General features: G+C 69.4%; 41 protein-coding genes (2 of these 41 cut by a window edge). 33 read left to right on the forward strand and 8 right to left on the reverse strand.

Going from position 1 to position 57,671, the window contains the following annotated elements; translation table 11 throughout:
• The 13 genes from KY661_RS15215 to ftsZ all read left to right on the forward strand — a co-directional run.
• Window positions 1-148, forward strand: the final stretch of a protein-coding gene (locus tag KY661_RS15215) for a UDP-N-acetylmuramoyl-L-alanyl-D-glutamate--2,6-diaminopimelate ligase (RefSeq protein ID WP_225410885.1). Its footprint begins 1,376 nt before the window's first position; only the last 148 of its 1,524 coding nucleotides appear in the window; the start codon falls outside the window, past its left edge; its stop codon occupies window positions 146-148.
• 33 nt (window positions 149-181) lie between these two features.
• Window positions 182-1,585, forward strand: a complete 1,404-nt coding sequence (locus KY661_RS15220) for a UDP-N-acetylmuramoyl-tripeptide--D-alanyl-D-alanine ligase (protein ID WP_225410886.1) — start codon at window positions 182-184, stop codon at window positions 1,583-1,585.
• The gene (gene mraY, locus KY661_RS15225) at window positions 1,585-2,763 is read left to right on the forward strand and encodes a phospho-N-acetylmuramoyl-pentapeptide-transferase (RefSeq protein ID WP_075006907.1); all 1,179 of its coding nucleotides are present in this window, start codon (window positions 1,585-1,587) and stop codon (window positions 2,761-2,763) included. Before KY661_RS15220 ends, mraY begins: the two co-directional genes overlap by 1 nt.
• A 17-nt stretch (window positions 2,764-2,780) precedes the next feature.
• On the forward strand, window positions 2,781-4,145 hold the full coding sequence (murD, locus tag KY661_RS15230) for a UDP-N-acetylmuramoyl-L-alanine--D-glutamate ligase (RefSeq protein WP_225410887.1): 1,365 nt from the start codon (window positions 2,781-2,783) through the stop codon (window positions 4,143-4,145).
• 10 nt (window positions 4,146-4,155) lie between these two features.
• Window positions 4,156-5,316, forward strand: coding sequence for a putative lipid II flippase FtsW (ftsW, locus tag KY661_RS15235; protein ID WP_075006905.1), 1,161 nt, complete (start codon window positions 4,156-4,158; stop codon window positions 5,314-5,316).
• Window positions 5,313-6,464 carry an undecaprenyldiphospho-muramoylpentapeptide beta-N-acetylglucosaminyltransferase gene (murG, locus tag KY661_RS15240; RefSeq protein ID WP_225410888.1) on the forward strand — a complete coding sequence of 384 codons (1,152 nt, stop codon included), beginning with the start codon at window positions 5,313-5,315 and terminating at the stop codon, window positions 6,462-6,464. Before ftsW ends, murG begins: the two co-directional genes overlap by 4 nt.
• Entirely contained in the window at window positions 6,461-7,888 is a 1,428-nt protein-coding gene (murC, locus tag KY661_RS15245) for a UDP-N-acetylmuramate--L-alanine ligase (protein WP_225410889.1), read from the forward strand. The genes murG and murC overlap by 4 nt, the downstream gene beginning before the upstream one ends.
• Window positions 7,889-7,890: 2 nt before the next feature.
• The gene (gene murB / locus KY661_RS15250) at window positions 7,891-8,817 is read left to right on the forward strand and encodes a UDP-N-acetylmuramate dehydrogenase (RefSeq protein WP_225410974.1); all 927 of its coding nucleotides are present in this window, start codon (window positions 7,891-7,893) and stop codon (window positions 8,815-8,817) included.
• Between the two features lie 2 nt (window positions 8,818-8,819).
• Entirely contained in the window at window positions 8,820-9,764 is a 945-nt protein-coding gene (locus tag KY661_RS15255) for a D-alanine--D-alanine ligase (RefSeq protein WP_225410890.1), read from the forward strand.
• Between the two features lie 125 nt (window positions 9,765-9,889).
• Window positions 9,890-10,744, forward strand: a complete 855-nt coding sequence (locus KY661_RS15260) for a cell division protein FtsQ/DivIB (protein WP_075006900.1) — start codon at window positions 9,890-9,892, stop codon at window positions 10,742-10,744.
• Window positions 10,745-10,787: 43 nt separating this feature from the next.
• The gene (gene ftsA / locus KY661_RS15265; RefSeq protein WP_013377209.1) at window positions 10,788-12,020 is read left to right on the forward strand and encodes a cell division protein FtsA; all 1,233 of its coding nucleotides are present in this window, start codon (window positions 10,788-10,790) and stop codon (window positions 12,018-12,020) included.
• Between the two features lie 212 nt (window positions 12,021-12,232).
• Window positions 12,233-27,322, forward strand: a complete 15,090-nt coding sequence (locus KY661_RS15270) for an Ig-like domain-containing protein (RefSeq protein WP_398577198.1) — start codon at window positions 12,233-12,235, stop codon at window positions 27,320-27,322.
• 252 nt (window positions 27,323-27,574) lie between these two features.
• The gene (gene ftsZ / locus KY661_RS15275; RefSeq protein WP_225410892.1) at window positions 27,575-28,798 is read left to right on the forward strand and encodes a cell division protein FtsZ; all 1,224 of its coding nucleotides are present in this window, start codon (window positions 27,575-27,577) and stop codon (window positions 28,796-28,798) included.
• 6 nt (window positions 28,799-28,804) lie between these two features.
• Here the strand turns inward: ftsZ and KY661_RS15280 are convergent, their stop codons facing one another.
• Complete coding sequence (locus tag KY661_RS15280) at window positions 28,805-29,152, reverse strand: hypothetical protein (protein ID WP_075006898.1); 348 nt, start codon at window positions 29,150-29,152, stop codon at window positions 28,805-28,807.
• A 181-nt stretch (window positions 29,153-29,333) separates the two neighbouring features.
• On the opposite strand from KY661_RS15280, the gene KY661_RS15285 reads away from it, so the two are divergent.
• The 3 genes from KY661_RS15285 (at window position 29,334) to KY661_RS15295 (ending at window position 31,747) form a co-directional block, all read left to right on the forward strand.
• Window positions 29,334-30,683: an acetyl-CoA carboxylase biotin carboxylase subunit gene (locus tag KY661_RS15285; RefSeq protein ID WP_225410893.1), complete on the forward strand. Its 1,350-nt coding sequence runs from the start codon at window positions 29,334-29,336 to the stop codon at window positions 30,681-30,683.
• Window positions 30,684-30,748: 65 nt separating this feature from the next.
• Window positions 30,749-30,961 (forward strand): biotin/lipoyl-binding carrier protein, encoded by a 213-nt coding sequence (locus KY661_RS15290; protein ID WP_075006896.1) that lies wholly within the window; start codon window positions 30,749-30,751, stop codon window positions 30,959-30,961.
• A 15-nt stretch (window positions 30,962-30,976) separates the two neighbouring features.
• Entirely contained in the window at window positions 30,977-31,747 is a 771-nt protein-coding gene (locus KY661_RS15295) for an enoyl-CoA hydratase/isomerase family protein (protein ID WP_225410894.1), read from the forward strand.
• Between the two features lie 8 nt (window positions 31,748-31,755).
• Here KY661_RS15295 and KY661_RS15300 read toward each other — a convergent pair whose 3' ends face one another.
• Together KY661_RS15300 and KY661_RS15305 are read right to left on the reverse strand one after the other, a co-directional pair.
• Window positions 31,756-32,349 carry a response regulator gene (locus KY661_RS15300; RefSeq protein WP_002610915.1) on the reverse strand — a complete coding sequence of 198 codons (594 nt, stop codon included), beginning with the start codon at window positions 32,347-32,349 and terminating at the stop codon, window positions 31,756-31,758.
• Window positions 32,350-32,406: 57 nt separating this feature from the next.
• Complete coding sequence (locus tag KY661_RS15305; protein WP_225410895.1) at window positions 32,407-34,209, reverse strand: FHA domain-containing protein; 1,803 nt, start codon at window positions 34,207-34,209, stop codon at window positions 32,407-32,409.
• 173 nt (window positions 34,210-34,382) lie between these two features.
• Between KY661_RS15305 and KY661_RS15310 the strand changes: the two genes are divergently transcribed.
• From KY661_RS15310 to KY661_RS15340, 7 genes are all read left to right on the forward strand, one after another.
• Complete coding sequence (locus KY661_RS15310; protein WP_225410896.1) at window positions 34,383-35,999, forward strand: rhomboid family intramembrane serine protease; 1,617 nt, start codon at window positions 34,383-34,385, stop codon at window positions 35,997-35,999.
• 28 nt (window positions 36,000-36,027) lie between these two features.
• Window positions 36,028-38,331, forward strand: coding sequence for an ArnT family glycosyltransferase (locus KY661_RS15315; protein ID WP_225410897.1), 2,304 nt, complete (start codon window positions 36,028-36,030; stop codon window positions 38,329-38,331).
• Window positions 38,328-39,245: an ABC transporter ATP-binding protein gene (locus KY661_RS15320; protein ID WP_225410898.1), complete on the forward strand. Its 918-nt coding sequence runs from the start codon at window positions 38,328-38,330 to the stop codon at window positions 39,243-39,245. Before KY661_RS15315 ends, KY661_RS15320 begins: the two co-directional genes overlap by 4 nt.
• A gap of 2 nt (window positions 39,246-39,247) precedes the next feature.
• Window positions 39,248-40,048 (forward strand): ABC transporter permease subunit, encoded by an 801-nt coding sequence (locus KY661_RS15325; RefSeq protein ID WP_075006892.1) that lies wholly within the window; start codon window positions 39,248-39,250, stop codon window positions 40,046-40,048.
• A gap of 177 nt (window positions 40,049-40,225) precedes the next feature.
• Entirely contained in the window at window positions 40,226-41,281 is a 1,056-nt protein-coding gene (locus KY661_RS15330) for an SPFH domain-containing protein (RefSeq protein WP_225410899.1), read from the forward strand.
• 129 nt (window positions 41,282-41,410) lie between these two features.
• Window positions 41,411-42,622 (forward strand): S8 family peptidase, encoded by a 1,212-nt coding sequence (locus KY661_RS15335; protein WP_225410900.1) that lies wholly within the window; start codon window positions 41,411-41,413, stop codon window positions 42,620-42,622.
• Between the two features lie 58 nt (window positions 42,623-42,680).
• Window positions 42,681-43,202, forward strand: coding sequence for an alpha-ketoglutarate-dependent dioxygenase AlkB (locus KY661_RS15340; protein WP_225410975.1), 522 nt, complete (start codon window positions 42,681-42,683; stop codon window positions 43,200-43,202).
• Between the two features lie 3 nt (window positions 43,203-43,205).
• Here KY661_RS15340 and KY661_RS15345 read toward each other — a convergent pair whose 3' ends face one another.
• Window positions 43,206-44,966: a chromosome segregation protein SMC gene (locus KY661_RS15345; RefSeq protein ID WP_225410901.1), complete on the reverse strand. Its 1,761-nt coding sequence runs from the start codon at window positions 44,964-44,966 to the stop codon at window positions 43,206-43,208.
• Window positions 44,967-44,996: 30 nt separating this feature from the next.
• Between KY661_RS15345 and epmA the strand changes: the two genes are divergently transcribed.
• From epmA to KY661_RS15385, 8 genes are all read left to right on the forward strand, one after another.
• Complete coding sequence (epmA, locus tag KY661_RS15350) at window positions 44,997-46,004, forward strand: EF-P lysine aminoacylase EpmA (protein ID WP_225410902.1); 1,008 nt, start codon at window positions 44,997-44,999, stop codon at window positions 46,002-46,004.
• A gap of 30 nt (window positions 46,005-46,034) precedes the next feature.
• The gene (locus tag KY661_RS15355; protein ID WP_225410903.1) at window positions 46,035-46,706 is read left to right on the forward strand and encodes an inorganic pyrophosphatase; all 672 of its coding nucleotides are present in this window, start codon (window positions 46,035-46,037) and stop codon (window positions 46,704-46,706) included.
• 139 nt (window positions 46,707-46,845) lie between these two features.
• Window positions 46,846-47,103 (forward strand): hypothetical protein, encoded by a 258-nt coding sequence (locus KY661_RS15360; protein WP_225410904.1) that lies wholly within the window; start codon window positions 46,846-46,848, stop codon window positions 47,101-47,103.
• A 120-nt stretch (window positions 47,104-47,223) separates the two neighbouring features.
• Window positions 47,224-47,766, forward strand: coding sequence for a hypothetical protein (locus KY661_RS15365; RefSeq protein WP_225410905.1), 543 nt, complete (start codon window positions 47,224-47,226; stop codon window positions 47,764-47,766).
• On the forward strand, window positions 47,763-48,719 hold the full coding sequence (locus KY661_RS15370; RefSeq protein WP_225410906.1) for a hypothetical protein: 957 nt from the start codon (window positions 47,763-47,765) through the stop codon (window positions 48,717-48,719). Before KY661_RS15365 ends, KY661_RS15370 begins: the two co-directional genes overlap by 4 nt.
• Window positions 48,720-49,076: 357 nt before the next feature.
• The gene (locus KY661_RS15375) at window positions 49,077-50,924 is read left to right on the forward strand and encodes a glycosyl hydrolase family 18 protein (protein ID WP_225410907.1); all 1,848 of its coding nucleotides are present in this window, start codon (window positions 49,077-49,079) and stop codon (window positions 50,922-50,924) included.
• A gap of 125 nt (window positions 50,925-51,049) precedes the next feature.
• Window positions 51,050-52,492, forward strand: coding sequence for a nicotinate phosphoribosyltransferase (locus tag KY661_RS15380; RefSeq protein WP_225410908.1), 1,443 nt, complete (start codon window positions 51,050-51,052; stop codon window positions 52,490-52,492).
• Window positions 52,493-52,525: 33 nt separating this feature from the next.
• Entirely contained in the window at window positions 52,526-53,497 is a 972-nt protein-coding gene (locus KY661_RS15385; RefSeq protein WP_225410909.1) for a nicotinamidase, read from the forward strand.
• Window positions 53,498-53,516: 19 nt separating this feature from the next.
• On the opposite strand, the gene KY661_RS15390 is transcribed toward KY661_RS15385, so the two are convergent.
• The 3 genes from KY661_RS15390 to KY661_RS15400 are packed head-to-tail and all read right to left on the reverse strand — an operon-like array spanning window position 53,517 to window position 56,421.
• Window positions 53,517-54,689 carry a glycerate kinase gene (locus tag KY661_RS15390; protein WP_225410910.1) on the reverse strand — a complete coding sequence of 391 codons (1,173 nt, stop codon included), beginning with the start codon at window positions 54,687-54,689 and terminating at the stop codon, window positions 53,517-53,519.
• Entirely contained in the window at window positions 54,686-55,186 is a 501-nt protein-coding gene (locus tag KY661_RS15395) for a YkgJ family cysteine cluster protein (protein WP_225410911.1), read from the reverse strand. Before KY661_RS15395 ends, KY661_RS15390 begins: the two co-directional genes overlap by 4 nt.
• Before the next feature lie 50 nt (window positions 55,187-55,236).
• Window positions 55,237-56,421 carry a class I SAM-dependent rRNA methyltransferase gene (locus KY661_RS15400; protein WP_398577194.1) on the reverse strand — a complete coding sequence of 395 codons (1,185 nt, stop codon included), beginning with the start codon at window positions 56,419-56,421 and terminating at the stop codon, window positions 55,237-55,239.
• Window positions 56,422-56,578: 157 nt separating this feature from the next.
• Between KY661_RS15400 and KY661_RS15405 the strand changes: the two genes are divergently transcribed.
• Both KY661_RS15405 and KY661_RS15410 read left to right on the forward strand, forming a co-directional pair.
• Window positions 56,579-57,067 carry a hypothetical protein gene (locus KY661_RS15405; protein WP_225410913.1) on the forward strand — a complete coding sequence of 163 codons (489 nt, stop codon included), beginning with the start codon at window positions 56,579-56,581 and terminating at the stop codon, window positions 57,065-57,067.
• A gap of 61 nt (window positions 57,068-57,128) precedes the next feature.
• Window positions 57,129-57,623: an FxsA family protein gene (locus KY661_RS15410; RefSeq protein WP_225410914.1), complete on the forward strand. Its 495-nt coding sequence runs from the start codon at window positions 57,129-57,131 to the stop codon at window positions 57,621-57,623.
• Here KY661_RS15410 and KY661_RS15415 read toward each other — a convergent pair.
• Window positions 57,598-57,671: the end of a class I SAM-dependent methyltransferase gene (locus KY661_RS15415; RefSeq protein WP_225410915.1), read on the reverse strand. The gene runs 931 nt beyond the window's last position; 74 of the gene's 1,005 nt are visible here — the last part of the coding sequence; the start codon falls outside the window, past its right edge — the gene reads right to left on this strand; its stop codon occupies window positions 57,598-57,600. The genes KY661_RS15410 and KY661_RS15415 overlap by 26 nt on opposite strands.

Here is a 57,671-nt window from a genome sequence, read left to right on the forward strand (position 1 = left end):
GACGGCCGTGGGCATGGCGCGCGAGGACGACGTGGTGCTCGTCGCGGGCAAGGGCCACGAGACGTACCAGCTCATCGGCACCGAGAAGCGCCAGTTCGACGACCGCGAGGCGGCGACCAAGGCGCTGGCGAGCCGTCCCCCGGCCTGAGCAGTCCCCGGATCGCAACCCCGGATCCTCTTTATGGCCGCTCGATTCTCCGACGCAGACGTGTTGAAGGCGACCGGGGCCCACCGGCGGGGTGGGACCGCTCCCGGGTCCTACCCGGCCCTCTCCACGGACACCCGCTCCCTGCCGCAGGGGTGCCTCTTCGTGGCACTCCAGGGGGAGCGCTTCGATGCGCACACCTTCCTGGCGCAGGCCCACGCGGGCGGCGCCGCGGGGGCGGTGGTGCGCGCGGGGCAGGCGCTGCCGGAGCTGCCCGCGGACTTTCCCCTGTACGAGGTGCCGGACACACTGGCGGCCCTGGGCGCCCTCGCCCGGTTCCACCGCGAGCGCTTCCGCATTCCGGTGGGGGCGGTGGGCGGCTCCAACGGGAAGACGACGACGAAGGAGATGGTGGGCGCGATCCTCGCCACGCGGGGGCCCGCGCTGAAGACGGAAGGAAACCTCAACAACGAGGTGGGCGTTCCGCTCACGCTGCTGCGCCTGGAGGACTCCCACGTCGCGGCCGTCATCGAGGCGGGGATGAACCGCCCGGGAGAAATCACCCGGCTGACGCGCGTGATTCAGCCCCAGGCGGGCCTCATCACCGTGGTGCAGCCCGAGCACCTGGAGGGGCTGGGCAGCCTGGAGGGCGTGGCCGAGGCGGAAGGGGAGCTGTTCCGGGAGCTGTCGCCCGAGGCCGTGGCGGTGGTGAACCTGGATGACCCGCTCATCCCCGCGCAGGCCGCGAAGGGCCGGGGCAAGCGCCTCACCTTCGGACGCTCGGAGGACGCGGACGTGCGCCTCGCGCACGTGGAGACCCGGGGCCGCGAGGGGCTGGCGCTGACGGTGCGCACCCAGGGGCGGGACTGGGCGGTGCGGCTGCACTTCATCGGCGAGCACAACGCCCTCAACGCCACCGGGGCCTTCGCCCTGGCGCTGGCGCTGGGCTACTCGCCGGAGGAGTGCGTGCGCGGCCTGGAGTCGGCGCGGCCGTACGCGCGGCGGCTCAACGTGGTGGACGGGCTGAACGGCGTCACCGTGGTGGATGATTGCTACAACGCCAACCCGGCCTCCATGGCGGCGGCGCTGGATACGCTGCGCACGCTGGTGGGGCCCGGCGGCCGCGCGGTGGCGGTGCTCGGGGACATGCTGGAGCTGGGCCCGGGCGAATTGGAAGAGCACACGGCGCTGGGGGCCCAGGCGGCTGGCAAGGCGCAGCTCGTGGCCTTCTTCGGCCCGCGCTCGGAGAAGGGCTTTCAGGCGGCCTCGCGCCTGGGTGAGGCAACGGCCCACTTCACGGAGCCTGGAGCGCTGGTGGACTGGCTGAAGTCCCGGTTGAAGGTGGGGGATGTGGTCCTGGTGAAGGCAAGCCGGGGCATGCGTCTGGAGCGGGTGGTGGCGGCCCTCACGGGCGCCGCGGCACCCGGAGGAGTTCACTAGTGCTGTTCCTGCTGTATGAGTGGCTCAAAGACTCCGAGGCGGGCCGGTTCCTCAACTTCCTGCGCTACCCCACCTTCCGCATCGTCGCGGCCGGGGTGTTCGCGCTGGTACTGGGGATGCTCATTGGCCCCAAGCTCATCGCCCGGCTGCGCCTGAAGCAGCACGGCCAGAGCAACGTGCGCGAGGACACGCCCGACACGCACCAGAAGAAGAAGGGCACGCCCACCATGGGCGGCCAGCTCATCCTCCTGTGCATCGCCGGCGGGACGCTGATGTTCGCGGACCTCAAGAGCCGGGTGGTGTGGGTGATGTTGCTGCTCACCTTCGGCTACGGCTTCATCGGCTTCCTGGATGACTGGCTGAAGCTGTCCAAGCGCAACTCGAAGGGCCTGGCGGGCCGCAAGAAGATGGCGCTGCAGACCTTCTTCTACCTCGTGGCCGTCTTCGGGCTGATGTGCACGTGGACGCAGCCGGATGGCTCCTTCGGCCCCTCGCTGCTCATCAACACGAAGCTGACGCTGCCCTTCGTGCCCACGCACTGGTTCAACCCGGACCTGGGCTGGTTCTACGTGGTGTTCGGCTGGTTCGTCGTGGTGGGCACCTCCAACGCGGTGAACCTCACGGACGGCCTGGATGGCCTGGCCATCGTGCCCACCATCGTCGCGGCCACCACCTTCGCGGTGCTCTGCTACGTGGCGGGCACCACGCTGAACATCGCGGACTCGGCCACGGTGAACGGCGTGACGCGCGTGGTGGCCAAGCCGCTCTACGAGTACCTGGGCATCCTCCAGGTGCCGGGCGGCGCGGAGCTGTCCGTGTTCTGCGCCAGCATCGTGGGCGCCGGCATCGCGTTCCTCTGGTTCAACACCTACCCGGCCTCCGTGTTCATGGGCGACGTGGGCTCGCTGGCGCTCGGCGGCGCGCTGGGCGGCCTCGCGGTGCTCTCCAAGAACGAGGTGGTGTCCGCCATCATCCACGGCATCTTCTTCGCGGAGATCCTGAGCGTGATGATTCAGGTCGTCTCCTTCAAGACGACGGGCAAGCGCGTCTTCCGCATGGCGCCCGTGCACCACCACTTCGAGCTCAAGGGCATGGCCGAGCCGAAGATCATCGTCCGTTTCTGGATCGTCGCCATCCTGTGTGGCGGCGTGGCGCTGCTGTCCCTCAAACTCCGCTAAGCCAGGAGCCGCGTCCCATGGAGCTCTCGCTGTCCGGTCAGAAGGTCCTGGTATTCGGGCTGGCGAAGAGTGGGGTGGCGGCCATCCGGCTGCTGTGCGCGCACGGCGCCCAGGTGACGGCGCTGGACGAGCGGGACGCGGCGGCGCTGGGCGCGGTGGCCGGGGAGCTTCAAGCGCTGGGCGTGACGCTCGTCCACGGCCCGGTGCCGCCGGGGCTGCTGGAGTCCCAGCGCCTCATCGTGGTGAGCCCTGGCGTGCCGCTGGCCCGGCCGGAGCTGCGGGCCGCGCGCGAAGCAGGCGTGCCCATCTGGGGCGAGATCGAGCTGGCGTGGCGCTTCCTCGCGAAGGTGCCCCTGTTCGGCATCACCGGCACCAACGGCAAGAGCACCACCACGGCGCTGACCGGCGAGCTGTTCGCCCGGGGCGGTGGCCGGACGTTCGTGGGCGGCAACCTGGGCCGTCCGTTCTCCGAGGCCGCCCTGACGCCGGGAGAATGGGACGCGCTGGTGGTGGAGCTCTCCAGCTTCCAGCTCGAGGGCATTCAGGCGATGCGCGCCCGGGGCGCCGCCCTCCTCAACCTCACCCCGGACCACATCGACCGATACGAGAGCCACGCGGCCTACGGCCAGGCCAAGACGCGCATCTTCCTCAACCAGGCCGCGGGCGACTTCGCGGTGGTGAACGTGGATGACCCGGACGTGGTGGCGCTGGCACGCCAGGCGAAGGTGCCGGTCTACGGGTTCAGCGTCACCGGCAAGCCGGTGGGCGCGCTCGCGCTGGCGGGGCTGGCCGTCGCCCAGCAGGGAGGCTTCCGCCTGGACTTCCTGGGCGAGGCATACACGCTGACGAACCGGGCCCTGCGGGGGGCCCACAACGCGCAGAACGCGATGGCCGCCACGCTGCTGGCCCGGCTGGGCGGCGTGCCGCGCGAGGCGGTGCAGGCGGGGTTGGAGGGTTACCCGGGCTTGCCGCACCGGCTGGAGAGCGTGCGTGTGCTAGACGGGGTGGAGTGGGTGAACGACTCCAAGGCCACCAACGTGGATTCCGTCCTGGTGGCGTTGCGCGCCTTTCCGGGAAACCTGCTGCTCATCGCGGGGGGCAAGGGCAAGGGAGCGCCCTACCAGCCCATGGTGGACGAGGGCCGGGGCAAGGTGACGGCGGTGCTGACCCTCGGCCAGGACGCGGAGCTGCTCGCCGCCGCCTACCAAGGGGTGGCCCCGGTGCATGCCTGTGGAACGCTGGACGTGGCCGTCCGGAGAGCACGCGAGCTGGCGAGGCAGGGGGACACGGTGCTGCTGTCGCCCGCGTGCGCGTCGTACGATCAGTTCAAGAACTTCGAGGACCGGGGCGAGACGTTCAAACGCCTGGTGAAGGCGCTCTGAGGCCCCGCGCATGAAGACATCCGCTGCCGCGCCCGTGCGGTTCGATCCGCTCCTGCTGTGCGCCGTGCTGGCGCTCGTGGCGCTGGGCCTGGTGATGGTCTACTCGGCGAGCGCCATCCTCGCGCAGGACAAGCTGGGCGACAGCCTGTACTTCCTCAAGCGCCAGCTCATGGCCGCGGGCATGGGCGTGGTGGCCATGGCGGTGGCGATGAAGGTCGGCTGGCGCCGCCTGGCGCGCCTGGCCTACCCGCTGCTGCTCGTCACGGTGGTGCTACTCGTGCTGGTGCTCATCCCGGGCATCGGCACCACGGCGGGCGGGGCGCGGCGGTGGATCCGCTTCCCGGGCTTCGGCTTGCAGCCAGCCGAGGTGGCCAAGTTCGCCTGGGTCGTCTACCTGTCCTACTCGCTGGCCAAGAAGCGCGAGAAGGTGGCCACCTTCTCCGTGGGCTTCCTGCCCCACCTGGCCCTGTGCGGCGTGCTGGTGGCCCTCTGCATGCGCCAGCCGGACTTCGGCAGCAGCGTGCTGCTCGTCTTCCTCCTGTTCGTGCTGCTGTTCGCGGCCGGCACGAAGCTCAGCTACCTGGTGGGCTCGGTGCTCCTGGCGCTGCCGCTGGCATACGTGGCCATCGCCACGAGCCCCTACCGCATGAAGCGCGTGCTCGCCTTCCTGGACCCGTGGGCGCACCGGCACGACACCGGCTACCAGGTGGCCGAGTCGCTCATGTCCATCGGCTCGGGCGGGCTGACGGGGCTGGGGCTGGGGGATGGGCGGCAGAAGCTCTTCTTCCTGCCCGAGGCGCACACGGACTTCATCTTCGCCATCATCGGCGAGGAGCTGGGGCTCATCGGCGTGGCGCTGCTGGTGACGCTCTATGCCATCGTCATCTGGCGCGGGGTGCGCGTGAGCCTGGCGGCGCCGGAGACGTTCGGCACGTACCTGGGGCTGGGGCTCACCTCCATCGTCGCCTTCCAGGCGGCGGTGAACATGTGCGTGGCCATGGGGCTCTTGCCCACCAAGGGGTTGACGCTGCCGTTCGTCTCCTATGGAGGCACCTCGCTGGTGGTGCTCATGGGGGCGGCCGGGGTGTTGTTGTCGCTGAGCACGGGGGCCCAAGGGGCCAGTAACCGGGCCGTCCGTACGGGCGGCGATATGCGGGAGGTAGCGGCGTGAAGGTCCTCATCGCTGGCGGCGGTACGGGGGGGCACCTCTTCCCAGGCATCGCCCTGGCGGAGGAGGTGGTGACGCGCCACCACGCCAACCAGGTCGTCTTCGTGGGCACCGAGCGGGGCCTGGAGGCCCGCGTGGTGCCGCAGGCGGGCTTTCCGCTGGAGTTCATCCAGGCGCAGGGCCTCAAAGGCAAGGGCTTCTTCCAGCTCCTCAAGGGGCTGCTGGCGCTGCCGATGGCCCTCCTCGCCTCGTTCCGCATCCTCAAACGCCACAAGCCGGACGTGGTGGTGGGCGTGGGCGGCTACGCCAGCGGGCCGGTGGTGCTGGCCGCGTGGATGCTGGGCATCCCCACCGCGGTGCAGGAGCAGAACGCGCTGCCCGGGCTCACCAACAAGGTGCTCGGCAAGCTGGTAAAGGTGGTGTTCGTCGCCTTCGACGAGGCGCGGCGCTTCTTCCCCGAGGGGAAAGTCCAGCTCGTGGGCAACCCCATTCGCCGCAAGCTGATGGACAACTACCTGCGCTCGCACGTGGCGCACGAGTACTTCACCGTCCTCGTCTTCGGCGGCAGCCTGGGCGCCCGGGGGCTCAACCAGCGCATGGTGGACGCGCTGGAGCACCTGAAGGACTTGAAGGATCAGATCCGCTTCGTGCACCAGACGGGCAAGAACGACGTGGAGAGGGTGCGCAAGGGCTACGCGGACCAGGGCTTCCAGGCCGAGGTGGTGGAGTTCATCGAGGACATGTCCGCGGCCTACGCCCGCGCGGACCTCGTGGTGTGCCGGGCGGGCGCCACCACCCTGGCGGAGCTGACCGTCTGCAAGAAGGCCAGCATCCTGGTGCCGTTCCCCTTCGCCACGGATGACCACCAGGCCGTCAACGCCCGGGCGCTGGTGGAGGCCGGGGCGGCGGTGATGTTCCGCGAGGCGGAGCTGACGGGGCAGAAGCTGGCCGAGCAGATCCGCCTGCTGAAGAGCGAGCCGATGCGGCTCAAGCAGATGGAGAAGAAGGCGGGCCTGCTGGGCCGGCCCGAGGCCTCCAAGGAGCTGGCGGACGTGTGCGTGGACCTGATGGTCCAGACCTACGGGGCGGCCGGCCGCGAGCGCGAGCCGCAGGATGCGGCGCCGAAGACGTCCAAAGCGAGCAAGCCATGACGAAGACCGGCGGCAAGGTGCAGAGCCTCTTCAAGACGCGCCACGCGGCGCACGTGCACTTCGTGGGGCTGGGCGGCATCGGCATGAGCGGCATCGCCGAGGTGCTGCTCAACCTGGGGTACCGGGTGTCGGGCTCGGACCTGAAGGAGAGCGACATCACCCGCCGCCTGGCGCGCATGGGCGCCACCTTCTTCGAGGGGCACCGGGCGCAGAACCTCGTGCACGCGGACGTGGTGGTCATCTCCTCGGCGGTGAAGAAGGACAACCCCGAGGTGGTGGCCGCGCGCCAGCGCAAGATTCCCGTCATCCCCCGCGCGGAGATGCTCGCCGAGCTGATGCGGCTGAAGTACGCGGTGGCGGTGGCCGGCAGCCACGGCAAGACGACCACCACCTCCATGGTGGCCACGGTGCTCTCGGCGGCGGGGCTGGACCCCACGGCGGTGGTGGGCGGCAAGGTGAACGTGCTCGACTCCAACGCCAAGCTCGGCAAGAGCGAGCTCATGGTGGTGGAGGCGGACGAGAGCGACGGCAGCTTCCTCAAGCTGCACCCGTCCATCGCGGTGGTGACGAACATCGACCCGGAGCACATGGACCACTACGGCACGCTGGAGGTGCTCCAGACGGCCTTCGTGGAGTTCTGCAACCGGGTGCCCTTCTACGGGCTGAACGTGCTGTGCCTGGACCACCCGAACGTGCAGGCGCTCCTGCCGCGCCTGGAGAAGCGGGCCGTCACCTACGGCAGCTCGCACATGGCGGACTACCGGCTGGAGGGTGTGACGCTGGAGGGCTTCACCACGCGCTTCCAGGCCTTCCGGCGCGATGAGCCGCTGGGCGAGTTCCGCGTGCGCATGGTGGGCGCGCACAACGCCCTCAACGCGCTGGCCGTCATCGCCGTGGCCGAGGAGATGGAGATTCCCCTGGACATGGTGCGCGGGGCGCTGGCGGAGTTCGGCGGCGTGCAGCGGCGCTTCACCGTGCGCGGGGAGGTGGGCGGCGTCACCGTGGTGGACGATTACGGGCACCACCCCACCGAGGTGATGGCCACGCTGGCCGGGGCGCGCAAGGCCTTTGGCCGCCGCCTGGTGGTGGCCTTCCAGCCGCACCGCTACACGCGCACGCATGACCTGTTCAAGGAGTTCGCCACCTCCTTCAATGACTCGGACGTGCTCTTCGTCACCAGCGTCTACGGCGCGGGCGAGGAGCCCATCCCCGGGGCCACCGGGGACGTGCTCGCGGACGCCATCCGCGACCACGGCCACCGGGACGTGACGTTCGTGGAGAAGCGCGCGGACCTGTCCGCGGCGCTTGCCCAGCGCGTCATGGAGGGGGACCTCGTCCTCACCCTGGGCGCGGGCGACATCACCCAGGTGGGTCCGGAATTGTTGGCCTTGCTGGGCAAGCCGGGAGCCGCTAAGGGCGCGTGAGCATGGTTCCGCGCACCCCATCCCCCCTTCCGGAGCGCCTCGCGCTCCTGGAGGGCTGCGAGGTGAAGGCCCACGAGCCTCTGGCGCCCCTCACCAGCATCCGGGTGGGAGGGCCGGCCGAGGCGCTCGTCCGTCCGCGCACGCCCGAGGCGCTCGTGGCCCTGCTGAAGTGGGCCCGCGGCGAGGGCACCCCCATCACCGTCCTGGGCGGCGGGGCGAACACGCTGGTGGGCGATGGCGGCATCCCCGGCATCACCGTGCGGCTGCCGGGGGACCTCTTCCCGGAGACGGCCGAGGTGAACGAGGCGGAGGGGCGGCTCACGCTCGGGGCGGGCGCGGCCATCGTCCGGCTCATCAACCTGATGCGGGCCCAGGGGCTGGTGGGGGCCGAGTTCCTCGCCGGCATTCCGGGCACGCTCGGGGGCGCGGTGGCGATGAACGCCGGCACCAAGAACGGCGAGTGCTTCCGGGTGCTGGAGGCGGTGGAGGTGGCCACCGCGGACGGGGTGGGGTGGCTGGCGAAGGCCGAGGTGCCCCATGCCTACCGGCACTCCGAGCTGCCTGCGGGCGGCATCGTCACCCGGGTGCGCTTCCGGCTCCCCAAGGGCGACGTCGTGGCCTCCAAGCAGGCGATGGACACGGACCTGGGCTACCGCAAGCGCACCCAGCCGCTGAGCCAGCCGAACTTCGGCAGTGTCTTCACCAACCCGCCAGGCGACTTCGCCGGACGCCTGATTGAGCGGGTGAACCTGAAGGGCCACACTCTGGGGCGCGCGCAGGTGTCCCCGCTGCACGCCAACTGGATCGTCAACCTGGGCGGCGCCACTGCCCACGACGTGCTCTCGCTCCTCACCCTGATGCAGACGCGGGTGCGGGAGCAGGAGGGCGTCGAACTCAAACCCGAAGTCAAGCGCGTAGGAGTGTTTTGACCGTGAGCGTCCTGTCCAAGTCCGAGCTGAAGACCAAGCGCGTCGGTGTGCTGCTGGGAGGGCTGTCCTCGGAGCGCGAGGTGTCCCTGCGCACGGGGGCCGCGGTGTCGAAGGCGCTGCGCTCGCTGGGCTACGACGTGGTGGAGATCGACGTGGGCAAGGACGTGGCCGCGCGCCTCGCCGCCGAGAAGGTGGACGTGGCGTGGCTGGCGCTCCATGGCCGCTATGGGGAGGACGGCGCCATCCAGGGGCTGCTCGAGTCGCTCTTCATCCCCTACACCGGCAGTGGCGTGCTCGCCTCGGCGGTGGGCATGGACAAGGTCTATGCCAAGTGGATTTTCAGCACCCACGGCATCCCCACGCCTCCTTATAAGACGTTCCGCGACGCGGCGAGCGCCCGGGCCGAGGCGGACACGCTGCCCTTCCCGTTCCCCGTGGTCGTCAAGCCCAGCCGCGAGGGTAGCAGCGTGGGCGTGCACGTGTGCAAGACGAAGGAGGCCTACCTCGCCGCCGTGGACGACGCGTCGAAGTACGCGGGCACGCTGCTGGTGGAGCAGTTCATCCGGGGGCGCGAGGTGCAGGGCGCCGTGCTGGATGACGAGGCCCTGGGCGTCATCGAGGTGGTCGTCGCGCGTGAATTCTACGACCACGCGGCGAAGTACACCTCGGGCAGTGGCACGAACTACCTCTTCCCAGCACCCCTGCCCGCAGATCAGTATGAGCGCGTGAACGCGGTGTGCCTTGCCGCGCACCGGGCGCTCGGATGCCAGGGGGCATCTCGCTCGGATGTCATCATCACCGAGGGAGGAGATGTGTTCGTGCTGGAGACCAACACGCTGCCGGGCATGACGGAAACCAGCTTGTTGCCGAAGATCGCCGCGGGTCGAGGCATCGACTTCCCCGCGCTGTGCGAGCGGATTCTGCTCGGGGCCTCCCTGAAGGCCTGAGCGGTCCAACCCTCCATTCTCTCAAAATCCGGGGGGTTGTTGCGGCCCCCCCGCTACAGCGACGTGGCTGTAGCCAAAAACTGGCGCGGCGCTCTTTCCGCGCGCAGCATGCGCACCTGTTTTCTATGGCCTTCGGCAAATCCAAGAACCGCCGCCGTCAGGACACCGCCCACCAGAAGGAGGCGGTGAAGGGCGCGGTGCGGGCCCATGGGCCTTCGGTGGGCAAGGGTTTGCTGGCCGCGGCGCTGACCGCGGCCCTGGTGTGGGGCGGGGTGGAGCTGCGCGCCTGGGCGCTCACGTCGCCCCGCTTCCAGCTGCAGGAGGTGTCGTTTACCGGACTGTCCCACGCCTCGCGCGCGGAGCTGGTGCGGCTGTCGGGACTGGCCCCGGGGCAGAACCTCTTCTCGCTGGACGTGACGGCGCTGGAGCGGGCCATGCTCCAGCACCCGTGGGTGCGAAGTGTGGAGGTGACGCGTCACTTTCCCACCGCCGTTTCGATTCAAGTGGTAGAGCACGCGCCGTCGGCGCTGGTGGTGCTGGGGGATTTGTACGTGCTGGACGAGGAGGGCGAGCCCTTCAAGCGGGTGACGCCCGGAGACGGGCTGGATTTGCCCCTCGTGACCGGCGTGGTGCGAGAGCAGTACGTGGCGGACCCGGACGCGGTGCGTGAGCGCATGCGGGAGGCGCTCGGCGTCTCACGCGCCTACGCGGCGCTGAAGCCCGGACGCCACGAGCGGCTGTCCGAGGTGCGGCTGGAGGCCACGGGGCTGTCGCTGGTGACGATGGCGGGCCAGGTGGTGCGGTTGGGGGAAGGGGAGACGGAGGCCAAGCTGTCGCGGCTGGAGCGCGTGCGGCGCGAGCTGAGCGCCAAGGGCCTGGCCGCGGATGTCATCCACCTGGACAACCGGGTCCGGCCCGGCTGGGTGGCGGTGAAGATTTCGAGCCCCGCGTCCGAGAGGAGCGGGGGTTCGGTGCAGTAGGGCTTGCCCTTCACGAGAGTGAGGGCAACGGGAGGCAGTGGTCATGGCGAAGCAGAAGTCTGGGGAGATCATCGTCGGCCTGGACATCGGCACGACGAAGATCTGCGCGATCGTCGGTGAGCTGACGGACAGCGGCATCGACATCATCGGGATCGGTACGCACCCGTCGAAGGGATTGCGCAAGGGCGTGGTCGTCAACATCGAGGCGACTGTGGCCTCCATCCGCCGCGCCGTGGAAGAGGCGGAGCTGATGGCGGGCGCGGAGATCTCCCACGTCTACACGGGCATCGCCGGGGGCCACATCAAGGGCTTCAACTCCCAGGGCATCGTCGCGGTGAAGGACAAGGAGGTCCGCGAGGCGGACCTGGCGCGCGTCATCGACGCGGCCAAGGCGGTGGCCATCCCCCTGGACCGCGAGGTGATTCACGTCCTGCCCCAGGAGTTCATCATCGACGACCAGGGCGGCATCAAGGAGCCCCTGGGCATGGCCGGCGTCCGCCTGGAGGCCAAGGTCCACATCGTCACGGGCGCCGTCTCCAGCGCGCAGAACATCGTCAAGTGCGCCAACCGCACCGGCCTCAACGTCTCGGACATCGTCCTTCAGCCGCTCGCCTCGGCCGAGGCGGTGCTCGGCGATGACGAGAAGGAGCTGGGCGTGTGCCTGGTGGACATCGGCGGGGGCACCACGGACATCGCCATCTTCTCCGGCGGCTCCATCGTCCACACCGCCGTCATCGCCCTGGGCGGCAACAACCTCACCAGCGACATCGCCATTGGCCTGCGCACCCCGGCGCACGAGGCCGAACGCATCAAGCAGAAGTTCGGCTGTGCGCTCGCCTCCATGGTGAACAAGGACGAGACCATCGAGGTGCCGAGCGTGGGCGGCCGCCAGCCGCGCGTGCTGGGCCGGCAGATCCTCTGCGAGATTTTGGAGCCGCGCGTGGAGGAGATCTTCCAGCTCGTGCACCGCGAGATCCAGAAGTGCGGCTACGAGGACCTGCTCGCCTCGGGCATCGTGATTACGGGCGGCTCCACGCTGCTGGCGGGCATGCCCGAGCTGGCCGAGGAAGTACTCGGACTGCCCGTGCGGCGCGGTATGCCCCGGGGTATCGGCGGGCTGGTAGACGTGGTGAAGAGCCCCATGTACGCCACGGGGGTGGGGCTCGTCGTCTACGGGGCCAAGCACCTGGACCGGCGCATGTTCCGGATCCGCGAGGAGAACGTCTACAAGAAGGTGAAGGGCCGCATGCGGGAGTGGCTGGAGGAAATTTTCTAGCTCGGCTGCTTGCTGAGTCCCGGAAAGCAAGAAGAGGGATCCCTCCGGGGGTCCCTCTTTTTTTTATCTGACAGTCCTCGGGTAGAATCAGGGGTGTAACGCCGCGGGTAGGAGCTTTCCCTCCGACCGCTGACGTCGTTACTCATCTTCGACTGATCGCAGGAGGAGGCTGCTCGCCACAGCCCCTCGCCGATCCTGGAACATCGCCCATGATGGGTTCTTCCGAGCCTTTCTTCCGTCCCCTGAACTTCCGTCCCCTGCTGGCCATGCTCCTGGTGAGCGCCCTGGGGACGGCCTGTGGTCCCGACGAATCCGATGAAGCCTCCGCGCGCGGCGCGTTGAGCGCTCAGGCCCTGCAGGTGCCCCGCGTGGACACCGTGCCGGACTTCTGGCGGGTCGCCCCGGATGTGCACGTCCAGCCGATGCTGGCGGGCCCCGCCAACCTGCGCATCACCCTGCTGGACTCGGCGGATCCGATCGCCGAGGGGGCCTTCGTCGACTACCTCATCGACGTCCAGAACCTGGGGCCCAACGCGGCGGACAACCCGGTGGTGGTGGTGAACCTCCCCCGGGACTCCTTCTTCCAGAGCAACGCGCCACCCACCGGCTGGAACTGCGGCACCCTGGGCGACGTCTACGTGTGGACGTGCAGGGCGTCGACGCTCGGGGTCAACGTCTCGCAGACCCTCAAGTTCACGATGATGGCGAAGTACCAGGATGACATCCTGCTCACGTCGAGCGTCACCATCAGCTCGGACAACACGGATCCCACGCCCGGCGACAACACCTCGTCGCAGGAGACGGTGGTGGGCCAGAACGACGCCCCGGTCAACAAGCTGCCGGTGCCCGTGGCGCAGACGATGGACGAGGACACGGAACTCGTCTTCTCGGGCGCGAACAAGACGCTCTCCACCTCGGACGTGGACGTGTTCAACCGCAAGCTGCGCGTGACGCTCGCCGCCAACCAGGGTGTGACCACGCTCAGCGGCGTCGCGGGGCTGACCTTCCTGGGCGGAGATGGCACCGCGGATGCGGCCATGTCCTTCGAGGGCAAGCTGGTGGACATCAACGCCGCGCTGAACGGGCTGAAGTACAAGCCCAAGGCGAACTTCTACGGCTCCGCCTCCATCGTCATCACGACCCTGGACCTGAAGAACAGCGGTCTGGGCAACGTGCTGAGCGACAACGACGTCATCCCCATCACCGTCAAGGACATCAATGATCCGCCGGACGCGGTGGATGACTCCGTCGGGGTGCCGGGCGACAGCACGAACTACGCCATCAACGTGCTGGCCAACGACACGTACCTGCCCGACAGCCCCGAGACGCTGACGGTGACGGCGGTGACCCAGCCCTCCAGTGGCTCGGTGACGTTCACCGCCACGGGCGTCTCCTATACGGCCCCGGCGGGCTTCCAGGGCACCACGACGTTCACGTATACCATCTCGGACGGACGGGGCGGCACGGACACGGCCACCGTCACCGTGGCGGTGGGGCAGCCCAACGAGCCGCCCACGGCCACCAACGACAGCTACACGGTGGCCGAGGACAGCGCCGCCACGGCGTTCAACGTGCTGGCCAACGACTCCACGCTGCCGGACACGGGCGAGACGCTGTCCGTGGTGGCCGTGACGCAGCCGGCGAACGGCACGGTGACCTTCACCCTCACCAACGTCAGCTTCAAGCCCACGGCGGACTTCGAGGGCATCACGACGTTCTCGTACACGGCGTCGGATGGGCGCGGCGGCACGGCCACCGCCACGGTGACGGTGACGGTGACGCCGGTGAATGACCCGGTCCGCGCCAACAACGACGCGTTCACCGTGGAGGAGGACAGCATCAATGCTGTGCTGGACGTGCTGGCCAACGACTCCACGGCGCCGGACCTGAACGAGACGATGACGGTGACGGCGGTCACCCAGCCCCTGCGGGGCGTGGTGACGTTGACCGGGGGCGTGGTGCGCTACTCGGCGCCGCTCAACTACGCGGGCGTCACGTCGTTCACCTACACGATGACGGATGGCAACGGCAGCACGGCCACCGCGACGGTGAACCTGACCATCACCCCGGTGAATGATCCTCCGGACGCCGTGGACGATGCGTACACGGTGCTCGAGGACAGCGCGCTGGCGACGTTCAACGTGCTGGCCAACGACCTGGTGGGACCGGAGACGGGCGAGACGCTCTCCGTCGTGGCGGCGACCCAGCCCGCGCACGGCACGGTGACCTTCACCACCGGCAACGTGCGCTTCACGCCCGCCCCCAACTTCGCGGGCGTCACCACGTTCACGTACACGGCCTCGGATGGCAATGGCGGCACGGATGTCGCCACCGTCACCGTCACCGTCACGAACGTGAATGACCCGCCGGACGCGGTGAACGATGCCTTCACCGTGGACCAGCAGAGCACCGGCACGGTGCTGGACGTGCTGGCCAACGACTCCATGGCGCCGGACACGGGCGAGACGCTGATGGTGACGGCGGTCACCCAGCCCTCCAACGGCACGGTGACCTTAACCGCCACCGGCGTCACCTTCACCCCGGCCGCGGGCTTCCGGGGCACCACGACGTTCACCTACACCATCTCGGACGGCAACGGCGGCGCCGACACGGCGACGGTCGTCGTGACGGTGTCGGACGTGAATGACCCGCCCACGGCCAATGACGACACCTTCTCGGTGGCCGAGGACAGCGCCTTCACGGAGCTGGACGTGCTGGCCAACGACACCACGGCACCCGATGTGGGCGAGACGCTCTCCATCACGGCGGTGACGCAGCCGGCGAATGGCTCGGTGAACTTCTCCTCGACGAAGGCCCGCTTCCGGCCGGCCGCCAACTTCCACGGCTCCACGACGTTCACCTATACGGTGTCCGATGGCCGGGGCAGCACGGACACGGCCACCGTCACGGTGACGGTGACGCCGGTGAACGACCCGCCCACCGCGGTGAACGACGCCTTCACGGTGGACGAGAACAGCCCGGGCGCGGTGCTGGACGTGCTGGCCAACGACTCGTTCGCGCCGGACACGGGCGAGACGCTGACGGTGACGGCGGTGACCCAGCCGGCCAACGGCACGGTGACCTTCACCGCCACCGGCGTCACCTTCAAGCCGGCCCCGAGCTTCCGGGGCACCACGACGTTCACGTACACGATCTCCGACGGCAACGGCGGCACCAGCACGGCGGCCGTCAACGTGACGGTGTCGGATGTGAATGATCCGCCGACGGCCAATGACGATGCCTTCACGGTGGCCGAGGACAGCGCGGCCACGGTGGTGGACGTGCTGGCCAACGACACGGCGGAGCCCGATGTGGGCGAGACGCTGTTCGTCTCGGCGGTGACGCAGCCGGCGAATGGCACGGTGACCCTGAATGGCACGGTGGTGCGCTTCCGGCCGGCCGCCAACTTCCATGGCACCACGACGTTCACCTATACGCTGGCCGACGGCCGGGGCGGCACGGACACGGCCACCGTCACCATGACGGTGACGCCGGTGAACGACCCGCCCACCGCGGTGAACGACACCTTCACGGTGGCCGAGAGCAGCGGCGCCACGGCGCTGGATGTGCTCGCCAACGACTCGTTCGCGCCGGACACGGGCGAGACGCTGACGGTGACGGCGGTGACCCAGCCGGCCAACGGCACGGTGACCTTCACCGCCACCGGTGTCTCCTTCACGCCCGTGGCCAACTACAACGGGACCACGACGTTCACGTACACGATCTCCGACGGCAACGGGGGCACGGCCACCGCCACGGTGACGGTGACGGTGACGCCGGTGAACGACCCGCCCACGGCCAACGACGATGCCTTCACGGTGGCCGAGGACAGCGCCGCCGCCCCGTTCAATGTGCTGGCCAACGACACCACGGCGCCGGACACGGGCGAGACGCTCTCCATCACCGAGGTGACGCAGCCGGCGAACGGCACGGTGACCTTCACTCCCTCCAACGTGAGCTTCAAGCCGGCCGCCAACTTCCACGGCACCACGACGTTCACGTACACGGTGTCCGACGGCAACGGCGGCACGGACACGGCCACCGTCACCGTGACGGTGACGCCGGTGAACGACCCGCCCGACGCGGTGGACGATGCCGTCTCGGTGGCCGAGGACAGCGGGGCCACGGCGCTGGACGTGCTGGCCAACGACTCGTTCGCGCCGGATACCGGTGAGACGCTGTCGGTCAAGTCCGTCACCCAGCCGTCGCAGGGCTCGGTGACGCTGACGGGCGGCGTGGTGCGCTACGCGCCTCCAGCCAACTACAACGGGACCACGACGTTCACGTACACCCTCTCCGATGGCAACGGGGGCTCGGATACCGCCACGGTGACGGTGACGGTGACGCCGGTGAACGACCCGCCGGTGGCGGCCAATGACAGCTACACGGTGGCCGAGAACAGCTCCGCCACGGTGTTCAACGTGCTGGCCAACGACACGTTCGCGCCGGACACGGGCGAGACGCTCAGCGTCTCCGCGGTGACGCAGCCGGCTCACGGCACGGTGACGTTCACGGCCACCAACGTCAGCTTCACCCCCACGCCGGGCTTCAGCGGGACCACGACGTTCACGTACACGGTGTCCGACGGCAACGGCGGCACCGCCACGGCCATCGTCACGGTGACGGTGACGAACGTGAATGATCCGCCGGTGGCCCAGGACGACAGCTTCACGGTGGCCGAGGACAGCGTGGCCACGGTGCTGGACGTGCTGGCCAACGACACCACGCTGCCGGACACGGGCGAGACGCTCGCCATCACGGCGGTGACCCAGCCGGCCAACGGTACGGTGACGTCGACCACGAGCGTGGTGCGCTTCACGCCGGCCGCCAACTACCACGGCACCACGACGTTCACGTACACGGTGTCCGACGGCAACGGCGGCACCGCCACGGCGGCCGTCACGGTGACCGTCACGCCGGTCAATGACCCGCCGGATGCCGTCAACGACAACTTCACGGTGATGGACACGTCGGGCACCACGGTGCTGGACGTGCTGGCGAACGACACGTTCGCGCCGGACACGGGCGAGACGCTCTCCATCACGGCGGTGACGCAGCCCGCCAACGGCACGGTGACCTTCACCGCCACGGGCGTGAGCTTCACGCCGGCCACGGGCTTCCGGGGCACCACGACGTTCACGTACACGATCTCCGACGGCAACGGCGGCACGGACACGGCCACGGTGACGGTCCGGGTGGTGGCGCAGAACAACCCGCCGGTGGCCACCAACGACAGCTTCTCGGTGGCCGAGGACAGCGCGGCCACGGTGCTCAACGTGCTGGCCAACGACACCGCCGCGCCGGACCTCGGCGAGGTGCTGTCCATCACGGCGGTGACCCAGCCCGCCAACGCCACGGTGACCTTCACGGCCGCCAACGTGAGCTTCACGCCTGCGCCCAACTACAACGGCACCACGACGTTCACGTACACGGTGTCCGACGGCAACGGCGGCTCTGCCACGGCGACCGTCACGGTGACGGTGACGCCGGTGAACGATCCGCCGGTGGCGCTGGACGATGCGTTCACGGTGGTGGAGGACAGCGCGGCCACGGCGCTGGACGTGCTGGCCAACGACACGCTGGCCCCCGACGTGGGCGAGACGCTCTCCATCGCGGCCGTCACCCAGCCCGCCAACGGCACGGTGACGCTGACGGGCGGCGTTCTGCGCTTCGCGCCCTCGGCCAACTTCAGTGGCACCACGACGTTCACGTACACGGTGTCCGACGGCAACGGCGGCTCTGCCACGGCGACCGTCACGGTGACGGTGACGCCGGTGAACGATCCGCCGGATGCCGTCAACGACAGCTTCACGGTGGCCGAGGACAGCGGGGCCACGGTGCTGGACGTCCTGGCCAATGACACCACGCTGCCGGACACGGGCGAGACGCTCACCCTCACGGAGGTAACGCAGCCGGCGAACGGCACGGTGACGCTCGACGCGGGGAACGTGAGCTTCACGCCTGCGCCCAACTACCACGGCACCACGACGTTCACGTACACGGTGTCCGATGGCAGCGGGGCCATGGACACGGCGACCGTCACGGTGACGGTGACGCCGGTAAACGACCCGCCGGTGGCGCTGGATGACGCCTTCACGGTCGCGGAGAACAGCGGGGCCACGGCGCTGAATGTTTTGGCCAACGACACGCTGGCCCCGGATGTGGGCGAGACCCTCTCCATTGCGTCCGTCACCCAGCCCGCGAATGGCACGGTGACGCTGACGGGCGGCGTGCTGCGCTTCACGCCCGCCACCAACTTCCGTGGGACGGCGACGTTCACGTACACGATCTCCGACGGCAGCGGGGGCACGGCGACCGCCACGGTGACGGTGACGGTGACGCCGGTGAACCACCCGCCCGACGCCAGGAACGACAACTTCACGGTGGCGGAGAACAGTGGGGCCACGGTGCTGGATGTCCTGGCCAACGACACCACCACGCCCGACCCGGACGAGACGCTCACCATCACGGCGGTGACGCAGCCCGCGAATGGCACGGTGACCTTCACCGCCTCCAACGTGAGCTTCACGCCCGCCGCCAACTTCAACGGCACCACGGCGTTCACGTACACCGTCTCGGACGGAAATGGCGGCACGGACACGGCCAACGTCTCGGTGACGGTGACGCCGGTGAACGATCCGCCCACGGCCAACGACGATGCCTTCACGGTGGCCGAGGACAGCGGCTTCACGGCGTTGGATGTCGTGGCCAACGACACCACGGCGCCGGACACGGGTGAGACGCTCTCGGTGATCGCCGTGACCCTGCCCACGCATGGCTCGGTGACGCTGACAGGCGGCGTGGTCCGCTTCCGGCCCGAGGCCAACTACAACGGCACCACGACGTTCACGTACACGGTGTCCGACGGCAATGGCGGTACGGACACGGCGACCGTCACGGTGACGGTGACGCCGGTGAACGACCCGCCCCGCGCGGTCAACGACAGCTTCACGGTGGCCGAGGACAGCGGGCCTACGGCGCTGGACGTGCTCGCCAACGACTCGTCCGCGCCGGACACGGGCGAGACGCTCTCCATCATCGCGGTGACGCAGCCCGGCGGGGGCACGGTGACGTTCACCGCCTCGGGCATCACCTTCACGCCCTCGGCCAACTATTACGGCACCACCTCGTTCACCTACACCCTCTCCGACGGCAACGGGGGGACGGCCACGGCCACGGTGACGATGAATGTCTCGCCGGTGAATGATCCGCCCACGGCGAACAACGACGCCTACTCGGTGGCCGAGGACAGCGGCACCACCGTGCTGAACGTGCTGGCGAACGACTCGTCGGCGCCGGAGCCGGGAGAAACCCTGACCCTCACGGCCGTCACCCAGCCTGCCAACGGCGCGGTGACCTTCACCTCGGGCAACGTGAGTTACGCGCCGCCGGCCAACTACTACGGCACCACGACGTTCACTTACACGATCTCCGATGGCAACGGGGGGACGGCCACGGCCACGGTGACGGTGACGGTGACGCCGGTGAACGACCTGCCCACGGCCAACGACGACTCCTTCACGGTGATGGAGAACAGCGGGACCACGTCGCTGGACGTGCTGGACAACGACTCGACGGCGCCGGACCTCGGCGAGACGCTCACCATCACGGCGGTGACCCAGCCGTCCTCCGGCTCGGTGACGCTGACCGGAGGGGTGGTGCGGTTCACCCCCGCGACGGACTTCAACGGCCTCACGACGTTCACGTACACGGTGTCGGATGGCAATGGCGGCACGGCCACGGCGACGGTGACCATCATCGTGAATGACGGCGGCAACCGCCGGCCCGACGCCGTGAATGACAGCTTCACGGTGGCCGAGGACAGCGGGGCCACGGAGCTGGACGTGCTGGCCAACGACACCACCGCCCCGGACACGGGCGAGACGCTCTCCATCGTCGCGGTGACGCAGCCAACCCGCGGCACGGTGGCCATCACCGGCAACACGGTGAGCTACACGCCCCCGGACAACTACTTCGGCGCCACGGCCTTCTCGTACACGGTGTCCGACGGCAACGGCGGTACGGACACGGCGACCGTCACGGTGACGGTGACGCCGGTGAACGACCCGCCCACGGCCAACGACGACGCCATCACGGTGGCGGAGGACAGCGGGGCCACGGTGGTGGACGTGCTGGCCAACGACTCGACGGGCCCCGAAACGGGCGACACGCTGCGGGTGTCGGCGGTGACGCAGCCCGCGAACGGCACGGTGACCTTCACCCATGCCCACGTGAGCTTCACGCCCGCGCCCAACACCTATGGCACCACGACGTTCACCTACACGGTGACGGACGGTGGAGGCGCCTCGGATGAGGGCACGGTGACGGTGACGGTGACGCCGGTGAACGACCCTCCGGATGCCATCAACGACACCTTCACCATGTCCGAGGACCTGGGCACGACGGTGCTGAACGTGCTGGTCAACGACACGTTCGCGCCCGACGTGGGCGAGACGCTCACCATCACCGAGGTGACCCAGCCGGCCAACGGCACCGTGTCCTTCACGGCCACGGACGTGACGTTCACGCCAGCCATCGGGTTCCGCGGCACCACGACGTTCACGTACACGGTGTCCGACGGCAACGGCGGCACCGACACGGCGACGGTGACGGTGACGGTCACGCCCGTGAACCGTCCGCCTACGGCGGGCGACGATGCCTTCACGGTGGCCGAGGACAGCGCCGCCACGGAGCTGGACGTGCTGGCCAACGACTCGACGGCGCCGGACCTCGGCGAGACGCTGTCGGTGGTGGCCGTGACGCAGCCCGCGAACGGCACGGTGGCCATCACCGGGGACAAGGTCAGCTACACGCCTCCGGCCGACTTCTTCGGGACCACCTTCTTCACCTACACGGCCTCGGATGGCCGGGGTGGCACGGACACGGCCACCGTGGTGGTGACGGTGACGCCGGTGAATGATGCGCCCACGGCCAACGACGACAGCTTCACGGTGGCGGGCAACAGCGGCCCCACCGCGCTGAACGTGTTGCTCAACGACACCATCACGCCCGACGTGGGAGAGACGCTGCGGGTGACGGCGGTGACACAGCCCGCGAATGGCACGGTGACCTTCACGGCCGCCAACGTGAGCTTCACGCCCGCAGCCAACTTCAGCGGCACCACGACGTTCACGTACACGGTGTCTGACGGCAACGGGGGCACGGACACGGCCACGGTGACGGTCATCGTGGGCGGGACCAACCGGCCGCCAGTGGCCAACGACGACAGCTTCACGGTGGCCGAGGACAGCGCCGCCACGGTGCTGGATGTGCTGGTGAACGACTCGTCCGCGCCGGACACGGGTGAGACGCTCTCCATCGTCTCGGTGACGCAGCCGGCGAACGCGGCGGTGACCTTCACGGCCTCGAACGTGAGCTTCACGCCCGCGGCCAACTTCAACGGCATCACGACGTTCACGTACACGGTGTCCGACGGAAACGGGGGCACGGACACGGCCCTCGTGACGGTGTCGGTGGCGCCGGTGAACGACGCGCCCACGGCCACGGACGACGCGTTCTCCGTCCTGGAGGACAGCGGCTTCACGGTGCTGGACGTGCTGACCAACGACACGGTGGCGCCCGACACGGGCGAGACGCTGACCGTCACGTCGGTGACCCAGCCGGCCAATGGCCAGGCGGCCCTGGTCGGCGGAGCCGTGCGCTTCCGGCCCGCGACGAACTTCAACGGCACCACGACGTTCACGTACACGGTGTCGGACGGCAATGGTGGCACGGACACGGCCACCGTCACGGTGACGGTGACGCCGGTGAACGATCCGCCCACGGCCGTCAACGACAGCTTCACGGTGGCCGAGGACAGCCCCGCCAAGGTGCTGGACGTGCTGGCCAACGACAAGAGCACGCCCGACACGGGCGAGACGCTGACGGTGACCTCCGTCACCCAGCCCGCGAACGGCACGGTGACCTTCACGGATTCCAACGTGAGCTTCACGCCCGCGGCGAACTTCTTCGGCACTACGGCGTTCACGTACACCATCTCCGATGGCAACGGGGGGACGGCCACGGCCACGGTGACGGTGACGGTGACGCCGGTGAACGACCCGCCCACGGCCAACGACGATGCCTTCACGGTGGCCCGGAACAGCGGGCCCACGCTGCTGGACGTGCTGCTCAACGACACGATCGCCCCGGATGTGGGGGAGACCCTGACGGTGGCGTCGGTCACGCCGCCCGCCTCCGGCACGGTGGCGCTGACCGGAAGCGGGGTGAGCTTCACGCCCGCGGCCAACTTCAGCGGGACCACGACGTTCACCTACACCGTGTCGGATGGCAACGGCGGCACGGACACGGCCATGGTGACGGTGACGGTGGAGGGAGAGAACCACCCGCCGGTCGCCAACGACGATGCGTTCACGGTGGCCGAGGACAGCGCGGCCACGGAGTTCGACGTGTTGAGCAACGACACGTCCGCGCCGGACACGGGCGAGACGCTGACCGTCACGTCGGTGATCCAGCCGGCCCACGGCACGGTGACGGTGACGGGCACCGGGGTGAGCTTCACGCCGGAGCCCAACTTCAACGGCACCACGACGTTCACGTACACGGTGTCGGACGGCAATGGCGGGGTGGATTCCGCGCGGGTCACCGTGACGGTGACGCCGGTGAATGATGCGCCCACGGCCAACGACGACAACTTCACGGTGGCCGAGGGCACCACGAGCACGCAGCTCAACGTGCTGGCCAACGACACGTTCGCGCCCGACACGGGCGAGACGCTGTCCGTGGTGTCGGTGACCCAGCCGGTCAACGGCGTGGTGTCGCTGACGGGCGGCCTGGTGCGGTTCACGCCGTCCACCGGCTTCAACGGCACCGCGACGTTCACGTACACGGTGTCGGACGGCAACGGCGGCACGGACACGGCCAACGTCACGGTGACGGTGACGCCGGTGAACGATCCGCCGGATGCCATCAACGACAGCTTCACGGTGGCCGAGGACAGCGGGACCGCGGTGCTGGACGTGCTGGCCAACGATACGTCCGCGCCGGACACGGGCGAGACGCTGATGGTGACGGGGGTGACGCAGCCCGCGCACGGCTCCACGTCTCAGTCGGGCGGGGTGGTGCGCTTCACGCCCGAGGCCAACTTCCACGGTGTCACGGCGTTCACGTACACCATCTCCGACGGCAACGGCGGCACGGACTCGGCCACGGTGACGGTGACGGTGACGCCGGTGAACGACGCGCCCACGGCCGTCAACGACAGCTTCCGGGTCGCGGAGAACAGCAGCGCCACGGTGCTGGACGTGCTGCTCAACGACACCTCCGCGCCGGACGACGGCGAGACGCTGACGGTGACGTCGGTGACCCAGCCTGCCAATGGCACGGTGGAGCTGGCGGGGGGCGTGGTGCGCTTCACACCGGCGGCCAACTTCGCTGGCACCACGTCCTTCGACTACGAGATCTCCGACGGCAACGGGGGCACGGACACGGCCACGGTGACGGTGGTGGTCTCCGGCTCGAACAACCCGCCGGTGGCCAACGACGACAGCTTCACGGTGGACGAGAACAGCGGCCCCACGCTGTTTGACGTGCTGGCCAATGACTCGACGGCGCCCGACACCGGCGAGACGCTCACCGTCATCGGGGTGACGCAGCCGGCCCACGGCTCGGTGACGTTCACGACCACGGGGGTGACCTTCACGCCCGCGGCCAACTTCTACGGGACGACGACGTTCCTCTACACGGTGTTCGACGGCAACGGCGGCAGGGACCAGGCGCGGGTGACGGTGACGGTCACGCCGCTCAACCGGCCGCCCACCGCGGTGGATGACGACTTCACGGTGGTGTCGGATGGCATGGCGCATCCGCTGAACGTGCTGGCCAACGACACGACGGCCCCCGACGTGGGCGAGACGCTCTCCATCACGGCGGTGACCCCTCCCACGAACGGGACGGTGACCTTCACGGCCACAATGGTGACCTTCACGCCGGCTGCGGGCTTCACGGGCACCACGGGCTTCACCTACACCGTGTCGGATGGCCGCGGCTTGACGGACACGGCCAACGTGACGGTGCGCGTGCGCCCGGTCAACCGGCCGCCCGTCGCCGAGGACGACACCTTCGAGGTAGCGGAGGACAGCGTGGCCGTGGTGTTAGAGGTCAAGGCCAACGACACGGCGGCGCCGGACGTGGGTGAGACGCTGACGGTGGCGTCTGTCACTCAGCCGGACCACGGCACGGTGACGTTGATGGATGGCGTCGTGAGCTTCACGCCCGAGGCCAACTACAACGGCACCACGGCGTTCACGTACACGCTGTCGGACGGCAACGGGGGCACGGACACGGCCACCGTCACGGTGACGGTGACGCCGGTGAACGATCCGCCCACGGCCAACGACGACAGCTACACGGTGGCCACGGACAGCGGTCCTATGCAGCTGGATGTCCTGGCCAACGACACCATGGAGCCGGACACCGGAGAGATCCTCACGATCATCTCGGTGACGCAGCCTAGCCAGGGCACGGTGGCAGTCACCGGCCGCCAGGTGACCTTCACGCCGCCGGAGGGCTTCAAAGGCACCACGACGTTCACGTACACCATCTCCGATGGCAACAGCGGCACGGACACGGCCACGGTGACGGTGACGTCCGTCGACGACTCCGACGGTGACGGGCTTCCCGACGACGTGGAAGACCGGCTGGGAACCGATTCGAATGATGCCGACTCGGACGATGACGGTCTGCTGGACGGCTCCGAGGACGCCAACAGCAACGGCGTGGTGGATGCCGATGAGACCAGCCCGCTCAAGTTCGACACGGACGAGGATGGCCTCAGCGATGGCCTGGAACTGGGCCTGACGGCGCCGGAAGGCACGGGCACGGACACGGACATGGCGAAGTTCAAGCCGGATGCCGACCCCGCCACGAAGACGGATCCGCTCAACAAGGACACCGACAACGGTGGCGTGTTCGACGGCATCGAGGACCGCAACCAGAACGGCCGCGTCGATGAGGGCGAGCTCAATCCGCTGGATCCGTCCGACGACCGGGATGGTGACCGGGACGGCGTGGACTACGAGCGCGAGCTGGAGGTGGGCACCAACCCGTTCGACAACGACACGGATGACGACGGCGTTCCCGACGGCTCGGATGGTCTGACCGACACCGATGGGGACGGCCGCATCGATGCCCTCGACGAGGACAGCGACAACGACGGCATCCTCGATGGCACCGAGCGCGGTGTGACGTCGGCCACGGCGCCTTCCGGGACCGACCAGAACTCGCCGAACTTCAAGGCGGATGCCGATCCGCTGACGAAGACCGATCCGCGCAAGGCGGACACGGATGGCGACGGCTTGAGCGACGGCGATGAGGACGAGAACCACTCGGGCGCCATCGATCCGGGCGAGACGGATCCGAACAAGGCGGACACCGACGAGGGTGGGGTGAACGACGGCGACGAGGTGGCCAGCGGCGGAGATCCGTTGGACCCCACCGATGACTTCCTCGTCGGCGGCAGCGGTTGCGGCGCGGCGGGCACCACGAGCCTGATGCCGCTGGCGCTGCTGCTCGGGGCGCCGTTGCTGCGGCGCCGTCGGCAGGGCCTCCGGGGCGCCGGTGTCTGGGGCGTGGTGGCGGTCCTGAGCGGCCTGGGCAGCCTGTCCGCTCAGGCCCAGACCGTCGCCATTCCGCAGTCCAACAAGATCGATGCGCAGCAGTACAAGCCCGCCCCGGGCCTGCACGATCTGCTGGGCCTCCACAGCGCGAGGGTAGGGCACCACCTGGACTGGAACGTGGGGCTTTCGCTGGGTTACGCGAAGGACCCGCTGACCCTCTCCAAAGGGGCCTCGAAGGAGGTCGTCGCCAAGCTGGTGGAGTCTCAGCTCACCGTGGACCTGATGGGAGCCATCGCCCTGTTCGACCGGTTCGAACTGGGCGTGGTACTTCCCATCACCTCGCAGACCTCCTCGGTGCAGTCGGACACGGGGCCGGACGTTCCGGGCGCGGACTCGACGGGTCTGGGGAATCTGCGGCTGGTGCCGAAGGCCCGCCTGTTCTCCTCGGAGGCCCTGGAACTGGGCGCTGCGCTGCCGATCCACCTGCCCACGGGCAGCGCGGACTTCCGGGGAGGCCCCTTCTCGGTGCACCCCCGGGCGCTCGGTGAGTGGCGCCACGGCAGTGGGCTGCGGGTGCTGGCCAACCTGGGCCTCGCCTTGCGTCCCAAGGAGCAGCTGCGCAACCTCACCGTCTCCAACGAGTTCACCTACGGCGTGGGCGCGGAGGTGCCCTTCGGCAAGCTGACCGCGGGGGGCTCGCTGGCGGGCGCGCTCGGGCTGGGACAGGAGGGCGCCGAGGAGCGGCCGCTCGAGCTCCTGGCCACGGTGAAGTACCGGTTCCTGAATGCGTTCGACGCCCACGTGGGCGGAGGTCCAGGCTTCACCAAGGGCTATGGCACCCCGGAGTTCCGCCTCTTCGCGGGGATCTCCTACTGGTCCCTGTCGGAGCCGAAGGCCCCGGCGCCCGTGGAGGCGCCGCCCGTGGTGCCCGCAGCGCCGGTGTGCCCGATGGGCCCGGAGGACGTGGACGGCTTCCAGGACGAGGACGGCTGCGCGGACCCGGACAACGATGGGGACGGCCTGCTGGACACGAGCGACAAGTGCCCCAACGAGAAGGAGACGCTGAACGGCTTCCAGGACGAGGACGGTTGCCCGGACGAGGCGCCCCCTCCGCCGCCGGTGGACACCGACGGGGACGGCCTGACGGACGACGTGGACCGCTGCCCGAATCAGCCCGAGGACAAGGACGGCTTCCAGGATGAGGATGGCTGCCCGGACCCGGACAACGATCTGGACGGCGTCGCGGACGCGGCCGACCAGTGCCCCAACGAGAAGGAGACCATCAACGGCGTGAAGGACGAGGATGGCTGCCCGGACAAGGGCAAGGTGAAGGTGCTCGTGGAGCGCGAGAAGATCGTCATCCTCGAGAAGATCTTCTTCACCTCCAGCATGGACGTCATCCTCCCGAAGTCCTTCAGCCTGCTGAAGCAGGTGGCCCAGGTGATGAACGCCCACTCAGAAATCGAGAAGATTCGCGTGGAGGGCTACACGGATGATCAGGGCGCCGACGAGGAGAACCTGCGCCTGTCCGAGCGCCGCGCGAAGGCCGTGCTCGACCGCCTCGTCCAGGAGGGCGTCGCGGCGGAGCGGCTGGAGTCGGTGGGCTTTGGAGAGGCGCGTCCCTTGGCCAGCAACAAGACCAACAAGGGCCGCGAGAGCAACCGCCGCGTGGAGTTCTCCGTCGTGAAGGTCAAGCCGATGGAGGTGGAACGCTCCGCGCCTTGAGCATGCTCGCCTGGCCAGCGTCATCGCGGGGCCAAGCGCGGCTCGAATCGCGAGTCAAGATGTGAGCGGGGCCCGCCGGTGCCGGCGGACCGGGGGCATGGGCTCCGCGTAAGTGCCTGTCAGGACTTGAGACCGCAACGTGGCGCTACATCCACGTTGCGGAATACTTGCCAAAGAGCGCGACTTGCTGATGATGGATGACCTGGGGACCCCCGCGACGGGCGACGCGTGGCTCCCGTTGAAAGGATCACCATGGACCAGTTCGAGCAGAACAAGCAGGCCGCGAAGATTCGTGTTGTTGGCGTGGGGGGAGCTGGCTGTAACGCCGTCAACACGATGATCTTGGCCAAGCTGGAACGGGTCGACTTCATCGCCGCGAACACCGATGTGCAGGCCCTGGCCGCCAACAAGTCGCCCACGCGGCTTCAGATCGGCCAGACGCTGACCAAGGGCCTGGGCGCAGGCGCCAACCCGGAGATGGGCCGCGAGGCCGCCCTGGAGTCCCGGGACCAGATCGCCGCCGTGCTCGAGGGCGCGGACATGGTGTTCGTCACCGCGGGCATGGGCGGTGGTACCGGCACGGGCGCCGCGCCCATCATCGCGGACATCGCCAAGAGCCTCGGCTGCCTCACGGTGGGCGTCGTCACCAAGCCCTTCCTCTTCGAGGGCAACAAGCGCCGCAAGCAGGCCGAACAGGGCCTCGTGGAGCTCAAGGCCGCCGTTGACACCCTCATCACCATCCCCAACCAGCGGCTGCTCACCCTGAGCACCGAGCCCATGCCGCTCCTGGAGACCTTCAAGCGCGCCGACGAGGTGCTCCTCAACGCCGTGCAGGGCATCTCGGACCTCATCCAGTACCACGGCTACATCAACGTGGACTTCGCCGACGTGAAGACCATCATGAGCGACAAGGGCCTGGCGCTCATGGGCACCGGGTCCTCGTCCGGCGACAAGCGCGCGCTCATCGCCATGCAGCAGGCCATCTCCAGCCCGCTGCTGGAGGACGTGTCCATCGACGGCGCCACCGGTCTGCTCATCAACATCACCGGCGGCCGCGACATGACGCTTCAGGAGGTCAACGAGGCGCTCACCCTGGTGCATGACGCCGCCGACAACGAGGCGGAGATCATCTTCGGCTCGCTCATCGACGAGCAGATCCAGGACGAGGTGAAGATCACCATCATCGCCACGGGCTTCGTGCACCGCGAGATGAAGCAGCAGCGCGTGGTGGCCACACAGACCACGCCGGTGCCGCTCGTCAACCGCCCGTCCTCCTCGGTGCTCAGCGTGGCGCGCGAGGAAGTGGCCACCCTGGTGCCCACCAAGTCCGGCGGGCGCTCGCTCTCCTCGGTCGAGAACAAGTCCATCACCAGCTCGCGCACCGCGGTGGTGAAGGACGCGGCGCTCCCGCTGGACGAGGATCAGTTCGACATCCCCACCTTCCTGCGGCGGCAGGGACAGACCGAGATGCCCTGAGAGGGGCTAGCGGTGGGGGAGGCGGGCCACGCTCGCCTCATCCCGGCCGAAGAGCGCGTCGCTGCGCGCCATGAGCGCGTCCAGCTCTTCGTAGACTTCCTCGATGCGCTCGGGGAGCCGGGGTGCGGGCACCACGCCCTCGCCGGCCAGCATCTCCACGAGCGTGCCCGCGCGCTGCAGCATCTGGCGGGCTTTGAGCAGGGCGCGGCCGCGCAGGGTGCCCTCCGGGGAGAAGAGCGTGCCGGCCTGGGAGAGCGTCTCCAGCGTTTGCCGGTTGGCGCCCAGGCGGTCCGCCAGCCGTGCCCGGTACAGCTCCAGCCGGCGCTCGCGGCGTGCGCCCTGGAGGTCCACCACGCGTCCTGTGTCGTTCTCGGTGTGCTTCACGAATCGGACGGTATGCCAGGGTTGCGGAAGGCCGCAACTGAACCGCCCTGTGTGAACCTGTTCACCCCTGTATCACTCCCTTGGCTGCCTGCTTGTCAGGGCAGGAGGCGGCGATTAGGTTGGCCGCCCTTCGCAAGCCGGGGAGCCCAGCATGTTCAAGAAGCTGCTCATTGCTAACCGGGGTGAAATTTCCCGCCGCATTGGAGCCGTCGCACGGAGCATGGGCGTGTCCACCGTCGCCGTCTACTCGGACGCGGACGTGGACCTGCCCTTTGTCCGGGAGGCGGACGAGGCGGTGCGCATTGGCCCTGCCCCCGCCAAGGACAGCTACCTGAACATCGCCGCCATCCTGGAGGCGGCGAAGAAGACGGGGGCCGAGGCCATCCACCCCGGCTACGGCTTCGTGTCGGAGAACGCCGAGTTCGCCACCGCCTGCCAGGCCGCGGGCATCACCTTCGTGGGCCCGCCCCCGGAGGCCATGCTGCGGATGAAGGACAAGAGCCAGGCCCGGAAGCTGGTGGCGGCCGCGGGGGTTCCCGTGGTGCCCGGCACCGAGGGCGTGGTGCCGGACGTGGGCACGGCGCTGGCGCAGGCCGAGGGCATTGGCTACCCGGTGCTCTGCAAGGCGGCGGGCGGGGGCGGAGGCATCGGCATGGCCGCGGCGAAGGACCCGGCCGAGCTGGAGAAGGTGTTCCGCCAGTGCACGGACCGGGCGAAGGCCGCCTTCGGCCGCGAGGGCGTGTACCTGGAGCGCTACTTCCCGGCGCCCCGCCACATCGAGGTGCAGATTCTGGGGGACCAGCACGGCCACCTCATCCACGTGCTGGAGCGCGAGTGCTCCATCCAGCGCCGCCACCAGAAGGTGGTGGAGGAGGCGCCCTCGCCGCTGTTCGCGGGCGGGCAGCACCCGGAGGTGTCCCAGAAGCTGTTCACCGCGGCGGTGGCGGCGGCCAAGGCCTTTGGCTACGCGAACGCGGGCACGGTGGAGTTCCTCTACTCGGACGGGAACGTCTACTTCATCGAGATGAACGCGCGGCTCCAGGTGGAGCACCCGGTGACGGAGCTGACCACGGGGGTGGATCTCATCGGCTGGCAGCTGCGCATCGCCAGCGGCGAGCGCCTCACGGTGCGCCAGGAGGACGTGGTGCGGCGGGGCGCGGCGCTCGAGTTCCGCATCTACGCCGAGGATCCGGTGAAGTTCTTCCCCTCGCCGGGGCCGCTCAAGGTGTTCACGCCGCCCACGGGCGAGGGCGTGCGCCTGGACGCGGGTTATGCCGAGGGCAACATCGTCACGCCGAACTACGATCCCATGATTGCCAAGCTCATCGTCTCGGGCGCCACGCGCGCCCAGGCCATCGAGCGCTCCATCGCGGCGCTGGAGCAGTTCCGCATCGAGGGCATCAAGACGAACATCCCGCTGCACCTGCGCATCCTGCGCTCCGAGGCTTTTCAGTCGGGGGCGCTGGATACGCGCTTCCTGGAACAGCACGCGAAGCCCTAGGCTGCGCGCGGCGGCACCCATCTCTACTTTCGGCGCTCGGCAAGCGCGCGAGGAGGCAACAGCGTATGGCGGACGTGGCGGCGCATATCACCGGGACCGTGTGGAAGATCGAGGTGAAGGTGGGCCAGCAGGTCTCCTCCGGAGACACCCTGGTCATCCTCGAGTCCATGAAGATGGAGATGCCCGTGGAGGCGCCCGAGGGGGGTACCGTGAAGGAGATCCGCTGCAAGGAGGCCCAGCCGGTCAACGAGGGCGATGTCCTCGTGGTGCTCGGCTAGGCGCGCGGGGCGCTCGTGCAGCCAACGGTGGAAGTGGAGGACCGCGAGGGCGGCCTCCGGGTGCTGACGATCGTCAACCCCGCGCGGCGCAATGCGCTCGATGACCGGCTGCTGGGCCTGCTGGACGCGGCGCTCGCGGCGCCCGCCTCCACGCGCGCCTTCCTGCTCCGCGGGGCGGGTGGCACCTTCTGCTCGGGCTATGACTTGACGAACCTGGGGCCGTCCTCCGCGGATGGACGGCTGCCGGATGACCCGCTGATGGCCTTCCTGTCCCGGCTGGAGCGCCACCCGGTGCCCAGCGTGGCGCTGGTGCAGGGCGCGGCCTTCGGGGCGGGGTTCGACCTGGCCTCGGCGTGTGACTTCCGGGTGGGGACACCGGACAGCGTGTTCTGCATGCCCCCGGCCCGGCTGGGCATCGTCTACGCAGTGGACGGCATGGCGCGGGTGGCCCGGCGCGTGGGGCTGGCGCGCGCCAAGGCGCTGTTCCTCACCGCCCGGAAGCTGGATGGACAGACGGCGCTCGCCTGGGGCCTGCTGGACGAGTGCCCCGCGCCGGAGGCCGCCGAGGCGGTGGCCCTGGAGCTGTGCCGCACGCTGGCCTCCCACGCGCCGCTGGCGGTGTCCGGCATGAAGGAAGTGCTGGGCTTGCTGGGCGAGCCGGCGCTGTCCGAGGACGCGCGGGCGCGGGCGCGGGCCCTGCGCAGGGCCTCCTTCGACAGCGAGGATGTGAAGGAGGGGAGGGCGGCGTTTCTGGAGAAACGCGCCCCCCGGTTCCAGGGCCGCTAGGGCGGCGCTCAGGTATCGCCGAACAGCTCGCCCATGCGCAGCTGGAGCGCGGAGGCGATCTTGTACAGCGACGAGATGGAGGCCGAGGACTCGGCGCGCTCGATCTGCGACAGCAGGGACACGGACAGCCCCGTGCGGCGCGCGAGCTGCTTGAGCGTCAGCTCCTGCGTCTTGCGCGCATCGCGGATGACGCGGCCGATGGCGCGGTGGAGGTCGGCCTCCGGGTCCTGCGACAGCCCCTTCTTCTGCAGGGCGTTGCGGACGGCGGTGATGAACTGGTCCGGCTCCATCGGCTTCTTCACGTAGTCGGAAGCCTGCGCCTTGAGCGAGGCGACCGCCGTGTCCACCGTGGGGTAGGCCGTGGCGACGATGACCGCGATGTCCGTGTCGTACTTGCGGATCTGCTCCAGCACTTCCGTGCCGGACATCTGCGGCATCATCATGTCGAGGATGACGAGGTGGAAATCCGACCCCCGAAGGATGTCCACCGTCTGGGTGGGATCCGTGGTGGTGATGACCTCGTAGCCCTCCCGGGTCAGCACCAGCTTCAGGTAGTCGCAGTTGTCCTGCTCGTCATCGACAACCAGGATGCGAATCTGCACAGCCTCTCCTCGCCTGCGGTTAGGAAACTCGGGTGGAACGGATGGGCCGAATCCGTCTTATTGCTTGGGGGTCTGCTGGCTCTCGTACTCTTCCAGGCTCTTTTTGACCTTGGGAGCCTGTTTGTGGTCCGGGGCCAGCTTCAGGAACTGGCGGTAGTGCTCGGCGGCCGTGGTCATGTCCTTCTGGGTGGCGTACGCGGCGCCGAGCACCATGTGGCATTCACCGTTGCTGGAATCAAGCTCCACGCACTTTTTACCCTGCTCGATGGCAGGTCCGATTTGCCGGGCTTTGAAAAGCTTCACCGCGTCGTCATAGGCGGCCCGCGCCTGCTCCTGGGCGTTGGGGGTGGAGGGGCCGGCAGCGGGCTTTCCGGCGAGCACGGGCACCTTCGGCTCGGTCTTGGCCTGGGCCTCGCGGGCCTTGGCCAGCGCCGTGGCCAGGTCGTCGCGGTTCTTGGCAAACGCCGTGGTGTACTCGGCGAGCGCCAGCTGGCGGTCGACCTCGTCGAACTTCTTGTTCCGGAGGGCCGTGTTGCCGTCGCGGATGGCCCGGTCCGCCTTGCGCTCGGCCTCCAGCGCGGCGGCCACCTGCTGGGCCTCGGGCGGCAGCTTGCCGTCCTTGCGCGTCTTGCCCAGGGTGTCCTCGGCCTTGTCCAGGTTGCCCGCGTTCAGCGCCTGCTGGGCTTCCTGCACCAGCGCGGCGAGCTTCTGCTGGGCCAGCTCCGCCGGGGTGGGCCCGGGGGGCGGTGCCGGGGGCACCACCGGGGTGGGCTTCGGCTCGGGGGGCACCGCGGCCTGCCCGTTCTTCTCCGGCTCGGGCGGCGGCTCCTCCTGGGCCGGCGGCGGCTCGTTCTTCTCCGGCGTGGGGGTGGGCCGCTCGGTGATGACGGGCGGTGCCGGAGGGGTGTCCGGGGTGCCCGCGAACAGGAAGAAGGCGCCACCGCCCACCACCGCGAGCACCACCAGCGCCGCCACCAGGTACAGGCCCTTGCCCGAGCCCTTCGCCGCGGCCAGCTCACCGGGCCCGACGAAGCGCAGCTTCACGTGGCCCAGCTCGATGATGTCCCCGGCGTTCAGCGTGGCCTGGGCGTAGCTCTCGCCGTTGATGGTCATGCCGTTGGCCGACTGCATGTCGATGACGCGCCACTCCCCGTTGTCCTCGCGGACGATCTTCGCGTGGGTGCGCGACAGGGAGCGGTGATCAATGACGATGTCGTTGTCAGCGGTGCGGCCCACGCGCATCTCCGTGCGCAGGCAGGAGAACTCTTGGCCCTTGAGCTCCGAGCTCACCACGACGAGCCGGGGCGCCTGGGCGGCATCCAGCTCCTCCACCTTGCGCGAGCGCGTGGCCTCCACCTGGTCCATCCGGATGATGGAGGTGGAGTGCCGGCGGCCATCGGCGCCGGCGGCGGGGCCAGAGGTCTCCCCGACGGGCGCCTCCAGCTCCGTCTCGGCTTCCGTGCCCGGGTCGCTGGGCTCGTCCGAGCCAGCCCTGAGGGCCGGCGTCGCCGGGAGCGTGGGCCGGGTCGAGGCCGAGGTGGAAGGGGAGGCCTTGCTGGCCGCGAGCGCCGCCTCGTTCTGCAGGGCCAGATCGTAATCGCCGATCTGGAGCAGGTCGCCGTCCTTGATGGCCGACTGTCCGCTGATGCGCTCGCCGTTGATGCGAGTCCCGTTGGAACTGCCGAGGTCCTCCACCACGACGCGCCCATTCTGGCGCAGCAGCCGGGCGTGGCGGCGCGACACGTTTCGTTCCGTCAGGCGGATGGTGTTGCCTTCCTGACGGCCGATCGTGATCTCTTCACGCACGAAGGGAACAACGGTCTTGCGCCCCTCGTCGTCTTCGATGATGAGCTTCAGCACGGGTCGGATCCGCTTACAGCTATAGCAGAAGGGGCTGAACCGTTACAAGACATGCATCCCCTCCAAATAACAGGGCTTTTCGGCATTGTGTGGCCACGGAGGGGAGTGTTGTCCATCCGGCGAATGGCCGGGGCGCTGCCCTTCTGGGGGGAAGAGCGGCGGGGCGGGCTCTCGTGACGTCCCCTTCGGGAGGAGCCCTGGTACCAGACGGTACCCCGGGGGGCGGCTGGAAGCACCTGCCCTGGGTAACATTGGGTGTGGTGCTGGTCCAGTTTGGCGTGTACGCCTGGACGGCCGCCGCGGGGCCCCTGGACGTGGATGCCATGGTCCGCTGGGGCGCCAAGGTCGGCCCCCTGATGACGGAGGCGGGCCAGCCCTGGCGGCTGGTGACGGCCAACTTCCTCCACCGGGACCTGGCCCATGTGGGCCTCAACATGCTGGTGCTGCTGGCGGTGGGCTGGGTGCTGGAGGGGGCCTGGCGGCGGTTGGACTACGCGGCGCTGCTGGTGGCCTCGGGGCTCGCCACCATGACCGCCTCCTTAATATGGGCCGAGGAGGTGAGCGTGGGGGCCTCCGGCATGGCGTACGGCTGTGTGGGCGGGCTCATCGTCCTGGGACGGAGGCACCGGGCGGTGCTCTCGCCGCTGGCCCGGCGGATGGCGGGCGAGGGCGTGCTGCCCACGGTGCTCGTCTTCCTCTGGATGGGCTGGACGTCGGTGGGCGTGGACAACGCCGGGCACCTGGGCGGCTTCCTGGCGGGCTTGTGGGCCGGGGTGTTCCTGGTCCCCCGGAAGCTCGCTCCCCAGGAGCCCCGGCGCGTGGGCCTGCTGCGCGCGGGGGGCCTGGTGGGGGTGGCGTGCGTGGGCGCGGCGCTCGGGGTGTGGGGCCGCTCCTCGTGGCGGGTGGAGCGGGATGGCGTGTTCGGCGTGTCGGTGCCGATGCCCCAGGGGTGGCGCCAGGGCGCGGACCGGTTTGGCCGGGTGGCCTTCTCCAACGGGCTGCCGGGCGTGGGGCGGGCCAGCTTCGCCGCGGAGGCCCTCGATATGGGCGAGCCCGGGGATGGAGAGCTCCAGGCGCGGCGCTTCCTGGAGACGGCGCTCGGGCCGCAGGTGTCTGGGCCCGGGGGGCCCCCTGTCCGCGGCCAGGGGCCGGAGCCGGCGCGGGTGAACGGCCGGCGGGCCCTGCGCGTTCGCGCGGAGCTCCCGGGGCCCGAGGGGCTCACGCACCTGATGGCGTTCTTCGTGCCGCAGGGGGACTTCGTCTACCAGCTCGTCTTCACCTGGCCCGAGGCCTTTCCCGGCTACGCCCGGGTGGTGGAGCGCATGGTGGCGGAGCTGCGCCTGGATGAGCCGGCGGTGCTGCGCGAGGCCCGGGCGCGGGCCCTGCTCGTGCCGGGGGCGGGCGAGCCGCTGCACGCGCTGGGGACGGCGCTGCGGCGGTGGGGGCAGCCGGCGCAGGCCGTGGCGCCGCTGGAGGCGGCCGTGAAGCTGTCGCCCTCCTGGGTGGGAACGCGGGTGGAGCTGGCGCGGGCCCTCTTCGAGTCCGGCCGCGTGGAGGAGGGGTGCCGCGCGGCGGAGGAGGCGCAAGTCTACGGGCCCACCGAGGCGATGGCCCTGGAGGCGGGGGTGCGCTGCGAGTTGGCCCGGGGAGATGCCGAGGGCGCGCTCCGGCGGCTGGAGGCCGCGCGGCGGATCGCCCCGTTGGATTCGAGGCTGCGGGCCGCGGAGGCCGCGCTGCGCGCCACGGTCGACCCAGGGCCAAGCGGCGGCTATAAGACCCGCCACCCGTGACGGGCGCGGGCCGGAGCTGGAGGCATCCTTGTCGTCCGAGGTGAGTGACAAGAACGAGCAGGCAGACACCTTCGCCGAGGCCATGCTCGGCGGAAAGCGCCTCCACGACGAAGCGTGGGTGAAGCGCTGGGTGGCCCTGCCGCTGACGGCCCGGGTGGTGCTGGTGACGGCGGGGTTGGCGGCGTTCCTCTTCTTGCCGTACCTGGGCGCGGTGGGGCTGTGGGACCCGTGGGAGACGCACTACGGGGAAGTGGCGCGCATGATGGTGCAGCGCAACGACTACGTGTACCCCTTCTGGGAGAGCGCGTGGTTCTTCTCCAAGCCGCCGATGACGATGTGGCTCCAGGCCCTGGGGATGAAGGTGGTGGGCTCGCTGGATGGGCCCGGGGAGCTGAGCCGCTACACCGAGTGGGGCATGCGGGTGCCGTTCGCCCTGATGAGCATCGCCGCGGTGGCGCTGCTGTCGCTGGCGGTGTCGCGCATCGCCACCGTGCGGGCGGGCCTGGCCACGGGGTTCGTGCTGGCCACCATGCCGCTGTACTTCCTGCTCACGCGGCAGACGGTGACGGACACGCCGTTCGTCACCACCCTGGTCTGCGCCATGGCGTGCGCGCTCATCGGCCAGCTCGACGAGACGACGAAGCAGCGGGCCGCCTGGTGGTACGCCTTCTACATCTTCTGCGGGCTGTCCGTGCTGGCCAAGGGGCTGCTGGGCGTGGGGCTGCCGGCCGTCATCCTCCTGCTCTACGCGCTGCTGGCGGTCATCCCCTGGAGCCTGGACGCGCTCGGGGCGCACGGAAAGTGGCTGGCGTCCCGCGCCTTCCGCAAGGAGGTGCGCGAGGGCCGCCAGCCCATGCCCGTGCTCTGGGGACAGATGTTCCGCATGCGGCTGGGGACCGGCGTGCTCGTGTTCGCGGCGGTGGCGGTGCCCTGGTACCTCACCCTGAGCCTGTTCGATGGGGTGGATGACGAGAGCAAGGGGTTCTTCTACCGCTTCTTCATCCATGACCACCTGAACCGGCTCACGGCGGGGGTGCACACCACCACGCCGGGCGGCACCTTCATCTACTTCATCGAGCAGGGCGGCTACGCCATCTTCCCGTGGGTGGCCCTGGTGCCGGGCGCGTTCGCGGCCGTGTCCCGGCTCAAGCTGCGCTCGGCCTCGCGGGCCGACCACCTGGCGCTCATCGCCGTGCTGTGGGTGGCCTTCACCTTCTGGCTGCTGGCCTCCAGCGCCACCAAGTTCCACCACTACGTGTTCCCCATCCTGCCGGGGCTGGCAGTCCTCATCGCCCTCTTCATCGACCGGCTGTGGCAGGACGGGCCCTCGGAGCACGCGGTGAGCCTGCTCTTTGGGCTGATCCTCTTCGTGCTGGTGGGCAAGGACCTGGCCGAGCACCCGAAGAACTTCACGGACCTCTTCGTCTACAACTACGACCGGCTGTACCCGGTGGACCTCGTCACCAAGCCTATCACCCTGTTCGCCTCCCGGCCGCTGTGGATGGGAGACCTCATCACCGCGGTGCTGCTGGTGGTGGGGGCCTACCTGGCGCTGGATGCGATCACCTCGAAGGAGAAGTCCTACGCGGGTCAGGCCATCGCCGTGCTGCTGGTGCTGGCGGGGGCCGGGGCCCTGACGGCGGTGGTGCTCCGGGGCAGCGTGTCCGCGCTGGGGCTGGCCGGTGCGGCCCTGCTGGGGGTGGGCGCGTTCACCGTCTGGCACGCCCTGACCAAGGGCCGCGAGGAGCGCAAGGGCCTGCTGCTGCTGACCGGCCTCTATGCCCTGGCGGGCGTGCTGCTCTGCTGGCGGGGCTTCCGGGGCGCGGCCGGGGAGGACGCGCTGCTGCGCGCCTTCATGGAGCCGGTGAACGTGAAGAAGGGGCTGGGGTTCGCCTTCGCCTTGAGCGGCGGGCTGTGCGTGGTGGCGGCGCTGCGGCAGACGCGCGGGGTGCTCTTCGGCAGCTTCTGGCTGTTCGCGCTGATCTTCGCGGTCTGGTTCAACTGGCACCACTGGGTGACCCTGTCCCACCACTGGACGCAGCGCGACCTGTTCTGGCGCTACTACGGCCAGCGCCAGCCGGGTGAGCCCATCGCGGCGTTCATGATGAACTGGCGCGGCGAGACGTTCTACTCGCGCAACACCGTGGAGCAGTTCCGGGGCGGCGACTCCTCGACGCGCATGCGCAACTACGCGGCGCAGCCCGGCCGGGAGTGGGCGCTCGTGGAGCACAGCCGGCTCAGCGTGCTGACCAACGCGGTCGGCGCGGGCAAGAACGTCAAGGTCATCGACCGCGACATCAACAATAAGTTCATCCTGGTAACCATCGATTGAGCGGCATTCAGGTTCGGGAGCTGGCCAAGCGGTTCGGAACGCGCCCGGCGGTGGAGGGGCTCACGTTCGAGGTCCAGCCCGGCGAGGTGTTCGGGCTGCTGGGGCCCAACGGGGCCGGGAAGACCACCACGGTGCGCATGCTCACCGGGCTGCTCCAGCCCTCCTCGGGGGAGGCCACCGTGGGGGGTCACTCCGTGCGGACCGAGGGCGAGGCGCTGCGCCGCGCGGTGGGCCTGCTCACGGAGCAGCCCGGGCTGTATGACCGGCTGACGGCCCGGGAGAACCTGCGCTTCTTCATCAAGCTGCACGAGCTGGACGAGGCGGCCGTGTGGCCGCGCATCCAGTCCTACCTGGAGCGCTTCGGGCTCGCGGGGCGGGAGGATGAGGCCTGCGGCGGGTTCTCCAAGGGCATGCGCCAGAAGCTGGCCATCGTGCGCACGCTCGTGCACGGCCCCCGGGTCATCTTCCTGGACGAGCCCACCTCCGGGTTGGATCCGGAGTCGGCACGCGCGGTGCGCGACGCGGTGGCGGAGCTGGCCTCGGAGGGGCGCACCATCGTGCTCTGCTCGCACAACCTGGCCGAGGTGGAGCGGCTGTGCTCGCGCGTGGCCGTCATTCAGGGCCGGCTGCTGGCGCTGGCCCCGCTCAAGGAGCTGCGGCGCGCGGGCCAGTCCCTGGAGGTACGGGTGGAGGGGGAGGGGGAGCGCTTCCGGGCGGTGCTGGAGGCGCTGCCCTTCCAGCCCACGGTGCTGAGCGAGGGCGGCAAGCTGCGGGTGCTGCTCACCGAGGATGCCCAGGCCCCGGATGTGCTCTCCTGCCTGGTGAGTGCAGGGGCGCGCGTGCACAGCGCGGTGCCCGCGCACCGGCCGCTCGAAGAGGTCTACCTGGAGCTCATCCGGCAGGGGAGGGTGTGAACATGGCGTTCCGGCCGAAGCGCGCCCTGGCCATCTTCTGGAAGGACTTCCTGGACCTGCGCAAGAACGTGGGCCTGCTGCTGTCCATGGGGGTGCTGCCCCTGGTGTTCATCCTGGTCCCCATCGGCGTGGTGTGGGCGTACGCGGCGCGGCCGGATGACCCCAACCTCCGGGTCATCGCCCAGTACTACAACCGGGAGCTGCCCCTGGGCGCCAACGCGGCGCTGTTCCTCATCGAGCGGACGCTCACCGACTGGTTCGGCATGTTCCTGGTCATGCCCGTCTTCGTCCCCATCCTCATCTCCTCGCAGAGCGTGGCGGGAGAGAAGGAGCGGCGCACGCTGGAGCCCCTGCTCTCCTCGCCGGTGACGGCCGCCGAGCTGGTGGCGGGCAAGAGCCTCGCCTCGCTGGTGCCCGCGGTGGGCATCTCGTGGCTCGCCTTCTTCCTGTTCTGCGTGGGGGTGGACGTGGTGGCGTGGCCGCTGGTGCACGCGCCGCTGATGCCCAATGCGCTGTGGACCTTCGGCATCTTCGTCCTGGCGCCCCTGTTCGCCTTCTTTGGCAACGGGGTGGCGGTGCTGCTCTCGGCGCGCGTGTCCGAGGCGCGCACCGCGCAGCAGCTCTCGGCCCTGGTGGTGCTGCCGCTGGTGGGGCTGGTGGGGGGCCAGGTGGCGGGGTGGCTCCACGCGGGGGTGGGCTACTACGCCTTGCAGGGCGCCGTGGTGCTCCTGCTGGATGTGGCGCTGCTGGTGGCCAGCATCCGGCTGTTGGATCGCGAGCGGCTCATCAGCCGGTGGGGGTAAGCGGGGGGCGGCCTGTTGGGCCGCCTAGGCGATTTCGAATAAAAATGGCATCTTGCGGATAGGAAAAGGCTCGCCGAAGGGCGAGCATGCAATCCCCCTGGCCGCTATCCGTATGGAAGGCACGGCGGCGTGGGTTCTGGTAGGTGACGCGGTCCGGACGGAGGCTAAGCGAGCAAGATGGGTCTTTTCGACACGATCAAAGGCGAGACGAAGCGCAACTTCATTGCCCGCGCGGACGAGGCCAAGGGAGAGATCATCTACAAGTATCCGGAGAAGAACGTCCGGATGCTCACCCAGCTCACCGTGGACGCGGATGAGGTGGCCCTCTTCGTCAAGGACGGCAAGGTCGAGGGCAAGCTGGGGCCCGGCCGCCACTCGCTGGACACGAAGAACATCCCGTTCCTCTCCCGGTTGGTGGAGGGCTTCACCGGCGGGAACCTCTTCATCTCGGAGATCTTCTTCGTCTCCACGCGCGAGCACACCGGGGTGAAGTTCGGTGGACCCATTGGCGATGTGAGGGATCCGGAGACGGGCCTGGGCATCGGCACCATGGTGTACGGCGACTTCTCCATCCGCGTGACGGAGCCCGAGCGGCTGGTGGTGGGCCTCGTGGGCATGGGCCGCTCCAGCAACGAGGACTTCCTGGGCTGGTTCAAGGGCCAGGTGCTCAAGGTGACGCGGGACCGCATCGCCGAGCTGCTCGTGAAGAAGCGCTGGCCGCTGCTGGACGTGACGAGCGGCGCGTACACCGAGGAGATCGAGACCGAGGTCATCTCCGGGCTCAAGCCGCACGTGGATGGCTACGGCCTCACCGTGGTGCGCCTGGGCAACTTCCACGTGAGCATCAAGGAAGAGGACGAGCTCACGCTCAAGAAGTTCTCCAAGGACGCGGCCTACTCGCGCATGGCGGGCGGCTTCCAGAACTACGCCCAGGGCCAGGCGATGCTGGGCGCCTCCGAGGGCATGGCGAAGGGCGGCGGCCACGGCAGCGGCTCGGATGGCGCGCTCCAGGGCATGGGGCTCGGCATGGGCATGGGCATGGCGCAGATGTTCACCAACAACCAGCAGCAGGCGCGTCAGGCCCCCCAGGGCCCGCCGCCCGAGGCTGCCGGTGGGGGTGACTCCCGCAGCCCCGCGCAGCGCCTGAAGGAGCTGCACGAGCTGCACAAGGCGGGCGTGCTGTCCGACGACGAGTACAGCGCCAAGCGCGCGGAGCTGATGAAGCTCCTGTAACCGCGCACCCGCTGGGCTGAACCCGGGGCCTCCACCGTGAACGCGGTGGGGGCCTCTTCGTTTTCAACCTTGCCGGTTTTTCCGGCGTCCCTTCAAGATGGGGCATTCCCTTCCTCCCGGAGTTGCCCCATGAGCCTCTCGAAGAAGACGTTGGTGAGCCTGTCGCTGGTGTCGCTGGTGGCCTGCGGCCAGGACGTGCCGGCGGGAGAAGACGCCTCACCCGCTGCGGTGGGCACTGCGGAGAACTTCCTGCGGTCGGAGCGCGCCGTGGCCGGGCAGTACGTCGTGATGCTCAAGGAGGGGACGGGCGAGGTGGAGGCCCTGTCGAAGGAGCTCTCGCGCCGGTATGGGGGCGAGGTTTTCGAGACCTACACGCGCGTGGCGCGAGGCTTCGCCGTCCGCATGTCCGAGGCCGCCGCGAAGTCCCTGGCGCGCCACCCCAGCGTGGCGTTCGTCGAGGAGGATGGGCTCTTCCAGGAAGTGGAGGAGGGCTTCTCGCTCCAGACGGTCCAGCCCACGTCGAGCGGGGGGCTGGACCGGATTGATCAGCACACCCTGCCGCTGAACGGCACCTTCACCTATGTCCAGACCGGCGCGGGCGTGCACGCGTACATCCTGTCCACCGGCATCCGGAAGACGCACGCCGAGTTCCAGCCGAATCAGGCCGTGCTGGGCTACGACGCCATCACCCCGGGCGGGGATGCCAACGACTGCGCGGGCGTGGGGACGCACTCGGCGGGGATCGTGGGCGGCGCCCAGTACGGCGTGGCCAAGGGGGTCAAGCTCTGGGCGGTCCGGATCCTCGATTGCCAGGGCGCCTCGACCACCTCCCGGATCATCTCGGGACTGAACTGGGTCATGGCCAACCACCTCAGCCCGGCGGTGGCCCATCTTCCCATCGGAGGAGCGGTCTCCGCCGCGCTGGACAGCGCGGTGGTGAACCTCATCCATTCGGGTGTCCCCGTCGTGGTTCCCGCGGGCAGCAGCGGCGCGAACGCGTGCAACTTCTCGCCGGGCCGCGTGCCTCAGGCCATCACCGTGGGCGCCAGCAACCTCAACGACACCGTGCAGGCCTCGTCAAACTTCGGAAGCTGCATTGATCTCTACGCGCCCGGGGTGGCGACCGCCGCCTGGCACACCAGCGACACGGCCTTCCAGGTACTCAGCGGCGGGACGCCGGCCTCCGCCTTCGTGACGGGGGTGATGGCGCTCTACCTGCAGGGCAACCCCGGGGCTTCGCCCGCCGCGGCAAGCTCGGCCCTGATCCTCAATGCCACCCCGGGTGTGCTGACCGGGATGCCTGCTGGCTCGGCCAACCGGTTGCTCTACACGAACTACTGAGCCTCCCTGCAGAGGTGGACGTCATGCCTGGACGGGAAGGGAGCGGCCCGAGGGCCTTATCTATGTCCCGGACTTCCTCACGGAGGCCGAGGAGGCACTGCTGCTGGAGCACCTGCGCGGCGTGACCTTCTCGGAGATCCGGATGCACGGGCAGGTGGCCCGGAGGCGCACGGCGCACTTTGGCTGGCTCTACGGATACGAGAGCTGGAAGGTGGAGCCCGGACCGCCCTTGCCGGACTACCTCTTGCCGCTGAGGAACCGGTGCGCGGAGCTGATGGCGGAACCCCCGGAGCAGCTCGCGGAGGCCCTGCTGAGCGAGTACCCGCCGGGGGCCACCATCGGCTGGCACCGGGACGCGCCCATGTTCGGCCCTCAAGTCGTAGGCGTCTCGCTGGGAAGCGCGTGCCGCATGCGCTTCCAGCGGGGCCAGGGCGAGGCGCGGCGCGTGTACGCCCAGGAGCTGGCGCCGCGCTCGGCCTACGTGCTGGGCGGCGAAGCCCGGAGCACGTGGCAGCACAGCATTCCCGCCGTGAAACAGACGCGGTACTCCATCACCTTCCGCACGCTGAAGGCGCGGTGAGGCTTACGGGCCGGCCTCCGGAGCCGGGGCCTCGGGCGCAGGCGGCGCCGGGGCCTCGGGCGTGGGCGTGGGGGCGGGCGCCTCGGGCGCGGGCGCCACGGGGGCCGGGGGCGGGGGCGGCGCGGGGCTCTCCGCGGCCGGTTTCACGTCCAGGGTCATGGGGACCTGAAGGGTGGTGCCCAGGCGGAGCAGCAGCACGTCGGGCGCGAGGCCCTTCTCGCCGATGGCCTGGGCCACCTCGCGCGCGGACAGCGCGTTGCCGTGGGCCCAGAGTCCCTTGAGAAACTCGCCGGCTTCGGTGCTGCGCCACCACGCGGGCCCGAAGCGGACCTTGAGCTGCCCCTGGAGCTGGCCCGCGAGGAACCATGCCCGGAAGTTGTCCGCGGACTGGAAGAAGTCCTCCTGATCCACCAGGTAGCGCGCCTCGTCCTCGGGCCTCATGGGGATGGCGTCCGTGCGCTCCATGATGGCGCGGTACAGCTCGCGCGGCTCGGCCCCCGGCTGGCGGTGGAGCTCCAGCTGATAGAGCAGCCGCCCGGCGGCGCGGCGGATGAGGAACAGCTTGTGCGCGCTGGAGGCCGCCAGGTACTGCGCGCGCTCCTCGCCCCGCACGCCCGCGTGCTCCTCCAGCCAGACGGGATCCTCCAGCAGGTCCTCCAGGAGCGCCCCGTATGCCTCGCCCACGGTGGGGTTGCCCAGCTTGGCCAGCTCGAAGCGCGGCTCGCGGGTGAAGCCATAGTGCAGCGCGTGCCCCACCTCGTGCATCAGCCGCGCCTGCTGAAGGACGCCGGAGCCCGGTTTCAGGGACAGCCGCACGTCCGCGGGCACCTCGATGGGCAGCGTGAGCGAGCGGGAGTTCTTCCGGGGCAGCTCCCGGGAATCGAGGTAGATGTTGGGCATCGCGCTCAGGTCGATGCCCAGGCCCTGGAGCGAGGTGTGCACCCGCAGGAGCTGCTCCTCCTTCGGGAAGGCATCCTCCACCTCCCGGGCGCGGAACAGCCGGGGGATGTCGGCGCGGGTGAGGTTCGCGAACGGCATGGCCAGCTCGCGCTGCGCCAGCCGCTCCATCACCGTCTTGTAGGGCTCCTGGGTGGCCTGGAGAATCTCCTCCGCCAGGATGCTCAACTGGGCGAGATCCGCCTGGCGCAGCTCCCCACCGAAGGCCTCGTAGGAGCTGTAGCCCAGCTCCTTCACCAGCTCCGCGGTGCGCTCCTCTCGGCGGCGCAAGGACTGGCTGAGCCGCTCCAGGGCGGGCAGGGCCCCCTCGGAGAGCGCGCGCCGCCTCGCGGCGCTCTTCTCGTTGGCCAGCAGCCGCTCCAGGTCCCTGTAGCGCACCTCCCGGCCACCCACGGGGAAGGTGAGCGAGGCCTCCAGGTTGGCGATGGCCTCGTTCGTCTCGGCCAGGGCCTGGGAGAGGTACTCGCCGGCGAAGTGGGACTGCAGGGCGGTGAGGGCGCGCAGCTCGCGCGCGTCCTGGGTGAGCTGGCGGAGCCGGTCGATCTTCCGGATGTTCTCCACGCTGAAGAGCCCCTCCTTGCCCCGGTAGGTGGCGGCGATGTCCACCGGCTTGCCCTCCGTCCAGTGCTCCCAGACGAGCCGGTCCTGCATCTCCAGGAGCGCGCGCGCCTGGGCGGCCAGGTCCTTCACGTCGGTGGCGAGGCGCTGCGCCTCGGTGGGGGGCCCCGGCGGGGACGTGGGAGGCGCCTTGAGACAGGCGGTGAAGCAGAGCGCGGCGGCGAGGAGACAGGGAACCCTTGGGAGCATGGGGGGCGCAATGTAACTTCCGCCGCGCTCATGCCCAATCCAGTCCAGTGGCGGGCGGCCCGCGGCCGTCAAATGTTGTATGCAGCCCTCCGGCGCTTCTTCGGGGGCCAGGGGTACCTCGAGGTGGAGACCCCGCTGCTCGTCCCCACCCCCGGCATGGAGCCCCACATCACCGCCTTCGAGGTGCCCTTCGTCCCCGAGACGGACGTGGGGCGCGCCCGGACGCTCTACCTGCACACCAGCCCCGAGTACGCCATGAAGCGCATGCTGGCGGACGGGGCCCCGGGGCCGCTCTTCCAGATTTGCAAGGTCTTCCGGAACGGCGAGGTGTCCGTCACCCACAACCCCGAGTTCACGATGCTGGAGTTCTACCGGCCGAACGCGGACTACCACGCCATCATGGCGGACCTGGAGCAGGCGCTGGCGGAGGCGGGCCGCTCGGCGGCGCCGGGCGAGCCGGGGGCGGATCCGGCCTTCTTCACCCGGCTGCCCTACGAGCGGCTCACCGTGAGGGATGCCGTCCTGCGGGCCACGGGGGTGGATCTCCGGGCCTGTCCGGATGGGCCCTCCCTCAAGCGGGCGGCGGAGGCGGCCGGGGTGCGCACCGGGGACGCGGTGAGCTTCGACGACGTCTTCTTCCACCTGTTCCTGCAGAAGGTGGAGCGGGGGCTGGGCCACGAGCGGCCCACCTTCCTCATCGAATACCCGGCCTCCATGGCCTCCCTGTCGCGGCTCAAGCCGGGGGAGCCCGCGGTGGCCGAGCGCGTGGAGCTGTATGCCAAGGGGCTGGAGCTGGCCAACGGCTTCTCGGAGCTGACGGACGCGGTGGAGCAGCGGGCCCGGCTCGTGGAGGAACAGGCCCTGCGCCGGGAGCTGGGCCGCACGGTGTACCCGCTGGACGAGCGCTTCCTGGCCGCCGTGGGCCAGATGCCCCCGTCGGCGGGGATCGCCGTGGGGCTCGACCGCATCCTGATGCTGCTGATGGGAGTCAACAGTATCGACGGCGTCCTGCTCTTTCCCGCGCACGAGTTCGTATGAGCCTGTTTCGGATGCGGGTAGAAGGGGCGCATGAAAAAGCCGAAGTCACCCCCCATGGCTTATCAGGCCCATCCCTGGCACGGCGTCAGCGCTGGCGAATCGGCACCCGAAGTCGTCACGGCCTATATCGAAATCGTCCCCACGGACGCCCTGAAGTATGAAATCGACAAGGAGACCGGCATCTTGATGCTGGACCGGCCGCAGCAGTTCTCCAGCCAGTGCCCCACGCTCTATGGCTTCATTCCGCAGACGTATTGTGGCGAGCAGGTGGCCCAGCGCGCCGCGGACCGCACCGGCCGCAGGGACATCCAGGGCGACGGGGATCCAATGGACATCTGCGTGCTGACCGAGAAGTCCATCTCCAGCGGCAACCTGCTGGTGCGCGCGGTGCCCATCGGCGGCTTCCGGATGATCGACGGCGAGGAGGCCGACGACAAGATCCTCGCCGTGCTGGAGTCGGATCTCGTCTACGGCGAGATGCAGCACGTGGCCCAGTGCCCGCGCGCCATGGTGGACCGGCTCAAGCACTACTTCCTCACGTACAAGCAGATTCCGGGAGAGGGCAAGCGCCGGGTGGAGATCGCCGAGGTGTATGACCGGTCCGAGGCCCTGGAAGTCATCCGCCGCAGCATGAAGGACTACCAGCGCCTGTATGCGCCGGCGGCGCCGAAGGCCGCGAAGCCGCGCCGCCGCAAGAAGTGAAACAAATCCGTTGTTGAACGGATTCATGCCTTGAGGGGCCGCGGCTCGGGGAAGACAGACGGCGCGACATAGGGGCGATTGTCGCGCATTCCCACGATTACCATCATTGCTTTGCCTTTATCCACAGGGAGGATAGGCAATGAACGCGAACATGAAGAAGAGCTGGAAGTCGATGGCGGTGGCCTGCGCGGTGTTCGGTGCGACGACGGTGATGGCCCAGCCGCCGGTGTCCAGTGAGGCCGTTCCGGTGGAGGAGGTGGTCCTCGTCTCGAAGACCGCCGAGGGCACCGAGCCCGTCTCCACGGGCGACGACTTCCCCGAGTGCAACGTGGTGGGCTGCAACCTGATCGGCAACTTCCTCGGCACGCTGATCGGCAACTTCCTCGGCGCCCTGTAAGGCGCGCCGCAGGAAGACAATCGCTGCACGCTGGCAGTCCCTCCGCTTTGAAATGAACTGATTTCCTGTGCGCCGGCGGGTGAGACCTCCACCCGCCGGCGTACGGAACTTGGAGCAGCCATGAGCTCCCCCCGCAGCCCGGTACCCCTCAAGTATCAAGTCGCGGTGCTCCTCGCCGGGGTTCATCTGGCCCTGGCGGCGTGTAGCGCCGCCAACCTGAAACCTTTCAAGGACTGGGGCACTCCCGGACGGTTCGTCCAGGCGTACGCCCAGCTCACTGGAGCCAGCAGCCGCTTCAGCTTCTTCGCCCCCGGGGTGGCCCCGGAGACGAAAGTCACCTTCGAGGTCCGCAAGGCCTCCGGTGAAGTCATTCACGATGACTTCACCTCCGAGAACGAGGAGATGAACCTGCGGGTTCACTCCATGCTGATCCGCTTTGCCCTGAAGGACATCCAGGACTCGCTGGCCCGGTCCTGGGGCGCGGCGATGTTCGGGCGCCACCCGGATGCCCGCTCGGTCACCGTCATCGTCTATGCGTTTGCCCTGCCGTCGATGGAGGGCTACCGCGCCGGTGAGCGCCCCGAGTGGAAGGAGCAGTACCGGGCCGTGCTCGAGCGCCGTCCCTCGTCCCGCAGTGCGTCCCTTTCCCCGGTGGCCCCATGACCCTTCGACACACGTTCTCCCAGGTGCTGGGGCAGCGGCTCGCCTCGTTCGCGCTGGCCCCCTCGTCGCCCCATCCGCTGGGCGCCTTCCGGATGGGCGTGGCGCTGATCCTGCTGGCCCAGACGTGGATGCTCTCGGATGGCGTGCTGGCCCTTTTCGGCAGCAAGGGGCTCATCCAGTGGGCCATCTCCGAGCCGATGTCGGCCCCGTGGCTGCCCCGGATCGGCACGCTGGCGCCCGTGGCGCAACGCTTGGGCCTCTCCCCGGATGAGTGCGTCTATGGGGTGGGCGTCCTGTATGTGCTGAGCCTCGTGGGGCTGCTGCTCGGATGGCGGACGCGGCTGTCCGCGTTCGTGGCCTGGCTGACCCACACCACGCTCATCAACAGCGGGGGCATGTTCGCCTATGGGGTGGAGATCTTCGCGCACATCAGCCTCGCCTACTGCGTCCTCATGCCCGTGGGCAGCGCCTTCTCACTGGACGTGAAGGCGGGGCGCGAGTCCGATGCGCCCTCGCCCCTGGCGACGCTGGCGCTGCGCGTGCTCCAGATCCACCTGTGCCTCGTGTACCTGTCGACGGGCGTCGAGAAGGCGCTGGGCCAGCAATGGCAGGACGGGGAGGCGCTGTGGAAGGCCCTGATGCAGCCGCTGTATGGGCAGTTCGACTTCGCCTGGATGGCCTCGGTGCCCCTGCTCACCAAACTCGTCACCTGGAGCACGCTGGTGATTGAGATTGGCTACCCGCTATTTGTCTGGCCGCGGCAGACGTGCCTGCTCTGGGTGGCGCTCACCCTGGGGCTGCACCTGGGCATCGGCCTGTTCATGGGGCTGTGGCTCTTCAGCGGCATCATGGCGGTGCTGACCTTCACGGTGTTTGGTTTTGCACCGCTGTACCAGGCCTGGCTGGCGTTGCGCGAGGACCTGGCACGAAGCAAGCCCGCCATCATCGCCTAGCGTCTGAGGGCGCGGCACGTCAAGTCTGACGTGTCGTCTTGGGTGGGATCATTCCCTCTATTGAGCTTTGCTCGGAGTGAAACATCCTGGACATCAAACGAGAGGGAAACCCGGAATTGTCGCTTTCTGAGCGAATCTCAGTGACAGGAATTTGTCTTCTGGGTCATCCTTGAGGATGCGCTCCGCCCTTGCGGCTGGAGCCTTTCAAGGATGGCCACCATGGTCCTGTCTTGGCCGGAACGGCAGTTCTGTCGAACTGCTTTTCTCCCGTTGCTTCTATTGGTGTTGGGGTTCGGTTCAGGACCTGCGTGCACGGGGGATGTCTCTCCTGAAGAGGAGACCCCGGCGGCTTTTTCGATGCATTCGCAGGAATTATCCGCGGGCGTTTTCACCTTCCAGACGACCACCACCTGGTCCACGGGCTACTGCGCGCAGCTGCGCTTCACCAACACCTCCGGGGCTGCCTTGTCCCGGTGGACGGTGACGTTCGAGCTGGCGCCCGGCATGCGCATCACGTCCCTGTCCAATGGCCAGTGGTCCGCCCAGGGGCAGGTTCAGCGCGTCACGGATCAAGGCTGGAATGGCTCCGTGCCGGTGGGCGGGACGGCGTCCTTCTCCTTCTGTGGGCATCACACGGGCACGGTGAGCCCGCCGTTCAATTACACGCTCAACTCCGTGCCGGTGGGGCCCACCCCCCCGCCGCCCCCGCCGCCCTCGGACATCCAGGCGCCCTCGGTGGTGCAGGGCTTGAGCGTGGTGAGCAAGACAGCGCAGAGCGTCGAGTTGTCCTGGCAGGCCGCCACCGACAATGTCGGCGTCACCGGCTATGAGGTCTTCCAGAACAACGCCAGTACGGCCGTGGCCACCCCCTCGGGGACCAGCGTGAGCGTGGGCGGGCTCCAGCCGGGCACCTCCTATGTCTTTACCGTGAAGGCGCGGGATGCGGCGGGAAACCGCTCCGCGGCCAGCGCCCCGCTCACCGTGAGCACGGAGGCCCCGGCGGCCCCCAAGCGCATGGTGGGCTATTTCGTCAGCTGGGGCATCTATCAAAGGCAGTTCTATGCCAAGAACCTGGACACGACGGGCTCGGCGGCGAAGCTCACCCACGTGAATTATGCCTTTGGCCGGGTGGTGAATGGCCGGTGTGACGTGGCCGCGGGCAATCCCGAGGCGGACTACACCTGGCACCACACCGCGGCGATGAGCGTGGATGGCGTGGCGGACAATGGCCAGGCGCTCCAGGGCAACTTCAACCAGCTCAAGAAGCTCAAGGCGAAGTATCCCCACCTGAAGGTGCTCATCTCCCTGGGGGGCGCGGAGTGGTCCACGGGCTTCTCCGACGCGGTGAGCACCGCCGAGAAGCGGCGCGTCTTCGTGCAGTCCTGCATCGATGCCTACATCCGGGGCAACCTGCCGGTGGGGGCCGGGGTGGCCGCGGGCATCTTCGATGGCATCGACGTGGACTGGGAGTTCCCCGCGGTGAACTGGGGTGGCCAGCCGGGCAAGCCCGAGGACACGGCGAACTTCACGGAGATGATTGCCGAGTTCCGCCGCCAGCTCGACGCGGTCCGTCCCGGCCTGCTGCTGACCATGGCCTCGGGCTCGTCCTCGGATGTGTTCTCGAAGATCCAGCTCAACGTGCTGCCCACGTACCTCGATTTCATCACGGTGATGACCTACGACATGCACGGTGGGTGGGACCCCACGGCGAACTTCCACGCGGCGCTCTACAACCAGGCCGCCAACCCCGCCAAGGCGCGGCGTGACAGCACGCACGAGGCGATTCAGGGCCACCTGGACGCGGGCGTGCCCCCGGCGAAGCTCGTGCTGGGCGTTCCGCTCTACGGGCGCGGCTGGCAGGGCACCCAGGCGGGGCCCAACGGGGATGGGCTCTACCAGAACACCTCGGGCGCGGCCTGGGGCAACTGGGACGTCCACAGCAGCTCCGGGATGTTCGACTATTACTACATCAAGAACGTGCTGGAGCCCGCCGGCGTGAAGCGCCGCCATCCGGAGGCGCAGGTGCCCTACGTCTACAACCCCGCCTCCGGGCTGTGGGTGAGCTACGACGATCCGGTCTCCATCGGCGTGAAGGGGCAGTACATCAACAGCCGCCAGCTCGGCGGCGCCATGTTCTGGGACTTGAGCAGTGACGATGCCCAGGGCTCGCTGGTCGCCGCGATGAAGGCGGCGCTCGCCCCGTAAGGCGGGGAACGGCTCCTGCCAGCCGGGGAGAGAGGCCCTCGGCTGCTTCGAAGAAATCTGGGCGGCCTTCCCTATTCAGTGGGCTGCCCCCTGATACGCTGCGGTGTCAGGAGGCAGATACATCGATGGGGACCTCGCTGCTCGCGACGGACGGCTACAAGTTCAGCATGGCGGAGGCGGGGTGGCCCCTGCGCCAGGAGACGTTTTACTACACGCACCGCAAGGGCGGGATCCAGGTCATGCCCCTGGACGTGGCGTCCTTCGTGCAGAGCCTGCTGCCCGATCCGAAGCCCGAGGACTACGACTTCCTCTCGCGCAATGACTACGAGATGGGGGTGGGCTTCAAGGCGGCCATCCAGCGCAAGGAGCGGCTCGCCGTCAAGGCCATCCCGCGCGGGGCGCTCTTCTACCCGAAGGAGCCGGTGCTCTCGCTCACGGGCTGCTCGGCGTTGATCTCCTGGCTGGAGCCGCTGCTCATCCAGCTCAACTTCCGCATCCAGGTGGCCACGCAGGCCCTCATGGACCGGGAGGGGCTGGCAAGGGAGCTGGCGTCCGTCACCTGCGAGGAGCAGAAGCGCATCGCCCTGGAGACGCTGGACGCGGTGGGCGTCAAGGGCGTGCCCATCCGCGTGGATTCCGAGCGGTACTACCAGCGCGTGCTCACCCAGGTGCGCGAGCTGGTGGACATCGTCGAGGATCCGAGCCGCATCTTCGAGGTGGGGCTGCGCGCCGCCACCTGCCTGGAGCAGCACGAGCTGGCCCTGCGCGCCTGCAAGGAAGCGGGCGTGCTGCGCACCAGCAACGTGGAGGGAGCCCGGAGGCTGGGGATGATTCCGGTGGGCACCATGGGGCATGAGCACGTCCAGCGCTACGGCTCGGACGACGCGGCCTTCCGGGCCATCCGCGAGCGCAGGCCCCAGCGCTCCAGCTACCTGCTGGACACCTATGACACGCTGAACTCGGGGCTGCCCGCCGCCTTCCGCCTCATCCGCGAGGATCCGGGCGCCAAGGACTCCATCCGCTTCGACTCGGGCAACAAGAAGCTCCAGTACCTCTACGCGGTGACGCAGGCGAGAGACTTGGGGATTCACCCGGTGCTCATCATCGAGGACGGCCTGGATGCGGCGGCGACGCGCGAGTTCGAGGAGCTGCGGCGCCAGGTGGGCTGGGAGCCCTCGGAGCAGTTCTACGGCTACGGCGGGCACATCGTCTCGCGCACCATGGCGTGCGCCTTCACGCGCGACCGGGTGGCGGCCATCTTCAAGCTGTCGCAGACGGGCCCCCAGCCGACGATGAAGTTCGGCAACGAGCTGGCCGAGGGCAAGCAGAGCATCCCCGGCAGGCCCATCCTCTTCCGGCGCCGGCACGGCTCGGGCCCCATTGGGCTCATCGGCCAGGAGGGGGAGCCGGTGCCCGAGGGCTACTTCCCGCTCACCGGCAGCGCGCCCGAGGCCCCGTCGTTCGTGGCCGCGGACGCCGCGGCCCAGGACGCCCGGGTGGGCGTCACGCCCGCCACGCAGGCGCTCGTCGATGCGCTGCGCCGCCGTCACTTTCCCCAGGCCGGTTGACACGGCCGCCTGAGCTTTCCGCCGGAGTCCGCCATGCCCTTGCCCCTGCCGCGCTTTCATGAGGACGCCCTCGCGGGCCAGCTCTACCTGGAGCGCGGGGCCCTGGTCGCCGAGGAGGCCCGGCGCTATGCCGCCGAGCACCGCATCCGTCCCGCGCGCGAGGACCGGGTGCGCATCGCCGCCTTCGGCATCGACGTGCAGGTGGCCTTCTGCAGCCCCGGGGCGAGCCTCTTCGTCCCGGGCGCGGTGGAGGACACCCAGCGCACGCTGCGCTGGCTCTATGGCGCGCTGGACCGGGTGACGGAGCTCGTCTTCTCGCTCGACACCCACCGCGCCTTTCAGATCTTCCACCCCGCCTGGTGGCAGGATGCCGAGGGCCGACCGCCGCCGCCCCTGACGGTCATCTCCCCCGCGGACGTGCGCTCGGGGCGCTGGCGCCCCACGCGCTCCCCCGAGGAGAGCCTGGCCTACTGCGAGCGCCTGGAGTCGAGCGGCCGGTACGTGCTCACCATCTGGCCGTACCACGCGCTGCTGGGCGGGCTGAGCCATGCGCTCATCCCCGCCATGTACGAGGCGAGCCTCTTCCACGCGCTCGTGCGGGATACGCCCACGTGGTTCGAGCTCAAGGGCGAGCACCCCCTCACGGAGAACTACTCCGTCATGGCGCCCGAGGTGATGGAGGTGCGGGGCCAGAAGGTGGGCGAGTTCAACACGCGCCTGTTCGAGCACCTCATGTCCTTCGACCGGGTGTACGTGTTCGGGCAGGCCAAGTCCCACTGCGTGCTGTCCACGCTGATGGACCTGCGCCAGCACATCGAGCGCACGGACCGCACGAAGATGGGGCGCATCTTCATCCTGGAGGACGCGATGAGCCCCGTGCCCGCGCCCCCCTTGAACCCACTGCCCCCCACGCTCGACTTCCCGCGCGTGGCGGACGCGGCCCTGCGCACCCTGCGCGAGGCGGGCATGCGGGTGGTGCGCACGCAGGACGTCATCGAACCCTGAGGTGAGCCCTGCGCCGGGCTCAGGACGTCCAGGTGCTGGCCGCGTCCTCCTCGGCGTGCACCGTCTCACGCGCGTCGTAGGGCTTGATGTGCCGGGCGGTGGCGGCCCACCGGGCCGTGGCCGCTTGGAGCGCCTGGGCGGCGGCGGCCTTGGTCAGGGGGCGGCTGCCCGCCTCGACGATGGTGCTGAACAGGGACAGGTCCAGCCCCTTCTCCCGCAGCACCGAGCCTGCGAACATCACCACGGGCCGGCCCAGCGCGCGGCCCGAGTAGGCCAGGGCCGCGGGCCCCTTGCCCAGCGCCGTCTGCCGGTCATAGCGGCCCTCGCCGGTGAGCACCATGTCCGCCACCGCCATGCGCCGCTCCAGGTGGAGCGCCTGGGCCACCAGCTCGTACCCCGAGACGATGTTGGCGCTGGCGAGCACCGCGAGCCCGTACCCCAGCCCTCCCGCGGCGCCCATGCCGGGCATCCGGACGAACTCCTGGCCGACGGTCCGCGCGAAGTGCATGAGCGCCTCTTCCAGCTCCTCCACGGTGTCCGGGTCCGCGCCCTTCTGGGGGCCGAACAGCCGCGAGGCGCCGTTGGGGCCCAGCAGGGGGGCGGTGACATCCGTGGCGGCCAAGAGCTCCACCTCGGCGAGCCGGGGGTGTTGTGCGTCGGTCTCCACGCGGGCCAGGTGCCGCAGCGCGGCCCCTCCCGGGGGCAGCACGCGGCCCTTGGCGTCCAGGAAGCGGTAGCCCAGGGCGGTGAGCGCCCCCGTGCCCGCGTCGTTCGTGGCGCTGCCTCCCAACCCCACGATGATGCGCGTGCAGCCCGCGTCCAGCGCGGCGCGCATCAGCTCCCCCGTGCCATAGGTGGAGGCCTGCCGGATGTTCAGTTGCTCCGCGTCCAGCAGCGACAGCCCCGAGGCCGTGGCCATCTCGATGACCGCCGTCTGGCCGGACTCCAGCACGGCGTAGGCGGCCTCCACGGGGGTGCCCAGGGGGCCTTGCACCGTCATCACCCGCCGTTCGCCCGGGGTTCCCGTCAGCAGCGCATCCACCGTTCCGGGCCCCCCATCCGCCAGGGGGGCGAGATCCAGCAGCACCTCGGGGGCCGCCTCTCGAAGACCCGCCTTCATGGCTTGGGCGGCCTCGGCGGCGGTGAGGGTACCTTTGAACTCCTGGGGGGCGACCAGCCAGCGAGGGATCACGGTTCGGTACTCTCCTGTTGAGAGGCCACGAGGGCGGTGGCGTGCCATTCCATCAGGGGCCGCGGCCCGGTCAGGCCGGGCCTCACGGCCTGGGAGACGCGCTCCAGCCGGCGCAAGAGCCTGTCGACGGCCTCCGCGGGTTGCCGGGCGGGGCCTTGGATGCGCTCGCAGAAGAACGTCCGGCAGCCGAAGGGCCGGTCCGCATAGACGGAGCACCGCTTCCCGGTGGCATCCAGATAGGGGCAGCCCCCATCGGCGCGGGCCGGGGGCAGGGGGTGGTGGCGCGTCAGCAGCCGCCACTCCGGGTACCACAGCCAGGGCTGGCGCTGCGTCCGGGCCAGCTGGCAGCACTCCCCGCTGGCCGGGCATGAGAAGGGGGCGTAGGCGGCATCCGCCTGGCGGTAGAGCACCCGCAGCTCCTGGAGCGCGCGTGCCTCCCGGCGCGCCTCATGGGCCTGCGGGGCCTCGTCCTCGTCGTCCCAGTCCCGGGGTAACATCCATTTCTTCTTTTCTCACAACCCGGGGGGCTTGGTCGAACCCAACCGTGTCACAAGACCCGCAGGACGAAGCATTTCAAATACCGCGTCTCTCTTAAATTCAGGATTACCGGGTGATCCTTGCCCGCACCCCGCCGCTCAATGATTTGCACGCGGCGTCGGGCGTCGGCGGCGGCCGAAGCGAGCATGTCTTCGAAAGCCTGCTCGTCTACATGGTAGGTGCAGCTGGCGGAGATGAGGAAACCGCCCGGCCGGAGCAGCTGCATGGCGCGCAGGTTGATTTCCTTGTACCCGCGCAGCGCGGCGGCCACCGCGTCCTTGTTCTTCGCGAAGGAGGGCGGGTCCAGGACGATGGTATCGAAACGTTTGCCTTCATCCACCGAGTCACGCAGGAAGTCGAAGGCGTTGGCGGTGACGACCTCCAGGTTGCTCAGGCGGTTGGCGGCGGCGTTGTCCCGGAGCTGGGCGGAGGCGGCCTCTGAAATCTCCACGGCGGTGACGTGCTGGGCGCGCGTGGCGAGCTGCAGGGCGAAGCCCCCCACATAGGCGAAGCAGTCGAGGGCCTCTCCCGAGGCGTACTGCGCGGCCAGCACGTGGTTCTCGCGCTGGTCCAGGAAGGCGCCCGTCTTCTGGCCCTCCAGCAGGTCCGCGCGCATGCGCACCAGCCCCTCGTCGAAGGAGATGGGCCCGGGCAGCTCTCCGCGCAGCAGGCCCTTCTCGGGGACCAGCCCCTCCAGGTTGCGCACCCCGACGTCCGAGCGGTTGACGATGCCCCGGGGCTTGAACAGCTCGGTGAGCAGGTCCGCGATGAGCGCCTTGCGGGCCTCCATGGCGGGCACGAGGAACTGCACGCTCAGGTAGTCGCCATACCGGTCCACCACCAGGCCGGGCAGCTGGTCCGCCTCGCCGTGGACCACCCGGTAGGTGCTCTCGCCCGGCAGGGCGCGGCGCCGCAGCGCGTCTGCGGCGGCCAGCCGTTGCCGGAAGAAGTCCTCGTCCACCGCGACGTCCTCGTAGGAGAGCCAGCGCAGGGCAATCTTCGAGAGGGGCGAGTAGAAGGCCTTGCCGAGGAACCAGCCCCGGCCATCGGTGACGCGCACCACCTCGCCCTGGTTCAGCCCCGGCGCCCCGTTGAGGTCCGCGCGGTAGATCCACGGGTGGCCCGCCTGCCAGCGCTCGACACCGCGGCGCAGGATCGACACTTGAGGCAAACCCTCCGGGCCCCGGTCCGGCACCTCGCGGTCCGGGGCGGGTTTCTCCGGGCGGTGGGGTTTCCCCCGGCCGGGATGTGGACGGGTGGGCCTGGGCCTCTTGTCTCCGGGCTTCATGGGCATGGTCGTGGCGCGGCGTATACTGCCAACCCGCGTGAGATACGAGTTGCTCCTTCAGACAATGGTCCCTGGCACCCCCTACGACGGGGCCCGGGTGGATGTGCTGCTGGCGGAGCGGGGTGTCCGGGTGCGGCCGGACGGAACCCGGGTGTGGCCCCTGAAGGCAGGGGAGGTGGAGCTCGGCGAGCTGCGGGAGAACGGCCAGCTCGTGGCCACGGAGCTCCGGGTCCCGCTTTCCGAGAAGACCGAGCTGGTCCGCGAGGCCGTGGGGGAGGCCCTCATGCTGGCCGCGCTGGCGGAGGTCCGGCTGGTGGACCCCCAGCTTGGCCGCCCGGTGTCCCTTCAGGACGACGGGACGGTGGCGGAGCAGTTCCTGCGCACGGCGCGGTACGCGGGGGAGATGCTGGGGTTGCCGGAGGCGGTGGCGGCCCGCTACGAGGCGCCTTCCGAGGGGATGCAGGCGGGCACCAAGGTGCTGCTGGCCCTCGTGGGTGCCTTCGCCTTCCTGTACCTCGTGAGTTCGTTCCTGCTGGAAAAGCTCCGGGGGTAGGCCGCCCGGGGGCCCTGCCGGGAGAGCGGAAAATGGAGGGGCGAATCATTAGGGTGAGGGGGTGGCCAAATACCTTCTCCTCGCCCTGGTGACCGTCCCGTTTCTGGAGCTGTACCTCCTCGTCGGCATGGGCCGGCAGCTGGGGCTGCTGCCCACCCTTGCGCTCGTCGTGGCGATGGGGCTCATCGGGGCGTCCCTGGCCCGGCGGGAGGGGCTCCGGGTCGTCCGGCGCTGGCAGGAGGCCATGGCACAAGGCCGGCCGCCGGAAGAGGGCATCCTGAGCGGGGCCCTCGTGCTGCTCGCCGGTCTGTTGCTCGTCCTGCCTGGCATTCTCACGGATGTGGTGGGGCTGGTCCTGCTGGTTCCCGCGGTGCGGCGGCGGGTGGCCGCCCGGGTCCGTGCGTCGCTCGAGCGGGGGATGCGCAATGGCTCGGTGCGGGTCTCCTCCTATGGCTGGGGCGGGTTTCGGGGGACTGGCCCCCGCGAGGCCGCGCCCACATCCCGGCTTCCTGGGGAGGTGGACGCCGAGTTCACCGAGGAGAAGCCCGGGCGGTGACGCCGGGGGCCACCATGCGCCAGCAGCGGTGGATCTCCTTGCGCTGGA

The sequence above is a fragment of the Allostigmatella hybrida genome (assembly GCF_020103775.1).
Classification (GTDB): Bacteria; Myxococcota; Myxococcia; order Myxococcales; family Myxococcaceae; genus Hyalangium; species Hyalangium aurantiaca.

Excerpts from the sequence above, each read along its gene's own strand:
- KY661_RS15220 (WP_225410886.1), top strand. The coding sequence starts at position 182 with ATGGCCGCTCGATTCTCCGACGCAGACGTGTTGAAGGCGACCGGGGCC.
- murD (WP_225410887.1), top strand. The coding sequence starts at position 2,781 with ATGGAGCTCTCGCTGTCCGGTCAGAAGGTCCTGGTATTCGGGCTGGCG.
- ftsW (WP_075006905.1), top strand. The coding sequence starts at position 4,156 with ATGAAGACATCCGCTGCCGCGCCCGTGCGGTTCGATCCGCTCCTGCTG.
- murC (WP_225410889.1), top strand. The coding sequence starts at position 6,461 with ATGACGAAGACCGGCGGCAAGGTGCAGAGCCTCTTCAAGACGCGCCAC.
- murB (WP_225410974.1), top strand. The coding sequence starts at position 7,891 with ATGGTTCCGCGCACCCCATCCCCCCTTCCGGAGCGCCTCGCGCTCCTG.
- KY661_RS15260 (WP_075006900.1), top strand. The coding sequence starts at position 9,890 with ATGGCCTTCGGCAAATCCAAGAACCGCCGCCGTCAGGACACCGCCCAC.
- ftsA (WP_013377209.1), top strand. The coding sequence starts at position 10,788 with ATGGCGAAGCAGAAGTCTGGGGAGATCATCGTCGGCCTGGACATCGGC.
- KY661_RS15270 (WP_398577198.1), top strand. The coding sequence starts at position 12,233 with ATGGGTTCTTCCGAGCCTTTCTTCCGTCCCCTGAACTTCCGTCCCCTG.
- ftsZ (WP_225410892.1), top strand. The coding sequence starts at position 27,575 with ATGGACCAGTTCGAGCAGAACAAGCAGGCCGCGAAGATTCGTGTTGTT.
- KY661_RS15285 (WP_225410893.1), top strand. The coding sequence starts at position 29,334 with ATGTTCAAGAAGCTGCTCATTGCTAACCGGGGTGAAATTTCCCGCCGC.
- KY661_RS15290 (WP_075006896.1), top strand. The coding sequence starts at position 30,749 with ATGGCGGACGTGGCGGCGCATATCACCGGGACCGTGTGGAAGATCGAG.
- KY661_RS15325 (WP_075006892.1), top strand. The coding sequence starts at position 39,248 with ATGGCGTTCCGGCCGAAGCGCGCCCTGGCCATCTTCTGGAAGGACTTC.
- KY661_RS15330 (WP_225410899.1), top strand. The coding sequence starts at position 40,226 with ATGGGTCTTTTCGACACGATCAAAGGCGAGACGAAGCGCAACTTCATT.
- KY661_RS15335 (WP_225410900.1), top strand. The coding sequence starts at position 41,411 with ATGAGCCTCTCGAAGAAGACGTTGGTGAGCCTGTCGCTGGTGTCGCTG.
- KY661_RS15345 (WP_225410901.1), bottom strand. The coding sequence starts at position 44,966 with ATGCTCCCAAGGGTTCCCTGTCTCCTCGCCGCCGCGCTCTGCTTCACC.
- epmA (WP_225410902.1), top strand. The coding sequence starts at position 44,997 with ATGCCCAATCCAGTCCAGTGGCGGGCGGCCCGCGGCCGTCAAATGTTG.
- KY661_RS15355 (WP_225410903.1), top strand. The coding sequence starts at position 46,035 with ATGAAAAAGCCGAAGTCACCCCCCATGGCTTATCAGGCCCATCCCTGG.
- KY661_RS15360 (WP_225410904.1), top strand. The coding sequence starts at position 46,846 with ATGAACGCGAACATGAAGAAGAGCTGGAAGTCGATGGCGGTGGCCTGC.
- KY661_RS15365 (WP_225410905.1), top strand. The coding sequence starts at position 47,224 with ATGAGCTCCCCCCGCAGCCCGGTACCCCTCAAGTATCAAGTCGCGGTG.
- KY661_RS15370 (WP_225410906.1), top strand. The coding sequence starts at position 47,763 with ATGACCCTTCGACACACGTTCTCCCAGGTGCTGGGGCAGCGGCTCGCC.
- KY661_RS15375 (WP_225410907.1), top strand. The coding sequence starts at position 49,077 with ATGCATTCGCAGGAATTATCCGCGGGCGTTTTCACCTTCCAGACGACC.
- KY661_RS15380 (WP_225410908.1), top strand. The coding sequence starts at position 51,050 with ATGGGGACCTCGCTGCTCGCGACGGACGGCTACAAGTTCAGCATGGCG.
- KY661_RS15385 (WP_225410909.1), top strand. The coding sequence starts at position 52,526 with ATGCCCTTGCCCCTGCCGCGCTTTCATGAGGACGCCCTCGCGGGCCAG.
- KY661_RS15395 (WP_225410911.1), bottom strand. The coding sequence starts at position 55,186 with ATGTTACCCCGGGACTGGGACGACGAGGACGAGGCCCCGCAGGCCCAT.
- KY661_RS15405 (WP_225410913.1), top strand. The coding sequence starts at position 56,579 with ATGGTCCCTGGCACCCCCTACGACGGGGCCCGGGTGGATGTGCTGCTG.